This is a genomic window from Nocardia nova NBRC 15556, assembly GCF_001613005.1.
GTDB classification, from domain to species: Bacteria; Actinomycetota; Actinomycetes; order Mycobacteriales; family Mycobacteriaceae; genus Nocardia; species Nocardia nova.
Map to the genome: position 1 here is coordinate 115,344 of NZ_BDBN01000001.1, position 57,671 is coordinate 173,014.

Below are 57,671 nucleotides of genomic sequence, written 5' to 3' on the forward strand. Positions count from 1 at the left end.
GACCGAGCCGTTTGTGCGGGTTGAGGGTGTCGCGGAGATCAGCGTGGGCGCTGGCGTGTGTGGCGTCACGGGCGAGGATGCGTTGCAGGACTTCGGTGCTGGTGCGGGGAAGGACGGCCGGTTCGGTCCAGGGGAAGTGTTCGTCGCCGTCGGTGGTGGGGATGTAGGCGTGGTTGGCGTGGATGCCGCGGGTCATGGCGACGTAGAACTGGTTGCGGGATTCGTTGCCGGTGAGTGCGGTGTGGCAGGTGTCGACGGTGATGCCTTGGGCGGAGTCGATGGTCATGGCGTAGCCGAGGCGCACGTGTTCGGCGACATAATCGGCGGGCAAATGGGCCGTGGCGCCGGGTTGTCGGCCGGTGCGCAGGTGTGTGGTGGTGAGGCTGCCGTCGGGGTGGACGTCGGTGATCGTCCAGCGGTAGCCGTTGCGCACCCAGTCCCGGTCGCCGAGACCCAGGCGGGGGTTGTTGCGTCGGGTGCAGATGATGTCCCCGACCGACGCGCACTCTCGTTCGGCGACAACGACTTCCGGACCGAGCGGGGCGAGCGTGCGGGTGAGTCGGTCGGTGCGGGCGCGGGTATTGAGTTCGGTGACGAGGTCGTGGGTGGGGGCGAGCATGAGGGTGTCTCGTCCGGCGTGGTGGTCGGCGAACCATGCCATGTAGGTCTTGTCCGCGATAGCGGCCGGGGTGCCGGAGTGGATGCGCTGGTGGTCGAGGTAGTAGCTGAGACCGGCTGGGTCGCCCTCGCGGAGGGCGAGGCTGGCGGCGGCTTCGTGGGGGTCGGCGAATCGGACGACGTCGGTCATGGTGACGGTGTGGGTGGCTGTGAGGTCGGTGGCGGTGCCGCCGGGTTCGATGGAGGGTAGTTGCGCGGTGTCGCCGAGGCAGCGGATGGTGGCGTCGCGGTGGGTGAGGAATTCGAACAGGCGTAGCCGTTTGTCGTCGCCGAGTTTGACGTGCTCGTCAATGACGACCAGTGTGCGGGCGTCGATCTGCAGCAGCCATTCCGGCAACTGTGGCGGGTATGGAGAGTCGGTGATCGGCTGAGCGGTGGCTGTGTGTTGGTCGAGGATGTGGAGGAGGCGGTCGACGGTTTCGACTCGGATACCGGTGTTTTCGGCCAGCACTGCGGCTGCGGCGGCGGTGGGGGCGAGGCCGACGACGATGCCGCCGGAGGCGTGCCACGCGTTGACGAGCACGCGCATCGCGGTGGTTTTCCCGGTGCCGGCGGGCGCGTTCGCGACACCGATCCGCAGGGGCGAGCACGCGAATTCGGTGACGACGGCGACCTGGCCCGGGTTCAACGGCTTGCCGAAGTTGGCGGGATCGGTGTTGTAGGAGTCGATCGCCGAGGCGACCACATCGGCGGGAAGCGTGCGTGCGCCGGGCTGTAGCGACAGGTCGAGGAGGCGTTGTTCGATGCCGAGCCGGCGTGCGGAGGTATAGGTCTGACTGCCGGGAACGGTGTAGACACTGGTGCCGTCGCGGCGTTGGAAGATTGTCGGGGGATGCTGGAGAACGGGTTCGGCGGTGATGTCCGGGTCGCCACGCGCGATAGATCTTGCAGGCGATAGGGCCTCGCGGACTACAACTTCGACGACGTTCGGCCACTGCGTCGGGTGAATGTGGCCGCGGGTTTGGCGTTCGGCTTCGGCGCGGATGTGGTGGTGCTGCCACACCGAACGCTGCCCGGAAACGACATCGACAACCTCGTCGGCGGCGCGGGAAATCCACGCCTCATCGACTGTCGGACGAGCATTCGCAGGCCGGTTGAGCACCGAATTGATGGTGTTCTCGACAGCGTCGGGTCCGCCGAACAGGGCGGCTGCGTCGGTGTGCCAGTCGTGGCGTTGCTGGGCGTAGGAGCGGGAAAGGTGTTTGGCGGGGCGGGTTTCGAGGGTGGCGCGCTCTGCGAGGGCGAATAACTCTTTCGGTGTCGGTTCGCGCCCGAGCTGCTGCTGAAACGACACCGCGAGGGAGTCGAGCCGGTGGGTGATGGCGGTGTCGCGGCTCGACCAGTGTCGGATCAACTCGGTTGGGATGCCGGTGATTTCTCGGATGGGTCGTTTGTTGGGTGTGGGTGCGGGGCGTTCGGTGAATTGGATGCCGAGGTTGGTTTCGAGGTGGTGTTCGAGGCGGGTGTTGTAGATCTCGCTGACGACGACGAGGTTGCGGTAGATGTGGGTGGCATCGAGGGTCCGCCATTTCCCGTCAAGGGTGCGTACTCGGTTGGCGATGAGCATGTGGGTGTGCAGGTCGGGGTCGCCGGAGCGTGATTCGCGATGAGTGAACCGTGCGGCGATCAGTCCTTCGACGTCGACCTGCCGCACACCATGCGTGCCCAAACGGGTATAGGTGGCGTTGTTTTCGAGCCAGGCGATGGCGTCGTCGACGGCCGCGTTGTGGGCGGCCTGGATGGCGTCGCCGATGGGTTTTGGGGCGATGGCCCACAGTGCGGAGACGCTTTTGACAGGCGAGAAGGTGATGTCGAACCCAGCGACCGCTGCCGATTGCGGGCGGGAGATGCGGGCGACGAACCCGGAGAGTTCGCGATCATCCAGCGGTGGGCGGTCGTAGTTTTCGACGAACATCGTTGTCGCGACCTCTGTCCGGATCCGAGCGCGGGTGTCTTCGTCGATGGCGGCGTTGGCGTCGAGACTTCGGGAGAGGTTGTGTTGCCGGTATGCCTGGGCGCACCGGGTGCGGAATTGGTTGTCGCCGTGGCGTGCCGAGAAGGCTTTGCCGAGCCGGCTGGCTTGTTTGGCCGCATGGACAGCGTCTTTGGGTTTGGCGCCCTTTTCGATCGCTTCGGTGACGATCTCGTATTCGATGGCGGTGGCGTTGGGGTGTCGGCCGAGGCCGAACAGCGACCGCATCTGGTTCTCGGTGACCTGTTCGGCGGCTGAAATACCGAGGGCGGCAAGGCCGGTGCCGTGCCAGGTTCCGGGCGCTTCGCCGCGGGTGGAGTAGTAGTCGGCCAGGCTGGATGCGCCGAGGTCGGTGGCATCGGCGGCGGCTACCTGGCGTTGGTAGTACAGGTAGCTGGTGCCGGCGAGGATCTTGTGCAGCGTCGCTGTCACGTATCCATCAGACACCCAACGACATTCGGATCGCGAGGGCGGCAAGGGACTGAGTTTGTATCAATTCTCGCCGTTTCGCCACGTCGTAAGGAAATTCTCAGCCGGAGTGCAGGAGGTCTGCGTATGTATGTGTGAATGTGGGTGTGAAGAGTGGGTGATGTGTGAATGTGGGTGTGAAGAGTGGGTGATGTGTGAATGTGGGTGTGGGGGAGTTGTGGTGGTGTGGAGTTGTGGTGGGGGTGAGTATGGGGTGGTGATGTGTGGGGAGTAACTGGTTGTTGGCGTGGGTGAACGTGGGAGTGGTCATCGCCCGGCGTTCTGCCCGACCATGCTGCGCCGCGCCGCGTGGCCGATACATGCCTTGGTACAGCGCGGCTCGTGGTCGGGATCGATATTCACGTCCCGGTTGGGGCCGGTGATCTCTACCCGCGCCTCGCCGACGGCACCAGTCGCCGATTGCCCGACGCGCTGCGGAACTGGGCGTGGACCATGCTGGCTGCCCACCATCACAGCCTCGCTACCGCCGTGTCTCGGCCTTCCCGTGCCGGGTCGAATTCGGTGTCATCGGCGGTCGCGTGTGCGTCGATATCGTGACCGATGTCGACTGACACGGGGGCATCGAACCCTGGTATTCGCGCGTTGCGACGCTATCGCGCGGTAGGTCGTTGCGGTGTTATCCGTGGGAGAGTTCGCCGGCGACGATTGGTCGGCGAGGTTGAGTCCATCGCGGACAAGGTGGGCGAGGTGGCCGTCGCGGACGCGGTAGACGATGCGGCGGCCTTCGCGGCGGGTGTCGACCATGCCGGTGAAGCGTAGTTTGCCAGGTGCTGGCCGACGGCGGTGCGGGAGCCGCCGCAAGCTTCGGTGAGGCGGTGACGTCGGCTTCGTCGTCGGCGAGTAGCCACAGCAGGTGGAGCCGGGTGGGGCCCGAGCATTCGGAACACCGATGTGGCAGCGTCGAGCCGGACGGGGTCGGGCGCGACGGGGTGGGTCAGGCTGGGCGGTGGTGAGTCGGCTGCGGCTGTCTCGCCGGTCGTGGGTTCACCGAGCTTGTTAGCGCTTTCCAGCGGCACATCGATGCTCGAACAGCGGCCCTGTCCGCAAATCGGCTACCGTGCGGTGAGCCTTGACTGGGTGCGTTCGAGGGCTGCTCGTCCCGCGTCGACCAAGTCGAACAGGCCAGCCTTCGCCCCCGCGCGTACGGCGCGCTGGATCTGGTGGGGCAGCCGATGACGTTCCGCGGAGTCGATTGCGTCGGTGAACGCGTCGACGGCGCCCTCGACGTCCCGGCTCTCCACGAGGACTTCGCCCGTGGTCACCCGCTCGATGATGTACCACTGTGGCGCAGCGGGTCTCCCGGCCTGACGGTGGACCAGTCCGCAAGCTGGCATGATCCGTCCGGTGCCCATGAGTCCGCGAAGTTCGATCTCTCGCAGCGTGAACGGCTGGAACAGCAAGCCGCTACCGGCGTTTTTGTCGAGCAAGTTGCGGTAGTCGCTCAGCGCGTTGTCGAATCGCTCGGCGTCGCCGAGTTCGCCTGCTGCTCGGCACATGAAGGCGAGAGCACTGCCCTGGTCGGCTGGTTCGTTCGACAACTGTAGGGAGTGGTCGAGTCGGGCGACCGCGGCGCCGGGGTGGCCGGCCTTTCGCAACTCATTCCCATGCATTCGAAGGGCAAGTGCGTAGAAGTTCGGATCATCAAGGTGGGCAGCTATTTTGACTGCGAGTCCGGTCCATCGGGCCGCGGAAGACAGACGCTCTTCGGGCAACACGGTGCCGAGCGAGACTCCGAGTGCGACGCGCGCTCGCGCGAGTAGTGCCAGGCTGTCGCGTTCCATGTGTCCTTCGGCTGCCCGCGCTTCCAGACGCGCGACCAGGGGCCATAATTCGTTGACCGCTTCGACCGCCCGACCTGCCTGTCTTGCGATCTCGGCGAGACGCACGGTGCTGTCACCAAACTGGAGCATCGTCCGGTACTCGGCATCGTCGACGTCGGTCACGCCGAGTACATGCGCAGGCAGTGAGAGGCGAGCGGCTATATGCCTACGGGTGCCGACATCGCTGATCGCTCGGCGACCCGTCTCGAGCATGGACACGTACGACTTGTCGTAGCCCAGCAATTCCGCCAGAGCCGCCTGGCTCGTGCCGTTGATGCGCCGGTACGCCCGGAGGATCGTGGGCAAGTCCCTGGTCGCTATCGCGGTAGAGGCTTCCGGGGTAGCCCACAGCCAGACCGCGGACGTCACGGTGGAAGCCTGGACGACCGAGTGGCCACGATCGGCGTTCGTCGCGCACGTGGGGCATACGGGACCGTCGGTGTATCGACTGACCGTCACACCGCACGACGCGCACCTACTGTCGGCCACTGGTCCACCCCCTAGACGCTTTCTGCTGTCCTCAGTTGCGTGCCCTCAGTTGCGCGAACCACGTCATGATCGACCGCTTGTAGCCGTCAGGCATGTTGAGCGCGGCTATCTCCTTCTCGGCGAACAAGCCAACCTCTTTGTGTTCGTGGGAGAGCACAGGCTCAGCGTCGGTGTCCGGGTAGCAGCCATAGGTCACGATGAACACGTGCCGTTCGGCCTCGTCGATGTAGTAGATCCACGAGTCGAGAATCGGTCCGGTCGTGACCGGCCACTGTGTCTCTTCGGTGATCTCGCGGGCCACGCACTCTTCCGGCGTTTCGTCGGGTTCGATTCTGCCGCCTGGCAACTCCCACTCTTCGCGCTCGTTCTTCAGCAGCAGCACCCGCCCGTCACGCACGACGACGCCCTTGATCGAGATCGAGTACATGTGCGGCACGTATCCGGAGGTCATGCCCGCGACGCTAGCACCGCGTCGAGCCGCTGGTCGGACGGTTGGCGGTGACAGTTTGTCAGTGGACACAGCAAACGCGCGGAGCGCACGGTTTCAGCATGATCGTTGACGTACAGCAGGATTGGGCGGCACGGGTGGCGACGGACCTCGCCACTGACGGGATAGCCCGATTCGACAGGATCCGCTCACGCGCGCAACTGGTTACGTTGGGAGCGTCCCTCGGGCAGATTGTCCCGCACCGGGACAGCGACCGTGACGGCGTCACCGCGCTGCAACACCGGGCGGGACTCGCGCAGCGGCTCGGATTCGAGGGATTCGGCACCGGAGCCCTACCGCCTCACACCGACCGGTCCGGAGTGCTGGAACCGCCGGCGCTGTTGCTCGTTCTCTGTGGCCGCAAGAGCACGACCGGCGGCGAGTGCATCGTCATCGACGGGCGCGCGGTGTACGACGATCTCGCGCGAACTGAACCCGACGCTGTGCAAGCGCTGACGCAACCTCGAACAGCGTTGTTCGGCGGCGCCTCCGGCTATCTGGGCTCGGTTTTCGAGCACGCTCAGGGCGGACGCATCCGGATCCGATACCGGCGTGATGACCTGGTGAAGTATTCACCCGAGGTCCGGCGATGGCTGCCGACATTCGACGCCGCGATCGACCGCCACACCGCCAGGTTCCCCCTCGAACCGGGACAGGGCTACGTATTGCACAACCATCGGTGGCTGCACGGACGGGCAGCGTTCACGGGCGAACGAGTCATGTACCGGCTCAGTCTGAACCCTCACCCGGAGTTCGCCATACCGTCCGGGTTCGCGGCGCCTGGTGTGCTGGGGGTGGCCTCGTGAACGTCGACTACGCGACCGTTCGACTCGCGATCCGATTCGAGAACGGGTCGGACGAACCGAACGACTACCCCCACTATGACCACTGCGCATTCGACCCTGGCCCGCTTACTATCGGGCAGGCACAACGTCTTACGCAGATCCACCTGCACAACGAATCGGTGAAGTGCCGGCAGAAGGTGGCGGCGTTGCAGGTGCTCGAATCCGCGGGCCGGTTGCATCGCTCCACCCGCCGGAGGTGACGTGGTGCCCTACTTGGTCAAAGTGCATTGCTGCGGCGCCCACTGGATCGCGCACGTGCCAGCCATCGACCGTTGGACTCTCGTCCGCGATAAGCGTCAGATCAGATCCACCGTCCGCCTCATGGTCGCCGACGTCGCGGGCGGGACAGCGGATGCCGTCGGTTTGGACTTGGCCGCCGGGCGGGCGGTGGCAGATGCCGCGGAGTTCAGCGCGGGTGCTGGCAACGCGGAGCGCTGGTCGCCGAGCGCCGCATGCGGACGATGCCAAGTCAAGTTAGGTCAGTGAGTCGACCAGTCAGAGACGAGACCTGAAACATCCGCTCGTGCAATGGGTTATGTGTGCGTCGACCTGGTACGCACGATCCACGGGCTGAACTCGAGGATGAGGCAGATCGCAGCTCATCTCGGATACCACTACGCAGGGCTGACCAGGAGTAATGGTCTTACCGTCCCCGAAGCTCTGCTGGATTACGCCACATCGCACCGAATTGAACTGCTGATCGTGCCCGACCTGGGGCACTTGCGCGGACGCATACCGCCTGACCTCGCCGAGATCACCGATATCTACGACATCGCGACCGGACGAACACATGACCGGCATGGGGCTACGTGCCGCCGGATACGGATATCACGAATCCGCTGGCGATATAGTGCGGTTGACAGTCTGTTCCAGCAGGTCAGGTGATGAATTCAATGTGCCGTCAGTGTGTCAAGACGGGCAAGCAGCGGCCGGATTCTGTAGGACTGCTCGGACAGAATCCGGCCGCCGAACCGGACTGATTGGACCGGCGCACGCGGGCGAGACACAATCTCGGTCACTCGTAATGAAACGTCGAGGGCCGAATCCTCACACCCAGCAAACGATATGCATTCGGTGCGGAGGTGCGATTCATCCGGCCAAGCCGTTCGGGTGTTCTTCCTAAAAGAGTGGAATCTGGTCCGGTGTGGACATCGCATCGTGGTCCTGTGGGCTCGGTTGGGCGTGGTGGGATCGTGTGCACGGGGTGATGGTGTCCGCGTTGACGGTTGGTGAGAGTAGGTAGCCGCAGGTGGTGCAGTGGATGGTTGGTCTTGGGCGGGGACGGCGAAGCGAAGGCGCGTCTCGGTAGTCGGGGTGATGGCCGGCGGCAATGAAGGTGTTCTGAAGTTCGATCCATTTCAGTTGAGCGATTGTGCCGGAGCGCGGCGGCTGTGGAGTTTTTGTTGGGGGAGTGGCGGTTTGCGGGCTGGGTGGAGGGGCGCCAGCCGAGGTTCGGGGCGTTACAAGTTCGCGAGGGCGCCGTTTGATTTGCTCGATACGGTCATGGCGCAGACGTTCGTCGGTCAGTTGCTGCCGCAGGCTTTGCGGGATCGGGATGCCCGATTGGGTAAGCGTGAGCTCGGTCAGCGGGTGCGTGGCGGCGGTCAGTCTGTCGCCGATGCAGGGCGGTAGGTGTCGGATGGCGTAATCGGTGTCGTCTTGAGGTGTGTCGCCGCTCGCTGGCGGGCTGTGGGGTTCTGCCAGCATCAGATTGACGAGCTCGCGGGCGGGGTCGATGGTCCACAGTTGCTGGTCGATGTTCGGTTCGCGGAGGACGATCCAGTGGGTCGGTGTGTCTGGGTGCCAGATCCAGACGTCGACGATGCCGTTTCTTCGGTATGCGTCGTGCCGGCCTTGCCATTGCTCGTCGGTGAGGGAGTAGCTCTGGACTTCCAGCGCGACCTGGCTGCCGTCGGCGAAGAACACGCGGACGTCGCTGCGGCGTTCGTTGCGGGGTAGTGCGACCTCGTTTCGGACCTCGACAACACCGGGTTGTGTCCTCGCCCATTCTGCGAGGAGGGTTTTGCTGGTCAAGTGCCACACCGACTCTGGGCTGTGTTGCCCGCCGCCGGGTGCGAGCCCGGCCGGGTGCGCGAAGTGTGGTCGTCGTTGTCCGTTGGGTCGACCCCGCACGATGAGGGGGACGAGTTGGTTGTGCTCGGCGTAGCAGAGTGCGCACACCAGTGTCCGATCGCCGCTGTAGCCCTTGCGGCGGAGTGCGTGCATCTGGGGGCTGGCGGCGCTCTGGGGTGCGGGCGCGTAGCAGCCTCGGGTGAGGTCCAGCGCGACGGTGAGCAGGTCGGAAGAACTCATGGCAGGACACCTCTTGTCGGAGACAGGCGATGGCCCCGCCCTGAGAGGGGAGGGCCTGGTCGTGCCGCGGGTTCGCAAGAGAGGTGAATGAAATGAGTTATGCGCGAGAGAAAGTCACGTTCTGCGTGTGCAGGTGAGGGGCGCTAGGTTGTCTGCTCGTTGTGTTCGTCGTGAGGTGTGCGGCTTCTTCCGATAATACGTGGCGGTCATGTGGTTGTCGATGCCGAAACGTTGTCGGATTGCCGAAAACTGTTGTGCCGCAGGGCGTCATAGTTGGTAGATGGGGGATCTCGAGGAGCATCAATCGACGGTTTCGATGCCGGAGGCCCGTCGAATCGACACCACGCCACCGACCATCGTTCGGGCCGAAGATATTCCAGCGATGCGACATACATGGCCGAGCGGTGTGTTGCGATGTGCACACTGCGACGCTGTGGTGCATCCGGTGTATTCACCGCCGAAGGAAAAGTCTCGTCCACAGCGGCCCTACTTTCGGCGTAAACCCCTGCGAGGGAGCAGGAATCAGCACGACGAGCAGTGCGTCTACAACATCGATGAGCGGATTCGTGTGATCCGTGCGGACAGCGGTGGAGCGTTGGTTCGAGAACGCTCGGCGGGGCCTCCGAGGTATCGGTTGGTGGTGCCGGAAGCGTTCGGTCCAGCCAACGGGAATGAAAGCGCCGGCGGCGGGCTGTCTGTCGCGGAGCGGCTGACCCAGGTGCTCAACACAGCGGCGAAGATCGCTGCGCTGTTGGAGGACTATGCCAGCCGTGGTGCCGAGGTGAATACCGAGTGGAGCGCTGAGTGTCGTGGTGAGCGTGTCGAATGGCTCAATTTCCTATACATACCGCAGCGAATATGGGTGCTACGCAACCGTTTATCCGAACCGGAGACGACGCTCACCCACCCCACCGCGGTGATCTTCCTGGCGCAGGAGCCCCGTCGCCGCCGGACGCCGTTGCCGGACGGAACGATGTGGGACTACCGTGCGGCGAGGTACGCCGTGCCGCCGGATCCCGGGCAGCCGAAGTCGGAGAAGCTGTTCGTCGGTGGCAATGAAGACGTGGTCGGCGAGGCATTTTCGGCCGGGTTGAACAAGTACTACCTCGGTTACGGTATGTGGTCCCGATTCAGCTACACGGAGCAATTTCCACCACGGCTGACCTTGCGATTGCACCACACAACGCAACTGGTTCAGGTCCGCGAGGAGTTCGGCCGCGGCGCATTCGCGCGGTGGCGGGATTGGCGCCGCCTTCATGAATAGCTGAGCGGCGCAGTCGCCCCGCCGCTCGGTGCACGACAGTCGATGCGCAGCTTGACTGCCTGCCGGTATCGTGGCGTAGGCGAGGAGCTGGCTGGTCTCTGAACAGACCTGTCAGGAGTTGTCGTGGCAAAGGAACGCTCGTCCTCATTCCCCGCGAGTCTGTGTGCCGTCGTTGCGCGGCGCCCTTATCCGAGCGGTCGAAACCGAACCTCGATCTCCATGATCGACGGACCACCCGCTGGATTGGCTAATTCTCAGCGAACATATCTCGCTTGATCTTGACCGCGATCCGATGTCTTCTGAGGCGGAGTATCCGGCCAGGCCGATCCGGCGATGGGTGACCACCAACGCAGCCGCTGCGCATATTCAGGTGCATCCGGAAGTCCTTCGGCGCTGGAACCGGCAACGAGACAGATATCCGTGGCTGCCCAAGCCTAAGCGTGTGGGGAAGGACTTTCGTTGGGATCTCGATGCTTTGGATGCGGCGCTGGATGCGCTGGACGAAGAGTGAGACCGGCTGATCGGAACTGGCGATGACGCGAGGGAGGCCGGCGCGGGCGATCGGGGTTCCCGGTTCGCCGATGCTGACGGAGTTGTCGCCGGGGCATTGGTGTGCTCGGCTTCTGGTGCGCGATGCGTCCGGGCGGCGGCGTGACCTCAAGCGGGTGTCGCCGGTGCGGCTCGATGCGCGTGGCCGGAAGATTCCCGACCGCAACGGCTCTCGGGCACTGGATGAGGTTTTGGCTGCGGCGGCCATGATCCGGGTCGACCTCGGCGGCGAGTTGTCGGAGTCGACGACGGTTCGCAAGCTGTGGCTGCTGTATCGCGCGTATCTGGAGGAGCAGGGGCGTGCGCCGGGGACGCTCGAGCGGTACGACGTGGTGGCGGAGTTGTTCAACACCGCGTTCGGTGAGCGACGGCTGCTCGAGGTCACGACGTCGTCGGTCGAGGCGTTCCTGAAAAGCCTTGGCGCTGCCAAAGGGCCTTCATCGATGCGGACCGGACGCAATGTGCTGTCGGGGATGTTCCGCTACGCAGTCCGCAAGGACGCGCTCAGCGTCAATCCTGTCCGAGAGTCGCAGTTGACCAAGAACATCGAAGCCAAAGGCCGCACCGGCGGCGCTCGCGACATCACCATCGAGGAGCTGCGGTTCATGCTCGCGGCGGTGCGGACCTCGCGGCTGCCGTGCCCGCGCAAGCTGTCTCGCGCGGAACGCAATCGCGGGACGCCGGTGAAGTCATACACGGCGCCGACGGTCTGGGACTACTGCGAGAGCACCGATTTGGCCGATTGGGTGACCCTGCTCGCGGCTACCGGGCTGCGCCGCAGCCAGACGCTGGGTCTGCTCTGGTCGGATATCGATCTCGATGACTGCACGCTGCGCGTGAGCGGCAAGGTTGTCCGCGTGAAGGGCCAAGGCCTGGTGCGGGTGGAGAAGGACGACGATCCGAAGAACCGTCGCGGAGTGATCGCGCTGCCGGAGTTCGCGGTGGAGATGTTGCGCCGCCGCAAGGTCGCGCTGGCCGCCCGCAGACTCGCGTCACCGCCGGATCCGAACGCGACGGTCTTGGATCTGGTCTTCCCGTCCACGGTGTGGACGCTGCGCGATCCGCAGAACGTCGGCCACGAGTGGCAGCGAGTCCGAGACGCCTTGGGCATCCCGGAGGACGTCACCGCCCACAGTTTCCGCGGCGCGGTCGCCACGATCCTCGACGACGCCGGTCTGTCGGCCCGCGTCACTGCCGACGTTCTGATGCACGTCGACCCGGCCATGACCCAACGCCACTACATGGCCCGAGGCCGAGCCCACCGAGCAGCTGCGGATGCGCTGGACAGAGCCGTCAGCGGACAGTTCTGACGCACCACGCGCAGCGAATTAGTTGGGACTTTGTTGGAAGAACCGACCAACGAGGTAGGTATTGGGGCGGAGGAAACCCGCCCTGACCTGCAATCAAAGTGGAGCTAAGGGGAATCGAACCCCTGACCTTCTCGATGCGAACGAGACGCGCTACCAACTGCGCCATAGCCCCGTGGCTCGTTTCCGGGCCAACGGAGGAGAACTTTAGCAGGTGGCGGCCGGAGATTCCGAATCGGCTGGTCGATGTGGGGAAATGCGGGGTCAGGTGGGTTCGGGGGTAGGTGGGGTGAGGTGGAGGCCGGCGGTGGTGGCGGCTTCGCTGAGGACCTTGCGGAGCATGGCGGGGGTGAGGCGGCCGGTGAAGGTGTTCTGCTGGCTGACGTGGTAGCTGCCGAACAGTTCGAGGCGGTGGCGGCCGGGCCGGGCGGGGTCGATCGAATAGTGGACGCCGTGGCCGAATCGGGGGCGGGGGCGGGGGACCTGCCAGCCGGCCGCGGTGAGGGCGGGCATGAGCGCCTGCCAGCCCCAGGCGCCGAGGACGACGACGGAACGGACTGTCGGGGCGAGTAATTCGAGTTCGTTGATCAGCCAGTGCCGGCAGCGATCGCGTTCGTCGATGGTGGGTTTGTTGTCCGGGGGCGCGCAGTGCACGGGGGCGGTGACGCGGGTGCCGAGCAGCCGGAGGCCGTCGTCGCGGCGGGTGGCGGTGGGCTGGGTGGCGGCGCCGATGGCGTAGAGGGAGGCGAAGAGCACGTCGCCGCTGCGGTCGCCGGTGAACATGCGGCCGGTGCGGTTTCCGCCGTGGGCGGCGGGGGCGAGGCCGACCAGCAGCATGGCGGCGTCGGCGGGGCCGAAACCGGTGACCGGGCGGCCCCAGTAGGTTTCGTCGCGGAAGGCGGCCCGCTTCTCGCGGGCGACCTGCTCGCGCCAGGCGACCAGTCGCGGGCAGGCGCGGCATTCGGTCAGTGCCGTATCCATGGCCTCGAGGTCGGGATAGTCGGCGGATGCCGCCGCGCCGGCGTTCGGTGGTTCGCTGCGGCTGGTGCGACGCACCATCGGTCCTCCGTTCGGTCGATGCCCCTGCGAGTCTGCCCGTTCGGTGGCGGTCGTGTCACACCTACCCCTTCCGATAGCTGACCGTTTGCGATCTACGCCACGCCGTCCGGTATCTGCCGATTCGTGGCATGTGGGCGATTCGTTCGATCCGGCGCGAGGTGTTCGCGGTGGCGACGAGAATCCCCGATTCCCGGGACGGAGGCCGCTGTCGGTCGAAAAGCCGACAGGTCGCTGGTACCGGACCGGTCGGATGATCAGCTGTCCCGGCAGCAGACGTGCAGGTCCGTAGCTTTCGATGTTGATAGCATGGCGTTTCCAGCCGGACGGTCCGCCGCAGCACCGGTTGCGCGGCCCAACGCGATCACATCGAGAGAGTTCTTGCATGCAGTTCGAAATCGTCGAGCGGGACGAGACGTGGGTCGCCGGGCTACCGGTGCGCAGTCCGAAACGTGCCCTCGGAGAACTGCGCGATCGTGATCTCGAGGCCGCCTGGGCCGCCGTCCTGCATCAGGAACTGGGCGGCCCGCTGGCCTGCTCCTATACCGATTACGCCCACGATCTGGGCACGTTCAACACCCAGATCGTCGGCTACGAATGCCTCTCGTTCGACCGGGTGACGCGCGGGCATATCGTGTCCCGTCTGCCCGCCGGCGCCTATGCGCGTTTCTCCGCTGTCGGCAATTTCCCGCAGATCATGACCGACCTGTGGACCCAGATCGCCTACGCCGAGGAACACAATCAGATCAAACGCACCTTCACCGGGGATTTCGAATGCTATCCGCACGCGTACAAGATCGATCTGTACCTGGCGGTAGACCCCCGATGACGTATTCGATCGTGGTCCGCGACGCGGCCATCTACGGCGGTCTGGTGGTGCCGCGGGTCCGGCCGAGTTTCAAGGTCAGCAACAGCGAACTGATCGAATTCCTGCGGGACCGGCTGCGCGATCGTGAGATCGGCGGTCCGCTCTACACCGTGTACGTGCCCGACCCGGCCGGAAATTACAACGTGCTGGTCAGCTACGAATATCAGGCGCCGAAACAGGTGCCGGTCGGCGATGTGATGATTCGCGTCCCGAAGGGCGTATATGCCCGATTCGAACCCAACGGTGATTATCACGATCCGGTCGAGGACGTCTGGGCTCAGGTCGACGACGCCACCGCGTCGGCCGAGATCACCCGCGCTTATCGCGAGGAGATCGAGGTGTGGCGTGGTCCCGACCGGCTGGAGTTGTTCATCTCAATTCTGGTGTGATTTTCGGTTGCCAACGGGTAACCAAATGGGAACCGGGCGGTCTTTTTGTTCTGTGCGGTGTATGACACCGACTGGATGACCTCGATCGATACCGTGCGCCGCGCTCAGGTTTCGGAAGATTTGCCGGACATCTGGTCAATTCCGGAGGGATGACGGATACTTCCCTAGGTGGCCATACCCGACACCGGCGGTACCGCATGCCGAGCGGAGGTGGCCGAAAGATCGCGCCGCGCCGCGCAGCAACAGAGTAGGAACCGTATGACTGGGCTGGATGTCGCACCGGAGGCGCTGCGACGATATGGCTGCTGACCACCCTGTGCGACCCCGCCGGACGGGCCCCGTCGCGGTCCTCGGCGAATTCTCCGCCGCACCTCTCCGCGAACTCACCGCGATTTCATCGCAATACGTCGATACACTAGCGTCGGTTCAGGGCGAATTCATCGACGCTCGGGGCGTGGACGTCCTTCCCTTGACATGCCGTGGATAGCGCGATCGGAGACAAGGTGCCTCGGCGAACACTCGACTCGTTGGTGACCCAGGTCGCCGCGGAGTTGATGGGTGTCGACGCCACGACGATGGTGGCGGCGACCGAACGAGTGCTGGCCAAACTGGTCGACTACTTCGACGTCGATTTCAGTTTCGTCCGCCATACCGACCGGGAACGCCGGGCGACGGTCCTGGTCGCCGAATGGCCGCAACGCCAGGACGTGCCCGACCCCGACCCGCTGCGGGTGGTGTATTTCGAGCAGGCCGATTCGGTGTTCCGAGCCGTCGAACACGCCACCGAACCGATGATCGCCCGCCCCACCCCGGAATTCTCCGACTATCAGGAGACGATTCGCCGTTCCGGACTGAGCGATGTGACGACCGCGACCGTTCCGCTGATGTCGCGCGGTGAGCCGACCGGATTGCTCGGATTCATGAAACGGGGCGATCGGCAGTGGAGCACCCGGGAGATCAACGTCCTGAAGGCGATCGCGGCGCTGCTGGCGCAATTGCAGGCCCGGGTGGTGGCCGAGGAACGGCTGCGCTACATCGCCCTGCACGACGACCTGACCGGACTGGCCAACCGGCGCGCCCTGCTCGAACATATGGAGGAGCGGCTGCGGCCGGGCAGTTCGGGACCGGTCGCCGCATTCTTCCTCGACCTCGATCGGCTCAAGGCGCTCAACGATTTTCTGGGGCATACCGCCGGTGACAATTTCATCCGCACGCTGTCGGCGCGGCTGAAGGAACACCTCGATCCGAACGACATGATCGCGCGGCTGGGTGGCGACGAATTCGTCATCGTGCCGGCCAAACCCGTGGATCCGGTCGCGGCCGAACTCGAGGCGACCCGGATTCAGCAGTTGATCACCCGCCGGGTGTCGGTCGGCGGCGAAACGGTCAGTCGCGGCGCGAGTGTGGGTGTGGCGCTGGGCATGCCGGGCGAGACCACCGTCGCGGATCTGTTGCGCCGCGCCGACCACGCGTTGCTGTCGGCGAAATCCGGCGGGGGCAACGGGGTCGCGGTGTTCACCGACGCCATGCGCGCGCAGTTCGAACTGCAGGACGACGTCGAGTTGAATCTGCGCGGCGCCGTCTCCGACGGTTCGCTGCTGCTGCACTATCAGCCCGAGGTGGACCTGCGGACCGGGCGCATCGTGGCGCTCGAGGCGCTGGTGCGCTGGCAGCATCCCACCCGCGGGCTGCTGCCGCCGGGTGCGTTCGTCGGGGTGGCCGAGGCGACGAATCTGGCCGGTGAACTCGGTCGCTGGGTATTGCGCACGGCCCTGGCGCAATTCGCGAAATGGCGGCGCGCCGGGCTGGCCTCGAACGTGGTGATCCGGATCAACGTCTCACCGGTGCAGTTGGTGAGCCTGGACTTCGTGGAATGCGTCGAGGATGTGCTGCGCCGGCACGGAATCGACGGCAGTTCGGTATGTCTGGAGATCACCGAGCACGTCGTGGTCTCGGATCTGACCCGCACCCAGGTGACCTTGCGCGGACTCAAGCGCATGGGCGTGCAGATCGCGATCGACGATTTCGGCACCGGCTACAGTTCGCTGTCGCATCTCAAGGCGCTGCCGGTGGACGCGGTGAAGATCGACCGCGGTTTCGTGCAGCGGCTCGGCGCCAGTACCGACGATCTGGCGATCGTGAAATCCATTGTGGGACTTGCCGGTTCGTTCGGTCTCGGGGTGGTCGGCGAAGGCGTGGAGACGGCGGTCGCCGCGCGCACCCTGGTCGGCCTGGGCTGCTACCGGGCGCAGGGCTTCCTCATTGCGCGGCCGATGCCCGCCGACGAGGCCGAACCGCATCTGGCGGAGGGGCGGATCCCGCTCGACCTCGAACTCCCGCGGGTTTCCCGTGGGGCGCATCGGATCTGATTCCTCGGTATGGCAGGCGCCGAATCCGTGGGTTCGCCATGGCTGCTGGTGGAAACGCTCGCGCCCGCGAATGGTCCGACCATCGTCGCCGACGGGTCGCGCGTCCGGGAATGGACGAGTTTGTCGCGCGCCGGGCGCTCGCTCGGGGCGGGTGCCTCCGCGCTGGCCGCCGCTGCCGTCGATACCGCGGCAGCGGCCGTTCCGTCCGCGACGTCCGGGGCGGTCACGGCCGACGGCTGGATCGTGTTGTCCGAGGGCGGCTGGACCGCGATCGCGGTGCCGGTCTTCTGTTCGTTCGGGGCGGTGCACGGGGTGCAGCTGTGGGTCGGCGCCGAGGGACGGCGACCGCCGCCGCGGCGCGCGGTCGCGGCATGGGACTGGGATTCCGATACCGAACTCGCCCACCACGGCCCCGGCCTGGAGGAACTCGCCTTCGCCCGCGCCCCCGACCAGGTGCGGGTCGTGCGCACGCCGCCGGAGGTGTTCGGGCGGATGGTGCGCTTCGACGAGCGGATGGCCTACACCGCGGTGGTGGCGGGCACCGACCCGGCCGGGCGCTGGCAGGGGGAGCTGGCGATTCGCGGTGACGACGAGATGGTGCGCAACTTTCAGCTGGTGATCCGGGTGCATCGCGAGGATCCGCATCTGGCCGCCTCGACCCGCACCGCGCACGTCACCCGGGCGCTGCTGCACGAGATCACCGACGTCAGCCCGCCGCGCCCGGATACCGATCTGGCGATCACCCGGGCGGTGTCGCGGTCGGCCGACGCCGGTGTCGGCTTCGTCGAACTGGCGATGGGGCTGGTGTACGAGTGGATCAGTCCGCCGCCACCGCCGCTGGAACGGTGGAGCACCGAACGGCCGGTCGTGCATCCGGATGATCAGCGGGACTACCGGGCGGCGTTCGCGGCCGTATTTGCCGGTGAAATCGACTCCCCGGCAAGAAAACTCGTGTTTCGGCTGCGGTTCGAGGACACCGAATGGATCTCGGTGCGCGCCGAGCTGTCGCGCTTGGGGTCCGAGCGCGCCCACGGCATGATCCGGGTCCGGCCCGCCGCCGGGTGACGCGTCGTGACAGGGCGGTGCGGGCGGTTGGTGCATCCTTCGGCGAGTATTCATCCGGTGTTCGTCCCGCCGGTTCGCGGGGCGGGAACGATCGGCGCGTGCGCATCGCTCAGCTGGCGAACTTCTACGGGCCGCGTTCGGGCGGGCTTCGCACCGCACTGCATCATCTCGGCGCCGGATATGTGGCGGCCGGGCACGAGGTGGTGCTGATCGTTCCGGGCGCGCGGCGGGACGAGGAGGTCCTGCCCAACGGTGTGGTGCGGATGACCGTGCCGGCATTGGGGATTCCGTGGACGGGCGGATATCGCGCGGCCGATCCCCGTCGAGTCGCGGATCTGCTGGCCGGGCTGGCGCCGGATGCGCTCGAGGTGTCGGACCGGCTGACGCTGCGGGGGTTCGGGCGGTGGGCCCGCCGCCGGGATGTCGCGTCGGTGATGATCTCGCACGAGCGCCTCGACCGGTTGCTCGGCCAGGTGCTGCCCACCTCGGTCGCACGGCGGGCCGCCGACGTCGCCAATCGTCGCACCGCGGCCGACTACGACATGGTGGTCTGCACCACCGCGTTCGCCCGCGCGGAATTCGACCGGATCGACGCTCCGAATGTAGCCCTCGTCCCGTTGGGTGTGGATCTGGAGTTGTTCGCGCCGCATCGCCACGATCGGGCCCTGCGCGCGCGGCTCGGGGGCTCGCATCTGGTGGTGCACTGCGGGCGGCTGTCGGTGGAGAAGCGGGTCGATCGCAGTATCGAGGCCGTGGATCAGCTGCGCCGGGGCGGGGTGAACGTGCGGCTGGTGGTAGCCGGAGACGGGCCGCGCCGCGACGCGCTGGTCCGGCAGGCGCGCGGTGTGGCCGCGCTGCCCGACGGGCGTCCGGGCGTACATTTCGCCGGATTCATCGACGACCGAACGCATTTGGCGACCCTGCTGGCCAGTGCGGATATCTCGCTCGCACCCGGGCCGCACGAAACCTTCGGGCTGGCCGCGCTCGAGGCGCTGGCCGCCGGCACCCCGGTGGTGGCCAGTCGTTCCTCGGCGCTGGCCGACATCGTGACCGCCGAATGCGGGGCCGTGGCCGCCGATCACCCGTCGGCCTTCGCCGAGGCCGTCACCGATGTGCTGGCCCGTCCGGCGGCGCAGCGACGGCGCGCCGCGCGCTCACGGGCCGAACAGTTTCCGTGGCCGGTCGCGGTCGCCGGGATGTTGTCGGTATTGCGCGGATTGTCGTAGCCGTCGCGTGCCCGTGCGGCCCGGTACGGATGCGGTGTGTCGGGGAACACGTATGCTCCAGGGCAACGGAGATAGTCAGTCCGGATGCCGGCCCAGCACCGACATCACACCGCAGAGCATTCGAGGAACGGCGTGCGTGATCGCTTGAAGTCCGTGAGCGGCAAGAAGACTCTGGTCACCGGCGCGGCCAGCGGAATCGGTCGGGCGACCGCGATCGCCGCCGCCGCGCAGGGGGCCGAGCTCGTCCTCACCGATATCGATGCCGCCGGACTCGCGGACACCGTCGAGGAGATCGGGCGCACCGGTGGCAAGGTGCTGGAATCGCGGGCTCTCGACATCAGCGAGTACGAGGCGGTCGCCGCCTTCGCCCGGGACGTGCACGCTCGGCACGGCAGCCTGGACGTGGTGATGAACGTGGCCGGCATCTCGGCCTGGGGCACCGTCGAGAATCTCGAGCACCGGCACTGGCGTTCGCTGGTCGACGTGAACCTGATGGGCCCGATCCACGTCATCGAGAGTTTCGTGCCGGAGATGGTGCGCGCCGGTCGCGGCGGGGCGCTGGTCAACGTGTCCTCGGCCGCGGGGCTGCTGGCATTTCCCTGGCATGCGGCCTACAGCGCCAGTAAGTACGGGTTGCGCGGCGTATCGGAGGTGCTGCGTTTCGATCTGGCCCGGCACGGGATCACGGTGCATCTGGTGGTGCCCGGCGCGGTGAACACCCACCTGGTGCAGACCGTCGAGATCGCCGGTGTGGACCGCGACGATCCGCGAATCCAGCGGTACGTGAAGCGTTTCCAGTCGCACGCGGCCTCACCCGACCAGGCCGCGCGAGCCATCTTCCGCGGCATCGAGAAGAATCGCTTCCTCGTCTACACCTCGTTCGACGTGCGCTTCGGCTACTGGTGGGCGCGAAAGTTCGCCTGGCCCTACGAGTTCACGATGCGTCGCGCCAACGACCAGTTCAACCGCTTCCTGCGCTGAGCGGGACTCATCCGCACATCTTTTCGGCGCACCCCGTCACGTCGGCGTCCTCGGCCACGTCCGCACGGCTCGCCGAGGCCGGGTTCTCGCATCCCTCGCCTTTCGTGCAGTCGATGCTCACATCCAGCGTGCGCGCGCCCGGGCCCTCGTCGCCGAGCCGGTCGTGATAGTTGACGATGCGGCAGCTGCCCAGGGACAGGCAGCCGCAGCCGATGCAGTCGGTGAGGCTGTTGCGCAGCCGGGTGAGCTGTTCGATGCGCTGATCGAGGTCGGTGCGCCACGTTACCGACAATCGTTCCCAATCCTTGCGATTGGGGGTGCGCCCCTCCGGTAGGGTGTCGAGAGCCTTGCGAATTTCGCTGAGCGGAATTCCGACGCGCTGCGAGATCCGGATGAATGCCACCCTGCGCAGCGTTTCCCGTGAGTACCTGCGCTGGTTTCCGCTGGTGCGGCGGCTGGCGATCAGGCCCTCGCGTTCGTAGAAATGCAGTGCCGACACCGCGACGCCGCTGCGTTCCGACAGTTGGCCTGGGGTGAGCTCCTTGGCTTGCCACGTCGTATGCTGCATACCTCAACGATACTTCAGGTTTTTGGCGGCCGGGCGAGAACCGGGAACTTCGCCGCCGCGCAGCGGCCGATATCGGCGGGCGCCGGATCCGGCCCGGTCGGCGAACAATTCCGTGCCAACCCGGCGGCGGCCCATTACGGTCGGGATATGGGACCAGAGGCTGTGCCCCCGGCGCGACCGTTTTCCGTGACGACCGAGGTCGGGACGCTGCGCGCGGTACTGCTGCATCGCCCGGGCGATGAGCTGCGCCGACTCACGCCGCGCAACAACGATCAACTGTTGTTCGATGCCATCCCCTGGGTGGAGCGGGCTCAGCAGGAGCATGAGATCTTCGCCGACGTGCTGCGCGGCCGCGGCGTCGAGGTGCTGTTGCTCGCCGATCTGCTCACCGAGACGCTCGCGGTCAGCGGCGCCGGACGCAGTATGGGCATCACCGCCGCCGTCGACGCCCGCCGCATCGGTTACGCCCTGGCCGAGGATCTGAAGACCTATCTGCGCGCGGTGCCCGCACCGGATCTGGCGCGAACTCTCATGGCCGGCATGACCTTCGACGAATTGCCGTTCGAACCGGATGCCGCCTCACTGGTGCGGCGCATGCACCAGGGCACCGATTTCGTCATCGATCCGCTGCCGAATCTGCTGTTCACCCGCGATTCGTCGTTCTGGGTGGGGCCCAAGGTGGCCATCACCTCACTGGCGCTGCCGGCCCGTGCCCGCGAAACCTCGCTCACCGATCTGGTGTACGCGTTCCATCCGCGCTTCCTCGGCGTGCGCCGCGCCTACGAATCGCACACCGCGCCGATGGAAGGCGGTGACGTCCTGCTGCTTTCGCCCGGTGTGGTCGCGATCGGGGTAGGGGAGCGCACCTCCCCGGCGGGGGCGGAAGCCTTGGCGCGCAGTCTCTTCGACGACGCCCTCGCGCATACCGTGCTGGTGGTGCCGATCGCGCAGAACCGGGCCACCATGCACCTGGACACGGTGTGCACCATGGTCGACCGCGATGCGGTGGTCATGTACCCCGGTGTGCAGAATTCGTTGCGCGCGTTCACCATTCGGGCCGACGGCGATTCGGTGCGGATGAGCGGGCCGGACCCGTTCCTGCCCGCCGCGGCCGAGGCGATGGGCATCGACAAACTCCGGGTCATCGACACCGGGCTGGACGGGGTGACCGCCGAACGGGAACAGTGGGACGACGGCAACAACACCCTCGCACTGGCGCCCGGGGTCGTGGTGGCCTATGAACGCAACGAGAATACGAATACACGGCTGGCCGACGCGGGCATCGAGGTGCTGACCATTCCGGGATCCGAACTGGGTTCCGGTCGGGGCGGGCCCCGCTGCCTGTCCTGCCCGCTGTCGCGTGACGAGGTGTGAAAGCCGATGCTGGATATCCCGGTCGACCATCAATCGACGGTGCCGCCGTACGAACAACTGCGGCTGGGCATCATGGCCCGGGTGCAATCCGGTGAACTCACCGCCGGTACCAAGATTCCGACCGTGCGCGCGCTCGCCGTCCAGCTCGGCTTGGCGCCGAACACCGTCGCACGCGCCTACCGCGAACTCGAACAGGACGGTGTGCTCGAGACCCGGGGCCGGCTCGGGTCGTTCATCGCCTCCTCCGGGGATCCGACTCGCGACGCGGCCGGGCGCGCGGCCACCGAATACGTTGCCGCGGTGCGCCGATTGGGTCTCGACGACGAGGCGGCGCTGCGCTACGTGCGGGCCGCGCTGGGCGAGACCCCGTAGCCGGATCGAGCCTCAGCGCCAGCTGGGCAGCCAGAGGTGGTCGTGCCAGTTGCTCGGCGTGATCGGCAGGGCGGTGAGGATGGGCCACAGCCAGATGAAGTTGGCGATCACCAGACCCAGATACAGGCATACCAGGAGTAGTCCGAGGCTCCGGCGCTCGCCGGCCAACGCGAACCATCGTCCCGACCGGGCCCGCACGAGCGGTGCCGGGCCCAAGATGTCACCGAGCGTCAGGGCCAGACCCATCACCAGGAACGGCGCCATCGGAACCGCGTAGAAGTAGTACATCTGCCGGTCCAGGTCCGCGAACCACGGCAGCAGCCCGGCGCCGTAGCCGACCAGCATCGCCGCGTACCGCCAGTCGCGCCGGGTCGCGGTGCGCCACAACGCCCAGGCGAGCATCGGCAGCGACAACCACCACATCGCCGGTGTGCCGATCAGCATCACCGCCTTCACGCAGACCGACTGCCCGCATCCGGTCACGCCGTTGTCGGCGTAGTAGTACAGCATCGGGCGCAGGCCCATCGGCCACGACCACGGCTTGGATTCCCAGGGATGATGGTTACCGGCCGAATTGGTCAGGCTTTCATGAAATTTCAGCGATTCGGCCTGGTTGTGCCATAGCGAGCGCAACGCGTCCGGCACCCACGACCAGGTGCCGCCGGCGCCTACGGCATTGCCCACCGAATAGCGGTCGTAGCCGTCCTCGCTGGCGAACCAGCCCCAATAGGACGTCAGATAGACCAGCAGCGGAATCAGCACCAGCGCATACAGGGCGGGTCCGATATCACGGACCGCCGTACCGACCCAGGGGCGCGGCACCCCGTAGGCCTTGCGCGCGGCCACATCGAAGCACACCGTCATCAGCCCGAAGAACAGGATGAAATACAGGCCCGACCATTTGGTTCCGCACGACAATCCCAGCAGCAGACCGGCTCCGAACCGCCACCATCGCACCCCCAGTCGCGGGCCGAAGGCGCTGAATGCGATGGCGGCGCTCCCGGTGCCCTCCGTGGTTACGCGCGCTGCCGCCTCCGGGCCCGTCGCTCGCGCCGCGGGCGCTATTCGGCCCTCGGCGTCGGCCCGGGCGAGGCGCGCCCGCATCTCGTCGCGGTCGACGATCAGGCAGCCGAAGGCGCCGACGACGAAGACCGCCTGGAAGATGTCGAGCATGCCGATGCGCGAGGACACGAACGTCACGCCGTCGGCGATCAACAACACGCCCGCGATCGCGCCGATCAGCGTGGACCGGGCCATCCGCCGGGTGATGCGGATGACCAGCAGGACCAGCAGCGACCCGAAGACCGCCGCGGTGAAGCGCCAGCCCCAGCTGGTGTAGCCGAATATCGCTTCGCCCAGCGCGATCATCTGCTTACCGACCGGCGGATGGACCACCAGCCCGTAGGCCGGGTTGTCCTCGACCCCGCCCCCGGTGAGCATCTGCCAGGCCTGCGGTGCGTAATGCTTCTCGTCGAAGACCGGGGTGCCGGCGTCGGTCGGGTAGTTCAGCATGGTGAACCGGGTGACCGCGGCGACCGCCGTCAGGAATATGGTGACCAGCCAGCCCCGGGCCCGGTCGGTCGGTCCGAAATCGGGTGCGGGGCGCAGCGGCGCCGGACTGGACAAGGCCGGGCCCGCGCCGATCGCCGGTCGCGTATCGGTCAGCTGGGTCACGCTCCGATCGTATGCGGTGTGCGGCGGTGGGCTGCGCGGCGGTGAGCCGACCCGCACGGCGCACCTGCGGACTCGGGCGCGATTGCGCACCCGGGTAGCGTTTGCCCGGACCGGGCGCGGGTGCGTGGTGGCCGGTCCGGATGGTGGGGCGGCGGTGGAAAGGACGGCGATGGGCGAGCACGACGGGCGGTTGGTGCTGGCGGCGACGCCGATGGGCGATATCGGTGACGCGTCGCAGCGGTTGCGCGACGCCCTGGCGAGCGCGGACGTCGTGGCCGCCGAGGACACGCGCCGGACCCGGGCCCTGGCCAAGGCGCTCGAGGTGGAGATCACCGGACGTGTGGTGAGTTTCTACGATCACGTCGAGGCGGCGCGAATCCCGTTGTTGCTGGACGAGATCGAGTCCGGTAAGACGGTCCTGCTGGTCACCGATGCGGGGATGCCCTCGGTCAGCGACCCCGGCTACCGGATGGTCGCGGCATGTATCGAACGGGATCTGCCGGTGACGTGCCTGCCCGGCCCCTCGGCCGTCACCACCGCGCTGGCCCTGTCCGGATTGCCGATGGAACGGTTCTGCTTCGACGGCTTCGCCCCGCGAAAGTCGGGGCAGCGCAAGCAGTGGCTCGCGACCCTGGTCACCGAGCCGCGCGCGGTGGTGTTCTTCGAGGCACCGCACCGGCTCGCCGACTGTCTGGCCGATGCGGCGGAGGTCCTCGGCCCCGAACGCCGGGCCGCGGTGTGCCGGGAGCTGACCAAGACCTACGAGGAGGTCGTGCGCGGCGGACTCGGTGAGCTGGCGGCATGGGCCGTCGAGGGTGCGCGCGGAGAGATCACGGTGGTGGTCGAAGGGGCGCAACCGGTCTCGGCCGATCCCGTCGATCTGGTGGACGAGGTGGAGGAACTGGTCGCCGACGGAATTCGCCTCAAGGACGCGTGCGCACAGGTCGCCGCGCGTGCGGGCGGGGTGTCGCGCCGCGAACTCTACGATGCGGTCCTGGCCGCCCGCGCGGAATAGTCCCGGGGCGCCCGCCTGCCGCGGTTCGGTGGCACCGTCGCCGCCGTGCCCGGCGCGAGCGCAGGAGCCTCGCTCGCTACGCGTGCACCGGTGCCGGCGCCAAACCCAGTGCGGCGTTGGCGAATTCGATGAAGGTGGGCGCTAATTCGGGTACGCGCTGTGCGCCGTCGCGGACCAGGACACGGCGGGTGCGCTCGCCGATGGCGTCGGGCACCAGCGCGATCAGCTCGTCCGACAGTTCCGGTATCCCGGGGTCCGCGGCGCGGGCCTTGTCGTGATATTTCCGGTACATGGTCGTGAACCGGTCCAGCGCCATGTCCCGGAAGTCGGTGCTCGCTTCGCCGACCAACAGAGATTCCACCAGGATCAGCCGCGCGAAATCCGGTTCGGACGCGATCACCGCGCAGAACGTGGTGATCACGGTGGCGATGCGGCAGCGCGGATCGGCATCCCGGGGCAGTTGTGCCAGTTCGTCGACGATCCGGGCGCGGATCATCTCCATACCCGTGTGGACAGCCTCGACGAAGCAATGCTCTTTGTTGCCGAAGTGTTCGTAGAAGGTGCTTCGCGATACGTGGGCACGGGCGACGATATCGGTGAGTGTCGTCGCGGAAAAGCCACGGGCGCCGACACATTCGACCATCGCGCCGATGAGTCGGCCCCGAGGGGTGCCGAGCGCCTGTGCGCGAACGCTGCGGTGGCGCTCGGCGAATTCCGCATCCATAACCGGCTCCGGTCGCCTACTTGGGTTCGATGTACTTCGGGAACACCGGCTCCGGCGCGGGTAGGGCCAGTCCGGCCTCGATCGGTGTGGCGATGTCGGCGAAGGTGCGCGCGGTCTGGCCGAGTTGGTCCAGAATCCGCCCGGCCGAACCCGGAATCACCGGCTGCACCAGGATCGACACGATCCGCAGCACCTCGAGGGTTACGTACAGCACGGTCGCCTCGCGGGCCACGTCCTCGGGCGTGCCCGATTTGGCCAGCGCCCACGGCTGCTGTGCGGAGAAGTACTTGTTCGTCTCGCCGAGGGTCAGCCAGATCGCCTCGAGCGCCAGATGTAGTTGCTGGCCGTCGAATTCGGTGCGGCAGCGCTCCAGCAAGCCGTTCGCGCGATCGAGCAGCTCCCGGTCGGCCTCGGTGAATTCGCCGGGAGTCGGGACGGTCGAATCGAAGTCGCGCGCCACCATCTTCAGGCTGCGCTGCACCAGATTGCCGTATTCGTTGGCCAGGTCGGTGTTGATCCGCCCGACGATGGCGTCGTGGCTGTAGGAACCGTCCTGGCCGTAGGAGATTTCGCGCAGCAGGAAGAACCGCACGGCGTCGAGGCCGTACTGGTCGACCAGCGCCAGCGGGTCCACCACATTGCCGACCGATTTCGACATCTTCTCGCCCTTGTTGAACAAGAAGCCGTGCACGAAAACGCGTTTCGGCAATTCGATACCCGCCGACATCAGGAAGGCCGGCCAGTAGACGGTGTGGAACCGGGTGATGTCCTTGCCGATGATGTGCACATTCGCCGGCCAGAACCGTTGGAAGGCGGCCGAATCGGTATTCGGGAATCCGACACCGGTCAGATAGTTGGTGAGCGCGTCCACCCACACGTACATCACGTGCGCCGGATCACCGGGCACCGGCACACCCCAGTCGAAGGTGGTGCGCGAAATCGACAGATCCTTCAGGCCGGCCTTCACGTAGCTGACGATTTCGTTGCGCCGGGTGGCGGGCAGAATGAAATCCGGTGTGTTCTCGTACAGTTCGAGCAGCCGGTCCTGATATTTCGACAACCGGAAGAAGTAGTTCGACTCCTCGGTCCATTCCACCGGGGTCCGGGTTTCGGTCGCCAGTCGCGTCCCGTCCTCGGTGACGGTGGTCTCCTCCTCGGTATAGAAGGCCTCGTCGCGCACCGAGTACCAGCCCGAATAGGTGTCGAGGTAGATATCGCCGTTGGCCTGCATACGCTCCCAGATCGCGATGCTGGCGGCGAGATGATCCTCGTCGGTGGTGCGGATGAATCGGTCGTAGGAAATGTCGAGCGCCTTGTCCATGCGTTCGAACACATCCGAATTGCGCGCGGCGTATTCCTCCACGGAGACGCCAGCGGCGCGCGCGGCCTGCTGCACCTTCTGGCCGTGCTCGTCGGTGCCGGTCATGAAGAACACGTCGTAGCCGTCGAGCCGCTTGAACCGGGCCAGCGTATCGGTGGAGATGTACTCGTAGGCATGGCCGATATGCGGCGCGCCGTTGGGGTAGGCGATCGCCGTGGTGATGTAGAAGGCCGGTGACGTGCGTTCGGGTGCGCTCATGGTGTGTCCACTCTAATCCGCCGCCGATAATCCCTCGCGTCGATATCCCGTCGTCCACTCCTCGCTCCCGCCGGGTTCACCTGCCGTCGGTGCGGTGTGTCTAATCTGGTCCGATGCCCGGTAAACGACCCGCACCCGAGCCGCCCGAACCGCTGTCGCCGTTGATCGACGCGCACACCCATCTCGATGCCTGCGGCGCCGAGGACGCGGAATCGGTTGCCGCCATGGTGGATCGGGCCGCCGCGGTCGGTGTCGGCCGGGTGGTGACCATCGCCGACGACCTGGATGCCGCCCGCTTCGCCGTCGACGCCGCGCACTGGGATCCGCGTGTGTACGCCGCGGTCGCACTGCATCCGACCCGGGCGAACGCCCTGGACGATGCCGCCCGCGCCGAACTGGAGAAGCTGGCCGCCGACCCCCGCGTGGTCGCCGTCGGCGAGACCGGGCTCGACTACTACTGGCCCGGCAAACTCGACGGCTGTGCCGATATCGAGGATCAGGTGGAGGGCTTCCGCTGGCATATCGACCTCGCGAAACGGCTGGGGAAGCCGTTGATGATCCACAACCGCGAGGCAGATCACGACGTGCTGGCGGTCCTGCTGGACGAGGGTGCGCCGGACACGGTGATCTTCCACTGCTTCTCCTCCGACGCCAATATGGCGCTGGCCTGTGTGGCCGAGGGGTATCTGCTCAGCTTCTCCGGGACGGTGAGCTTCAGGAACGCGCACGAATTGCGCGAGGCCGCGAAGCTGGTGCCGGACGAGCAGATCCTGGTGGAGACCGATGCGCCGTTCCTGACGCCGCACCCGTTCCGGGGCGCGCCGAACGAGCCGTACTGCCTGCCCTACACCGTGCGCGCCCTGGCCGAACTGCGCGAACAGGATCCCGCGGCACTGGCCGAGATCACGACCGCCAATGCCGAGCGGGTCTACCGGTTGCAGCGGGGCTGAGGCCGCACGCGTGCGGTGCGTCACATAACTCGCGACCGGAATGCGAGGTGTGCTCCAGTTCACTTACGATTGCGCGGTCGTGATATTTCCGGATCGTCGATATCGAATCGTGATGTGGAAATCCCCTGTTCCACGGCATGTAGTTGCCAGGGACTGACCCCCTCGTTATCGTATTGTGACCATGCCGGAGTTTCGGATATCCGCTCTCCAGCGGATCAACACGTCGCGCTCGCCGCTGCTCTACGCGGCGATCGCCGCGATGCTGATCACCCTGATCATCGGGGCGAGTCTGGCGATCGTCAGCCGCAAGACCGTCATCCTGGTCGTCGACGGTCAGCGCACGACCGTCACCACCATGGCCGCGAGTGTGAAGGGTGTGCTCAAGGCCGGCGGCTACAAGCTGGCCGGTAAGGACTCGGTGTCGCCGTCCGGGGATGCCGACGTCGTCAACGGTGCGACCATCACGCTCAATCGCGCCCGGCAGCTCTCGCTGACCTTCGACGGCAAGACCAAACAGGTGTGGACCACCGCGTACACCGTCGCCGACGCACTGTCTCAACTGCAGCTGCCCGGCGACGTTTTCGTCTCGCCCTCGCGTCCCACCCCGCTGCCGTTGCAGGGCGCCGTGCTGGCCGTCACCAGCCCGCGCACGGTGCAGCTGTCCGACAACGGTGAACCGATGAGCTACGTGCGGCTGGCGGCACCGACGGTCGGGGAGCTGCTGCAGGTACAGGGCGTGCCGCTGACCGGCGAGGACACCGTGGAGCCGGTGGCCGTCACCCCGCTGCACGACGGTATGAAGATCACCGTCACCCGCAAGCACACCGAGAAGGTCACCGAACGCGAACCTCTCGACCCGACCGAGAACGTCATCGAGGACACCGACCTCAACATGAGCCGGACCGTCGTCGAGAATCCCGGCAAGGCCGGGGTGCAGGACGTCACCTACGCCGTCTCGATCGTCAACGGCAAGGAAACCTCGCGTGAGGCCGTCGGGCATACCGTCGTCGTCCCCGCCCAGCCCAAGACCGTCCGCAAGGGCGCCAAGCCCGGTACCGAAGTTCCGCCCGTGCGCGACGGCGCGGTCTGGGACGCGCTGGCCAAGTGTGAATCCGGTGGCAACTGGGCGATCAATACCGGCAACGGGTATTTCGGCGGTATCCAGTTCGACCAGAGCACCTGGTCCCGGCAGGGCGGACTGAAGTACGCCGAGCGGCCGGATCTCGCCACCCGGGAAGAGCAGATCGCCATCGCCGAGGTGACGCGGGCCCGGCAGGGCTGGGGTGCCTGGCCCGCGTGCACGAGTCGCTTGGGGATCAGCTAGTCACATCAGGGCGCCGCCGTCGACGCGGATCTCCGAGCCGGTGATGTAGCGGCCGTCCTCGGAGGCGACCATGGCGACCACGCCGGCGACGTCGGCGGGTTCGCCCAGGGCGCCGCCGTTGAGCCAGCCGGTCAGGCGGGAGAAGAGGTTCCAGTCGGCGTCTTCGGGGGTTTGCAGATTGTTGGTGATTCCGCTGGTGATTCCGCCCGGGACGATGTTCACCGCGCGTAGGCCCTTCTGTGAATACTCCAGCGCGACCGCATGGGTCATCGCGTTCACCCCGCCCTTGGAGGCGGCATAGGCGGCCATATACGGATTCGCGCCGAGTGCCGCGGTGGAGGAGAAGTTCACGATCACCGGATGTTCGGACTGCAGCAGCGTCGGGATGGCCGCCTGCATCATCAGGAAGGTGCCGGTGAGGTTGATGCCGATCACCTGATTCCAGCTCTCGAACGCCATCTCGTGGGTGTGCGCGGTACGCATGATTCCGGCCGCGTTGACCAGCACGTCCAATCCGCCGAGATGGTCGACGGCCGCGGCGACGGCCGGGCGCACCGATTCCGGATCGGCCACGTCGACGGTGACCGTATGGAGCCGCTCGCGATCCGCGCCCACCTCCGCCACGGTCTCCTTCAGTCCGGGCTCGGAGATGTCGGCGCCCACCACATGCGCTCCCTCGGCGAGCATGCGCACCACGATGCCCCGCCCGATGCCCGAGCCCGCCCCGGTCACCACCACCCGTCGTCCCTCGTGCCTGCGCATCATTGCGGCCGTCCTCTCGTGCTGCTTCGGGTGCGGTGAGACCTGATGTGCCACCGCCTGTTCCGCGAGTACACCGAAACTAGAACGTGTATCAATTGACGTCAACGCTCCGCGACGCCCCGGCCTGGGGATTTCCGGACCGTGCGGTGTGTGCACCGTAAAATCAGCAGATCCCAGATGATGTGAGGTGCCATGCGGTTGTCGAAATGTTCGGCTCGAATGCGGTGGCCGCTCGTGGTCGCGGCCCTGTTCACCGCGTTGGCGCTCGGCTCGGTCGTCGCGGTGCCCGACGCCATTGCCGAGCCGGCCGGAACGACGGTGTCGGTCACCGCGCAGCCGGACGGCTGGCACGGTATGACCGGGGCGGCGCTACTCGACTATCGGACGACGACCTCGCGCGGTGAGCCCGTCCCCGCCAGCGGTGCGGTGTTCCTTCCGCCGGGCGAACCGCCCGCGGGTGGCTGGCCGGTGGTGGCCTACGACCACGGCACGAGCGGGCTCGGCATGGGATGCAGCGGCATCTCGAATCCGGGTACCGCGCCCTACCCGTCCGGCCGCGCCAAGGAAGACCGCATCCTGCAGTACTTCCAGTCCAAGGGATTCGCGGTGGTCGCGCCGGACTATCTCGGGCTGGGTGCGTTCGACACCGGTCCGCATCCGTATCTGGAACGGCAGTCCGAGGCGACCGCGACCATCGACCTGCTGCGGGCAGCGCGTGCGACCTATCCGCAGCTGTCGCGCACCTGGATCGCTGTCGGTGCGTCGCAGGGTGGTCAGGCCGCTCTGGGTACGGGTCATCTCCAGCAGAGCTATGCGCCCGACCTGGACTTCCGCGGGACCATCGCGGTCGACCCCGAATCGGATCTGGAGCACGTTCTGCCCATCGCCGGGCCGTGGGTGCCGAATATTCCGGAGATCGGCGACGGCAGCACCGCCTTCATCGCGGGAGTGCTCGTCGGAATGCGGGAAACCCGGCCCGATATCGACGTCGACAGCTATCTGAGCCCGCGTGGGCGCCAACTGCTCGACAGCATCGGCAGCCTGTGCCTGGACGGGATGATCGCGCAGGTCAACGGCGCATCGCTGGGCGATCTGCTGTCGCGGCCGCTGGGCGACCCGCGGTTCACGGCCGCGCTCACCGACTATCTGGCCGTGCCCACGAGCGGCTACGACGCTCCGATCCTGTTGCTGCTCAACGCCACCGACCGCACCGTGCCCTCGCCGCTGCACGCCGCGCTGGCCGCCCAGCTTGCCGCGAACGGCGTGAACTCGCAATCGGTGGTCGGCACCGGGCAGCACTGCGACCTGAATCCGCAGATGTGGGCGGCGATCGACGCGTTCGTCGCGCGGGTGCAGTCCACGCCGTACCGGCCCTAGCCGCACTGATACCTTGTCGGGCGTGTCCGAACCTGTGAGCGAAGCCCGTGGCCTGGCCGAACTGCTCGGTCCCGCCGAAGTGCGGGTGCTGGCGGAACGGTTCGGCGTGCGCCCGACCAAACAGCTCGGACAGAACTTCGTGCACGACGCCAACACCGTGCGGCGAATCGTCGCCACGGCCGGCGTCGGACGTGACGACGTGGTGCTCGAGGTCGGCCCCGGACTCGGCTCGCTGACCCTGGCACTGCTCGACGTCGTGGATCGGGTCGTCGCAGTGGAACTGGATCCGGTTCTCGCACAGCATCTTCCGGAAACCGTGTCCGACCGCGCCACCGGGCTCGCCGACCGGCTGACCGTGGTGCCCGGCGATGCGCTGCGCGTGTCGGCCACCGATATCCCCGGTGAGCCGACGGCGCTGGTCGCGAACCTGCCCTACAACGTAGCGGTACCCGTGCTCCTGCACCTGCTCGCCGAATTGCCCAGCATCCGAACGGCTTTGGTGATGGTTCAGGCCGAGGTGGCCGACCGGCTCTCCGCCGAACCCGGCTCCCGCATCTACGGCGTCCCGAGCGTGAAAGCCGGATTCTTCGGCGCCGTCCGCCGCGCGGGAGCCGTCGGCCGCCAGGTGTTCTGGCCGGTTCCGCAGGTGGAGTCGGGACTGGTCCGCATCGAGCGCTACACCGACCCACCGTGGTCGCTCGACACCGCCCACCGCGAGCGCGTGTTCGCCGTAATCGACGCAGCTTTCGCTCAGCGCCGCAAGACATTACGCGCCGCCCTGGCAGGGTGGGCGGGATCGCCCGCCGAGGCGGAACGGCGATTGGTCGCGGCGGGAATCGCGCCTACCGCGCGGGGGGAAACCCTCGACACAGCAGCCTTCGTACGCCTCGCCGAGCAGGGGTGACCAGATCAGGTCACGCCCTGGGATATCGAAGGCCTTCAGACCGTCGCCGACAACGCTGCCGCTATTGCTGATTCGATCAAGACGGCATCGGACACCGGTCAGCAGCAGGGCGATTGGACGTCGTTCCCGGTCAAATATCACATGATCAAAGTCAACTATCCCGGAGACTGAAGGCGAATCGGTATGCGTCGGAAATTGGTGTTTGCTGTCTGCGTGGCCGCCGTCGTCGTCCTCGGTGCGGTGGACTTCTATTACTCCACGGTCCGATACGAGGCGTGGACATGGATGTTCACGCCTCCGCCTCGTATCGACGGCACCGACTACGGTCGCGTTGCCGCGCCGGCCGACAGCGCCGAGCTCGACAAACTGCAGAACAGGTACGGAAAGCCGCACGACAGCGGACGCCGGTGGCCGCTTCCGTTCCGGATCGAGGAATCGTCGCGGCGTTGTGATTCCGAACCGTGGGTGTTGTACGTGCACGGATTCGACGGCAAGGTCTATCCGTACGTATTGAATTCAGGGTGTGTCTGAACGCACTGGACGACGGCTTCGTCGGTCAGAGCGATCTTTTCGCTGTGGCCGGCGGATTCGATGCGGACCGATACCGGTCCGGTGGCCGGGACGTCTTCCTCGGTGGGGAACCAGATTCGGCCCGACTGTGCCAGGATGAGCAGCCCGTCGTGGCCGCCTATCGGGGCGAATTCGGATAGTTGTGGCGGGAAGGGTGGGAGTTCGAAGGCCTCGGCGAGGTGGCGTACGGCCCGGCGCACGTCGGGCACGCCGATGCCGACCTCGCTGATCGACAACAGGTGCGGGGTTTCGCCCGGGCTGCCCGGGGTCGCTCGATCGGCCTGGCGCGCAATCAGTTCCAGCAGACTTCCGTCCGGCCCCCGGAAATACAGCGATCGAGAATCCCATCCTTCCGGGCCGTCGATGATGTCGGAACCGCCGACCGTGAGCAATTCGGTCCGCTGCCGCAACCAGCGGCGGGCCAGGTCGAAGTCGTGTGGCGAGATGCCGAACGCGAGATGGTGCACGCCGTCGAAGGCGGCGCCCGCGGTCACCCTCAATCTGCTGGAGCCGATCTCGACGACAACACCATCAGGCTGCGCGATCACCGGAAGCTCGAGCACGTCGCGGTAGAACTCCGCCGTGGCGTCGAGATGTGTTGTGGTGAGCTCGACTTCGAGGATCTTCATCGCGGCGCCCTTCGGTGGGAAACGGTCGCCTCCGACGCTAAAACCTGAACCGCGGTTAACGTCAAGATCAGGCAGCGGACCCGGGCAAAGGTGTGATGATCACATGCAACTCGGATCGTGTGGGCGGGAGTCCGCGGTCGGCAAGTCTTCTTGTGACCGGGGTGCCGGCGCGGCGGTGGCGGCGGGGTTGTCGCTCGGCGGGGTCAACGGGATCGGCAGCGGTATCGGGGGAGTGGCGGGGCGGTGGCGGGTGATCAGGACCGAGTAGGCGCAGAGGGACGCCATCACGGTGAATCCGCCGCTGACCAGTATGTTCTTATTTATCGAATTGCCGCTGACGAAGGGCGTGCCGATGGCGAGGAGTATCGAGCCCACCGCGCACAGTGCCAGGCTCGCCCGGAAGACCTGCTGTCTGTGGTCGTCGAGGGCGCGTGCGAGAAACATCGCGGCGATGCTGACGAACCAGATCACCAAACCGATCCCGAACAGGATGCTCATGTGGTCCCTGCCTTGTCCTCGTGCGCGGCCGGTCGCTGGGAAACAGGCCGACGCGACAGCGCATTCTTCTCTTCGGACGGAAAGTATGGCGGACCGGGGCGGGAACGCCGAATGTCCCGTCCGATCGGACGGGACATTCGGCGGATTCGTTCAGCGGAAGCGCCGCAGGCGCAGGCTGTTGCTCACCACGAACACACTCGACAGGGCCATGGCCGCACCCGCGAGCATCGGGTTGAGCAGTCCGGCCGCCGCCAGCGGAATCGCCGCCACGTTGTAGCCGAACGCCCAGAACAGGTTGCCCTTGATGGTGCGCAGGGTGGCCCGGGAGAGCCGGATCGCCGTGCCGACCGTCCGCAGATCGCCGCGGACGAGCGTGATGTCGCCGGCCTCGATCGCCACGTCGGTGCCGGTGCCCATCGCCAGGCCCAGGTCGGCCTGGGCGAGAGCGGCCGCGTCGTTGACGCCGTCGCCGACCATCGCGACGACCTTGCCCTGATCCTGCAGGCGCTTCACCACGTCGAGTTTGTCGGCGGGCAGCACCTCGGCGATCACCTCGTCGATGCCGACCTGATCGGCCACCGTGCGCGCGGTCGCGGCATTGTCACCGGTCAAGAGCACCGGCGTCAGTCCCAGCGACCGCATGTCCGCGATGGCCTCGGCGCTCGAGGCCTTGATCGCATCGGCGATGACCAGCACACCGCGCGCCTGCCCGTCCCAGGCCACCACGATCGCCGTACGCCCGGCGGTCTCGGCTTCGGACTTGGCCTGCGCCAACGACTCCGGCAGCGGGATCGACCAATCCGCGAGCAGTTCGGTGCGGCCGATCACGACCGCGCGCTCCCCGACCAGACCCTGCACGCCCTTACCGCCGTGGCTCACGAACTGCTGCACCGGCTCCTCGGCCAGACCCTGTTCGGCGGCGCCCCGCACCACCGCCCGGGCCACCGGGTGTTCGGATCCGTGTTCCACCGCCGCGGCGACGGCCAGCAGCTCGTCGCGATCCTGGCCCTCGGCCGGGATGACCTCGGCCAGCGACATGGTGCCGGTCGTGACCGTTCCGGTCTTGTCCAGCACGACGGTGTCGATGCGCCGGGTCGATTCCAGCACCTGCGGACCCTTGATCAGGACGCCGAGCTGGGCGCCCCGGCCGGTGCCGACCAGCAGTGCGGTAGGTGTGGCCAGGCCGAGCGCGCACGGGCAGGCGATGATCAGCACCGCGACCGCCGCGCCGAAGGCCACCGCCACCGCGGCGCCGCTGCCGAGCCAGAAGCCCAGTGTGGCAACCGAAATCGCGATCACGATCGGGACGAACACGCCGGCGACCCGGTCGGCCAGCCGCTGCACGGGCGCCTTGCCGTTCTGCGCCTCTTCCACCAGTGCGGCCATCTGCGCCAGCTGGGTGTCGGCGCCGATCCGGGTGGCCCGCACGGTCAGCACCCCGCCGGCGTTGACGGTCGCGCCGATCACCGGATCGCCCGGGCCCACCTCGACCGGCACCGATTCACCGGTCAGCATGCTCATGTCGATAGCCGAATTGCCGTCGGTGACCACACCGTCGGTGGCGACCTTCTCACCCGGACGCACCAGGAACACATCGTCGACGCGCAACTCCGACACCGGAATTCGGTGTTCGACGCCGTCGCGCAGTACCGCCACATCCTTGGCGCCGAGTTCCAGCAGCGCTCGCAGTGCCGAACCGGCCCGCTCCTTGGCACGGGTCTCGAAATACCGCCCGGCCAGGATGAAGACGATCACACCGGCCGCGACCTCGAAGTAGATGTTCGACGCCGACGCGGAGCGCTCGACCGCGAAGCTGAAGCCGTGCTTCATACCCGGCATTCCGGCATCGCCGAAGAACAGCGCGTACACCGACCACGAGTAGGCCGCCAGGGTGCCCAGCGAGATCAGGGTGTCCATGGTGGCGGTGGCGTGCCGGGCGTTGATCCACGCGGCGCGATGGAAGGCGGCGCCGCCCCAGAACACGACCGGCGTGGCCAGCGTCAGCGAAAGCCATTGCCAGTTCCGGAATTGCAGCGCCGGAATCATCGCCAGGGCGATGACCGGAAGCGCCAGCGCGAGGCTCACCAGCAGCCGATGCCGCAGTTGCCGTAGCGGCGAATCGGTGGAAACCTCTTCGGCCGCAGCGGTGTGCGCGGGACGCGTGTCGTGGACGGTGGCGGTGTAGCCGGTGTCGACGACACGTTCGATGAGTTGATCCGGCGTCACCGTTTCGGGGAAGCTGACCTTCGCCTTCTCGGTGGCGTAGTTGACCGTGGCGGTGACGCCCGCGATCCGGTTCAGTTTCTTCTCGATGCGTGCGGCGCAGGAGGCGCAGGTCATGCCACCGATATCCAGCTCGACGGAGCGCTCTGTCGTGGGCGCGCTCATTGGTGACCTCCTCCGTGCTCTCCGTTGTTGTGCTCGTTGTCGTGGTGCCCGCTCTGCTGCCCGGTTACCGCCTCGGCGGTGAATTCCGCCGTGTGAACCGCGCCGCCGTGGGCGAAGTCCAGGTAGAGCCGGAAGGCGCCGGTACTGGGCGCTTGGGCGTGGAAGGCGACCCGCGGCCCGGCGGGTGTCGAGCCGACCTCTCCTTCGGGATGAACATGAAGGTAGGACAGATCGTTCCCGCGCAGTGCGACCAGATGCCCGTAGGCACCCAGATAGGGTTGCAGATCGGTGACCGGCCGCCCGTCGCGGGTGACGGTGAATCCCACCTCGCCGCCGGCGGTCGAGAGATCGCCGTCCATGCGAACCTGGTAGCCGTCGACGGTGGTGGTGCGCGAGACCGGCGGCAGGGGCCGATCGGCGGTCGCGCCGGTCACGGTGACGGTGCGGCTGAGCACCAGTTCATCCGGCGCCGCCGTGGGCCGGGAATCTGCGAAGATGCGATAGGTGCCCGGCTGGGCCCACGTCCAATCGATCGACCAGGTGCCGGTGTCGTCGCGGACCGGGTGCACGTGCCGGTATTCGGTGGTATCGGAGCGGACGGCGATCAGATGCAGGTCCTGCTCGTGCAGATCGGTGTACTGGGTGACCGGTGCGCCGTCGGGGCCGGTGATCCGGAATCGGAGGGTGCCGGGGGTCCGAGGTTCGGTAGGTGCGCTCACCTCGGAGAGGGTGTATCCCTCCTGGGTGGCCTGAAGTCCGGTGCCGTGGCCGGGAGCCGGCTCGGCCGGATCGCCCACCAGGGCGCCGATGCCGAGCGCGGCCCCGAACAACACGACCAGTCCGCCGCCGAATGCCGCGAACTTCAGTCTGTCGTTCATTCAGCTCGCCACCTGATATCCCGCCTCGTCGACGGCGGCGACGACCTCGGCGTCCGTCAGCGGTGCGGCGGATTCGACCTGGACGCGGCCGGAGGCGAGGTCTACGTCGACGCTGGTGACGCCGTCGATCTTGCCGATCTCCTTCTGCACCGACGCCACGCAGTGGCCGCAGGTCATCCCGGTGACGGTGTAGGTGCTGGTAGCCATGATCGCTTCCTTCGCTCGCTCTTATACGGTGAGGGGGTATCCCCTGACATCAATGAACATACCCCCCATGGGTACCCGGCGCAAGGGGGACGACGGGGAATTTCGCCCGCGGTGGCGCGCATCTCCGGCGACACCCGTCCGCGCAGGTAATCGGCCTGGCGTCGGCCGGCAATTCGGCGTCGGCTGCCTGGCGCGGCGGCCGGTGTCCGGCGAGTCCCCAGCTGCGGGAGCCCCGCGTCGCGCGGCAAACCGACCGTTTGCCGCGCGGACGGATAACCTAGCCCCGTGCTGTCTGTAGTACCCAGTTCCGTGGTCGTCCGCGCCCCCTCCAAGGTGAACCTTCATCTGGGGGTCGATGACCTGCGTAGCGACGGATACCACGAACTGACCACGGTCTTCCAGGCGTTGTCGCTGGCCGACGATGTGCGGATCGCTCCGGCCGGATCGCTGGCCGTGACCGTGCACGGGGAGGGCGCCGCCCAGGTGCCCACCGATCGCACGAACCTGGTGTGGCAGGCCGCCGTCCGGCTCGGACATCTGGCCGGCCGCGCTCCGCTGGTGGAGATCGAGATCGAGAAGGGTATTCCGGTGGCCGGGGGGATGGCCGGCGGCAGCGCGGATGCTGCCGCGACGCTGGTGGGGCTCAACGAATTGTGGGGGCTGGAGATGTCGCGCGACCAGTTGGCCGAGGTCGCGGCCGAACTCGGCAGCGATGTGCCCTTCGCGCTGCACGGCGGCACCGCACTGGGCCGCGGACGTGGCGAGAAACTGCTTCCGGTGTTGTCGCGCAACACTTTTCACTGGGTGCTGGCATTGGCGAAGGAGGGGCTGTCGACGCCGAAGGTATTCGGCGAACTGGACCGGTTGCGCGAGAACGGCGATCCGCCGCGCCTCGGCGACCCGCAGGAATTGCTGCAGGCGTTGGCCTCCGGCGACCCCACCCAGCTCGCGCCCCTGCTCGGCAACGATCTGCAGGCCGCCGCCCTGTCGCTGAATCCGGCCCTGCGCCGCACCCTGCGTGCCGGCGTCGAGGCGGGCGCCCTCGCCGGAATCGTCTCCGGTTCGGGGCCCACCTGTGCCTTCCTGTGCGGTAGTGAGGACGATGCGGTGGAGGTCTCGGCCGAACTCTCCGGCGCCGGGGTGTGCCGCAGCGTCCGCACCGCGACCGGTCCGGTGCCCGGTGCGCGTGTGCTGGCCGACGGGCGTCACTGACCGGACGTGACGAGCCGGCGCCGATCGTCGCGTGCGGGTCGGCGCCGGCCGGTAGCTACGTACGACCGTTCAGCTGAGAGTGTCGGCGAGGCGGTCGACCTGTTCCGGGTCTCGCCCGTAGCAGTAGAAGATCACTTCGTCGGCGCCCAGATCGGCGAATTGCTTTGTGACCGTGCGGATCTGCTCCGGTGTGGTGAGCATGCCCTCGACCATGTTCGCGCCGTAGTCGCTGAAGGCGTAGTACGCCGACATGGCGGCGCGGGCGTCGTCGATGACGTGCCGCGGACCCAGGGCCACGTTGACCTGCGCGACGATGCGCGGTGAACCCGGGCGATCGTAGTCGCGCCAGAACCGCCGCACGGTGTCGAACAGGCCCGGCGCCCACGAGGGTGCGGCCGCGGCGAGGAATCCGCCGCCCCAGCGTGCGACGCGTTCCAGCGCGGCGGGCTGGAATCCGCCGAACAGCAGTTCCGGACCGCCGGAGGTGTGCGGCAGCGGGCCGATCGCGGCGCAATTCTCGCTGTAGGGTTCACCGGACCAGAGTCTGCGCATCGTCGCGATCTGCTCGTCCAATCGCTTTCCGCGCGTGCGCAATTGCGTCCCGGACGCTTCATGGTCGTCGGCGCGGCCGCCGACACCGAGCCCCAGGGTGAATCGGTCGCCCGAGAGCCGGTCGAGGGTGGCGACCTGTTTCGCGAGCAGCGCGGTCTCCCGCAGTGGCGCGAGGAGCACTTCGGTCTGCAATCGGATCCGCTGCGTCGCACCGGCCAGATGCGCAAGTGTCACAAGGGGTTCCGGATTGTCGTAGACCAGTCGATCGAGCAGTCCGAGGGTGGAGAACGGGCCCGATTCGGCCCGCTCGGCCCATGCGACGAGTGACTGTGGGGCGGCGATCGGCAGCCCGATGCCGACCTTCACGCCGTGGGCTGTGCGCAGTGCGTCCGGCTGCCCGGAACTGTCGCCTGCACGGTCGCCGGGTGACGAGGTGGCAATGGCGGATGACGAGTCGGTCATGAGAATCCTCCGAATGTGGGGTCGGCAAATCAGCGCCGCCCACTCCGCGCCCTCACGAGGCGGGGCTCCCGCACTACGGCCATACTTCTGGAGAGCCCATTTGGATTGCCCGCAGAGTACCTATGCCTCAACCTTTTTCGCAACCGCGATCCATGTGTGGAGCCACGCGGTACCGCTGCGGTTCGGTCCGCCGCAGAGGAGGGACACGGCCGCAGTGGGACGGTTACGGTAAGCGCGGAGCCGAGAACCGTGTGCATGTGTGGCCGCGCCGCCATCCGCGTGCGTTTGGTGTGATCCGCGAGAGGCGGGCTCGCGCCCGGTTCACCCGCGCCGGAAGTGCGCACCCTCGTGCCGTAACCTTCACGGGTGAAGCCGACGGGCGTGGTCCCGCCGCTGCGGGAGCGCAGCCGGCGCGCGCGACGCGGCCGGATCCGCCGAGCTCGTGGCACACCCGGAGGCCCCGCCATACTCGGAGAGGACTGACCCCTTGGCGAATCTGATCAATCTGGAGCAGGTCCACAAGAGCTTCGGAATCACCCCGCTGCTGGACAATGTGTCCCTCGGCGTGCAGGAGGGTGAGCGGATCGGGGTCGTCGGTCTCAACGGCGGGGGGAAGACCACACTGCTCGAGGTGCTGACCGGGCTCGAGCAGCCCGACAGCGGGCGGGTGAGCCGGATCAACGGCCTGCGCATGGCGGCGGTGACTCAGCGCGGTGTGCTGCCGGAAGGGGCCACCGTCGGCGAGGTGGTGCTGGCCGGGCTCGCCGAGGACGCGCGCACGGACGGCGTCGCCGAACACGAGTGGGCCGCCAATCCGCGCATCCGCAGCGTGCTCGACGGTATCGGCATCGCGGATCTGGGCATGGACACCTCGGTCGCGAATCTGTCCGGTGGCGAGCGCCGCCGTGTGGCGCTGGCCGCCGCGCTGGTGCGCGAACTTGATCTGCTGGTCCTCGACGAGCCGACCAACCACCTCGACGTCGAGGGTGTGCAGTGGCTGGCCGAACATCTGCTGGCGCGCCGCAGCGCACTCGTGGTGGTCACCCACGATCGCTGGTTCCTCGACACCGTCGCCACCCGCACCTGGGAAGTGGTGGGCGGCAAGGTCGAAAGCTATGAGGGCGGCTACAACGACTGGATCTTCGCCCGCGCCGAGCGGGCCCGCCAGGCCGATGCCACCGAGGCGCGCCGCCGCAATCTGGCCCGCAAGGAATTGGCCTGGCTGCGTCGCGGACCGCAGGCCCGTACCTCGAAGCCACGCTACCGAGTCGAGGCCGCCGAGGCCCTGATCGCCGATGTGCCGCCGCCGCGCGACACCGTGCAGCTGGCCTCCTTCGCACGGAAACGCCTGGGCCGCGTGGTGATCGAACTCGAGGACGCCACCCTCACCACCCCCGACGGCCGCGAATTGGTGCGCGATCTGACCTGGCGGTTGGCGCCGGGAGAGCGGGTCGGCCTGGTCGGGGTGAACGGATCGGGCAAGACCACCCTGTTGCGCGCTCTCGCCGGTGACGCGGAACCGGCGGCCGGTAAGCGGATTCAGGGCCAGACCGTCCGGATCGGCTGGCTGCGGCAGGAACTCGACGATCTACCCACCGACATGCGGGTGCTGGAAGCGGTGTCCGATGTCGCCGAGCGAACCTGGCTGGGAGACAAGGAGATCAGCGCCGGGCAGCTCGCCGAACGGCTCGGATTCACACCGGCCAAACAGCGCACTCCGGTCGGTGACCTGTCCGGCGGTGAGCGCCGCCGCCTGCAACTGACCCGCATCCTGATGAGTGAGCCGAACGTCCTGCTGCTCGACGAGCCCACCAACGACCTCGACATCGACACCCTGCAGCAACTCGAGGACCTGCTCGACGGCTGGCCCGGCACCCTGGTCGTGATCAGCCACGACCGGTATCTGATCGAGCGCATCAGCGACTCCACCTGGGCGCTGTTCGGCGACGGCAAGCTCACCAACCTGCCCGGCGGGATCGAGGAGTACCTGCGTCGCCGCGCGGCCCTCGCCGACACCGCGCGCCGCCCCACCGGAACCTCCGCACCGACCGAAACTTCCGCTCCCGCAACCGATTCCGCCGCCTACCGCGCCGCGCGCAAGGAGTTCGGCCGGCTGGAGCGGACCCTGGAGAAACTCGGCGAGCGGGAGGAACGCCTGCACACCGCACTGGCCGAAGCCGCCACCGATCCGGAGAAGCTGGTGAGCCTCGGCGCGGAACTGAAGCAGGTGCAGGCCGAGAAGGAATCAACCGAGATGCGCTGGTTGGAACTCGCCGAAGAGGTGGGGTAGGCAGTTACGACCGTCGGCGGCGGCCGGGGCCTCCGGCCTCACCACAGGTGCAGGAAGTCCCGAACGTCGTCGTATCCGTCGAGAGCCCGGCCGTCGACATCCGAAGGGTCCGCTTCGGCCCGGGCCGCAAGGGATTTCACCAGCGCCACGGCGTCGACACCGAGGTGGCCGAATCGTCGCGCGGTGTGCCCCAGGCACAGTACGGCCAGCCCGAGCAGTGGACTTCCCGAGACTGCGCGCGTCCCGACCTGCATACACCAGTGTTCGACGAAATCTCGGTCCTCGTCGTTCAACGCGCTTCCGACCAGGACGTCCGCGGCCTCCCCTTCGGCGGTGCGATCGCGCAGGGCCCGCTCCAATGTCTCGACCACGACCGCATGCGGTAGCGCGGGCGGGTTGTGGAATGTCCGATGAGTGTGCGCGGTGGTCCTATCGCGTTTCAGAGCGCGTGGCCCAGTGGCGGCACCGGCAGGCACGCACAGGTGAAATCCGTGCCGAACGAGGTGAGCGCGATGCTGCGGTAGGCGACCTTGGTGCCGAATCCGCGCTTGAGCAACCGCCGCACCTCGGGCTGTGATTCGAGCAACTGATAGCGGGCCGGGTTGTCCAGCTGATCGCCCTCGACGGTGATGAGGCCGAGGCGGCGCAGATTGGTCAGATAGGTGATCGCCCGGTCGGGGAAGCGCAGCGCCGCGGTCTCGCCGATCAGCGACATGCCGACCTCGATGCGCTGGGTGCCCGAACTCAACGGCCGCCCGGTGCGGATGTCGAGCGCCGGCTGCGGCCCGTCGAGGTAGAGGAAGCGCAGGATCCGGGCCTCGTCGGGAGCCAGTTCGGCGAGGATGCGCGCGAAGGCCGGATGGTCGCTGTCCTCGCAGTGCACATCGGCCGAGCGGCGCAGCAGTTCGGCGCCGCGATCGCGCAGGCTCGGCGCCGAGCCGGTGGGGGCGCCCGCGGGTGCGGCATCGATACCGAGCGCCCGCCGCACCGAGTCGCGAACCTGCTCGCCGGCCTCGGAGAGCACATGCCGCGGCGGCTGCCCGGACATGCTGCCGCGCACCACCGTGGCCGTCACCCCCACTGCGGTGCCCAGGCCCCAGGCCGCGGCCTCGGTCACCGCGGAGAGCGCCACCCGCACCACACCGGTCGTGGTGCGCACGGGACCCGCCCAGCCCGGGCGGGCATCCTCGGACAGCATCAATTCGGCCGACCGGCGCGCGACGAGGTCGGTGGAGCGTGCGTCCGGGTCGGGGAAGACCGTCTCGATTTCGGTCGCACCGGTACCGGCCGCCGCGTCGGCGCCGGATTCGGCCACCACCTCGGCGTATTCGATCGAAAACTCGGCGCCGTCACCGGTTTCCGGCGCGGATCCGCTCACAGCCATACGTTCGCTACTTCCGTTCCGAAGATCAGAAGATGAGCGTAACCGGCGATGAGCCCCAGCACACCGCCATGGACGAACAAAAGCCACTCGTCCTGTTTGATCGCCGCGCGCAGCATGTCGACGAAGTCCGGCGGTTTCAGCGCCGCCATCTGCTTGGCGATGTACTGGCTGACCTGCCGGCTCTGCTGGGCGTTGAATCCGGGATCGGCGAAGGCGGCCGGTGCCAGCGATTTGGCCTCGTCGGTGAAGCGGTTCTGCAGGGTCGCGTAGTCGCGACTGCCGATCACGAACTTCAGCGCCCCGCGCATCGGCCCGAGCGCGCGGTCGGTGGCCGGGCGCAGGGTGTCCTCGAGAACCTGCATGGTGCGGTCCGAGCGCGGGCCGTTCAGCAGTTCGTCACCGACATTGGCGATCGTGATGATCTGGGTGGCCACCAATTCGGCATAGCCCTCGGTGATTTCGGGCTGCCGCTTGATCAGCAGACCCTGCCGCCACGGGCACCACCACTTCGGATAGGCGGGTTCGAAGATCATGTTGAGCCCGATCCAGTTGACCACCCAGCCGATGATCACACCGCCGACCGGCAGCACCACCAGCGGCGACCAATGCGTCAGATGCAGCACCGCGACGAGCACCAGACCCATCGGCGCGCCGAAATAGAAGCCGAAGTTCTGCATGAACCGCAACTCCTTGGCGCCCAGCACCTGAAATACGGTGTTGAGCAACTGCGGCCGCGATTGGAAATATCGGATCACCATCTGTTTGACATCGAGCAGTTGTTCGATGTTCGACCCGAGTTCGTCGGTCAGTTCCTTGAGGATATCCGGAAGTTGTTCCCGGACCCGCTCGTGTACCAACTCCCGGACCTGCGCGGGCAGGTTGTACCAGAGCTGCGGATGTTCCCGGCGGGCAATCTCCTCGACGATGTCGCGGATCTGCGACTGCGCCATATCGGTCAGATGCGCGGCCAGTTCATCGGGCTCCAGTTCGCGATAGAAGTCGGCGACGCTGCCGAGTTTCGAGAGCCCTTTGTCGACCGCGATCGAGGCCATCTTGTCCGCGCGCGAGGGCACGATTCCCTGCCAGCCCATGCGGCCGTCGTACTGCAGCAGCGGCAGCACCTGAATGCGCTTGGGAAGATAGGGGAACAACCATTTCAGACCCGGTACCCGAAACCCGTGAAAGCGTAGCGGCTTGAACAGCATCAGGATGCCGGTCCAGTTGGTGATATAGCCGATGACACCCGTGAAGAGGGGGATCGTGATCAGTTCCAGCAAAATCGTCGGGTGAAAACCCAGCAAACTATCCAGCACGACACCCTCCTGCCGACCCCTTACCGGTGACCGCCGTCACACCGGCACTACAACGTACCCCGTCGGCCAGGCGAACCTTACTGTGAATTCCGGAAACGGGTCCAATTGCGACCGGAGCGACGCGGCCGGAGGCGGCAGCGAGCGTAACCACGGAGGCCGCCGCGGAAGTCGCCATCCAATTCGGGTTTGGAAGCCGCTACACGGTAGCGTATCGGCGGAGACTTCGATCACATCGTGCGATCGGAATGTCGCACCGGACAGCGGCAGCCGCAAGAATGACCGGAACCACATTCATGCCGCTATCGCTGTGCGGGTGTCGGCGCTCATGGCCGAGAGCCGCCGAACATGGCCGGTGGCCTTCGGGGTGCGGTAAGAATATGTGAGCGGATTCGTTCACCTGGCGATATTCGGAGAATGACGTGACAGACGACAGGACCGGACAGGATGTGGTCCGACCCGGTTCCCGCGCTGTGGAACGCAGCTCGGACGTGGAGAAGCGGCAGATCAGCAACGAAGCCCGCATGATCCGCGGCGTCTTCCGGGCTGCCGGCCTGGCAGCCGGGACCGCGGTCCGCGGCGGCCAGTGGGCCGTCGGCACCGGTCTGGAGGTCACCAAGCAGATCGCCCAGGCCGCGCTGGACGGCGAATCCTCCACCGAGATCGCCGAACGCACCGGAGCCGCACTGCAGTCCGTCGCCCGCAGCGTCCTCGGCGTCACCGAGGGTTCGGTGCGCGAGATCGTCAGTTACGTCCCCACCAACGGCCAGGCGCCCGGCCCGTCGACCGGCGGGCTGGTCCGCTCCTCGACCCTGGTCGATCTGCGCCGCCGCGGCGACAATCTGCTCGCGCGCTCGGCCGATGTGTACTTCACCGAGGAAGTCCATCCGGCCTACGACCGCATTCTCGATCAGCTGTCCTCGGACGAGGCGCGGATTCTGCGGTTCATGGCCATCAACGGCCCGCAGCCCTCGGTCGACGTGCGCACCAACCGGCCGCTGGGGATCGGTTCCGAGCTGGTCGCGGGAGATCTGACCTCGGTGCCGGAGCAGGCCGGCGTGCGGTATCCGGACCGGTCGCGGCTGTATCTGATCAACCTGAACCGGCTCGGTCTGCTGACCACTTCCGACGATCCGGTGGTGTTGAGCCGTTATATGGTGCTCGAGGTCCAGCCGATCGTGGAATCGGCGCTCAAGCAGGCCGGCCGGGTGCCCAAGATCGTGCGAAAGAGCTTGCGCCTCACCGAATTCGGCGAGGACTTCTGCAAGACCTGCTTCACCATCAACGGGTCCTGACCCGCGGCTGCCGGTCAACGCTGTGTAGCGATACGATACAGATTTTCCGATCTGCGCAGATTCGCCGGATCCGGTGGGATTGTTGAGGTATGGATTCCGATGCCGTCTCCGCGATCAGCCGGCTGAAGTTCCGGTACCTGAGAGCACTCGACACCAAATCGTGGGAAGACTTCGCCGACACGATGATCCCGGAGGCGACGGCGACCTACAGCGAGTACCTGCAGTTCGAGTCGCGTGATGCGTTCCTGGCGTTCATGCGCAATACCCTCGGGCCCCACGTCATCACCGAACATCGGTGCGACCATCCCGAGATCGATATCGACGGCGATTCGGCGACCGGCACCTGGTACCTGGCCGACACCGTGCTCATTCCCGGTCACAACATGCTGCTGCGCGGGGCGGCGTTCTACAACGACCGGTATGTGCGCTGCGACGACGGCCAGTGGCGTATCGCCCACACCGGATACGAGCGGACCTACGAGGTGGTGCTGTCGCTGTCGGACCTGCCGAGTCTGCGCCTGACCGCCAGCCGGTGGGGCGTGATCACCGGTGAACCGGGTTCGGTGCCCGATATCCCGGCCGTGGTGTCGAATATCGAGGACACTCCGGGCGGGTCGGTCGAGGAAGAACCGGACGAGGCGATCGGCTGAGTTTTCGGCGACGGCTTCGCCGACGCGGGTTTTCGGCCCCCTGGGCCTCGATTTTTCCCTCCTCCGCTCAGTCGCTGCGCTCCCTCGCTCCGTCAGTCCAAAATCGAGGCGGGCCGAAAACCACCAAGGTCTACGATGCGCCAATGGTGAACCGGCCGTACCGGTTTATCGGCGATCTGGCGGGGCCCTGCGTGATCCGGCCACGCAGTCAGTCCGCGGTCGCGACGAGGGGTTCCAGGGTCAGGCCCGACATTTCCTTCTCGATGTACTGCAGCCGCCACTTGTCGCTGAACAGGGCCAGGATCACGCCGTCGGTGCGGGTGAAGACCTCGACACCGCGCTGGCGGTCCAGCTCCGGCGAGGAGGCGGCGTCGGTGCGCCGGGCCAGCTGATAGGGCAGGAAGTCCAGCTGCGTTTCGACGTTGAATTCGGCCTGCATGCGGGCGGTGACCACCTCGAACTGCATCGGGCCGACCGCCGCCAGCACCGGAGAGGCGTCGCCGCGCAGATCGTTGCGCAGCACCTGCACCACGCCCTCGGAGTCGAGCTGATCGATGGCCTTGCGGAACTGCTTGTACTTGCCCGCGCTACGCGCGCGCAGGGTGGCGAAATGTTCCGGCGCGAAGGACGGAATCGGCGGGAACTCCACCTTTTTGTCCACGAACAGCGTGTGCCCGGGGGCGAGGGCGGTCGCGTTGACCAGACCGACCACATCGCCGGGGTAGGCGGTGTCGACGGTGGCGCGTTCGCGGCCGAAGACGGTGAGCGCGTATTTGGTCGCGAACGGGCGTCCGGTCTGGGCGTGCGTGACGACCATGCCGCGCTCGAATTCTCCGGAGACGATGCGCATGAACGCCAGCCGGTCGCGATGCGCGGCGTCCATACCGGCCTGCACCTTGAAGACGACCGCGCTGAACGGGTCGGCCGGCTCTCGCGGTGCGCCGTCGACGTCGGCGCGCGGGCCGGGCGGCGGGGCCAGCGCCACCAGGGTGTCGAGCAGTTGGCGCACGCCGAAGTTCAGCACCGCCGAGGCGTAGATGACCGGTGAGGTCTGCCCGGCGAGGAACAGTTCCTGATCGTGGTCCTGGCCGGTGGCCGAGAGCAGTTCGCTCTCCTCGGCCGCGGTCTCCCACGGTTCGCCCTCGCGAGCGGCGGCCTGCTCGGGCGAATACGACTCCTCCGGCGCGATGGTCGCGCCACCCGCGGTGCGGGTGAAGTGGATGTATTCGGTGGCGGCGCCCTCGGGACCGCGGCGCAGCAGGCCGCGGAAATCACCCGCGATGCCGACCGGCAGGAACAGCGGCGTGGGGGTCAGGCCGATTCGCTCGCTGATCTCGTCGAGCAGTTCCAGCGGCGCCCGTCCCGGGCGGTCCCACTTGTTGATCACGGTGATCACCGGGATGCCGCGGTGGCGGCAGACCTGGAACAGTTTGAGGGTCTGCGGCTCCAGGCCCTTGGCGGCATCGATGAGCATGACCGCGGCGTCGACGGCCGTCAGCACCCGGTAGGTGTCCTCGGAGAAATCGGAGTGGCCGGGCGTGTCGACCAGATTGATCACGCACTCGCCGTACTCGAACTGCAGCGCCGTCGAGCTGACGGAAATACCGCGTGCCTTCTCCATTTCCATCCAGTCGGAAACGGTGGATCTCCGGCCGGATTTTCCGTGGATGGCGCCGGCCTCGGAAATCATCTTCGCGTGCAGGGCCAGGGCCTCGGTGAGCGTCGATTTACCCGCGTCGGGATGGGAGATCACCGCGAAGGTGCGCCGCCGTTCCGCCTCCTGCGCCACCCGCCCGGATGTGGTCGTGCTGGCTGAGGGGGAATTCACCGATCGGCTCCTCTTCGCGGGACAGGGCAAAGCATCAGAATACGGGAACAGGCCCGTCCGGCCCGCGCCGGGCGGCCAGTGCCGTGGGGAAAGCCGCCGGTCAGGGCCGGTGTGCTGGGCATCCGGTAGGTGCCAGGTCAGTCGGCCGGGTGTCGGGCGACCGTTCGCAGCACCAGCCGGCGCGGCGGTCGAGATTCTGGAATCCGGCGGGGTGTGGGGCATTCATCCGGAAGGGACCCGCTCGCCGGACGGCCGGGTCTATCGCGGCCGCACCGGGGTGATCCGGGTGGCGATGCGTTCCGGCCGCCGCTACGTGGATTGCCATGCCGCGCACTTCCGCGCCGAATCCGCCTGAACCGGCCGGGGCCGACGATGGACTGGTGTCCGTTCGGCGTGCAATACCGCATCGGGGTGCGGCGCGGAAGCGGTTTCCGCTACATGCTATTGTTCTCAGGTTGTCTCGGCGAGGGTGTCGCACCCAGTGCACACCGTGATCGACGCGGCTCGGCTTCCGGCCGTTGTCGTGCGGTCATCGCCCGACGAGCAGACCCTTTCGCCAGGGCCGTCCGAATCAGGACAGTACCTGGCCAGCACACCGTCCGCCCCGGAAAGCCGTAGGAGAGTATTTCAGTCATGTCCGACGTCAGCGTCCTCGCAGCTCAGACCCGCACCGAATTCGGCAAGGGCGCCGCGCGCCGCACCCGTCGCGACGGCAACGTTCCCGCCGTCCTGTACGGCCACGGTGAGGCGCCGAAGCACCTGGCGGTCAACGCCCAGGCCTTCGCCGCGATCCTGCGCGAGCACGGCACCAACGCCGTGCTGGAGCTGGAGATCGACGGCAAGAAGGAGGTGGCGATGACCAAGTCGGTGGTCGTGCACCCCATCCGCCGCTACATCGAGCACGCCGACCTGCTGATCGTCAAGCGCGGCGAGAAGGTCGTCGTCGACGTGCCGGTCGTCCTCACCGGCGATGCCGCCGCGGGAACCCTGGTCACCCAGGAGGCTACCGTGCTGTCGGTCGAGGCCGAGGCCATGAAGCTGCCCGAGTCCATCGAAATCTCGATCGAGGGCGTCGAGGCCGGCACCCAGATCACCGCCGGCGAGATCGAACTGCCGAAGGGCACCACCCTGGCCGGTGACCCGGAGGCCCTGATCGTCAACATCATCGTCGCTCCGGCCGCCGAGGCCGTCGAGGGCGAGGGTGCGGGCGAGGCCGAGGGTGAGGCCGAGAGCGCCGAATAATTCGGTCGCTCAACGGATTTCGATGACGGAATCTGATGACGGAATCTACTGCCCCCGCGCTCGTGGTGGGCTTGGGTAATCCCGGGCCCGAATACGAGCGCACCAGGCACAATGCCGGTTTCCTGGTCGCCGATGTGCTCGCCGAGCGCATCGGCGGCCGGTTCACCGTGCACAAGAAGTCGGGCGCCGATCTGCTCGAAGCCCGGCTCGACGGGCGCAAGATACTGCTGGCCAAGCCGCGTACCTACATGAATCTGTCCGGCCGCCCCGTCGCGGCGCTGGCCCGGTTCTTCTCGGTTCCGCCCACCGAGGTCATCGTCGTGCACGACGAACTGGATCTGCCCTTCGGCAGCATCCGGCTCAAACGCGGCGGCGGCGAAGGCGGTCACAACGGCCTGCGTTCGATCTCGAATGCCCTGTCCACCAAGGACTATCTGCGGGTCCGGTTCGGTGTGGGCCGCCCGCCCGGCCGACAGGATCCGGCCGATTTCGTACTCAAACCGTTCTCCGCGCCCGAGCGCAAAGAGGTTCCGGTGCTGGTCGAACAGACCGCCGACGCGGTGGAGTTGCTGTTGCGGGTGGGGCTGGAAACCGCCCAGAACCAACTGCATTGAGTGATCTCTGCGAAGATCGGTGGCCGTGCAGGACTACACGACGATTTTCGATCGGTATCGGGGCACGCTACTGGGCGGGGCGGTCGGTGATGCGCTGGGCTGGCCGATCGAATTCCTGAAGCTGGAACAGATCCGGGATCGGTTCGGTCCCGACGGGCTCACCGGATTCGCCCCGGCGGCAGACGAATCCGCGCCCCGGCAGATCACCGACGACACCCAGATGACGCTGTTCACCGCCGAGGGGCTGTTGCGGTGCGTGCCGGGTGCGGATCCGGCGCCCGCTCTGCGTGGTGCCTATCTGCGCTGGCTGCGGACCCAACGCGAACACGCGCCCGACGCACGCCCCGACGGCTGGCTGGCGAGTCTGCCGTATCTGTACGCGGTGCGCGCACCGGGCAACGCGTGCATGGGCGGGCTGAATCGGCAGGCGCGGAGCTATCGCGAACCCCATCCCTTCGGCGTCCCGGGTCCGGTGAACGAGGACTCCAAGGGTTGCGGGACGGTCATGCGGTCCGCCCCGTTCGGATTGGCCGCCCTCGGACCCGAGGCCGCCTTCCAGGCGTCGGCCCGGTGTGCCCAGCTCACCCACGGCCATCCCACCGGATATCTGGCCGCCGGCGCCTTCGCCGCGCTGATCGACCGGCTCGTCGACGGCGCCGATCTGCGAACCGCGGTGCAGGACACCACGAGTCAGGTGGAGGCGGTCGCCGGTGGTGCGGAAACCGCCGCCGCCCTGCGCAAGGCCGTGGCCACCGCGGACGCGGGGCCCGCCACCTCCGAAGGGGTCGAACAGGTCGGTGCGGGCTGGGTGGCCGAGGAATGCCTGGCCATCGGCGTCTACTGCGCGCTGGACGCCGAGCGGACCGGGGACCTGCGCCGCGCATTCCTGTTGTCGGTCAACCACTCCGGCGATTCCGATTCCACCGGTTCCGTGGCCGGCAACATCCTCGGCGCCCGTCACGGCCTCGACGCGCTACCGCTGGATTGGTGCGGTGCGGTCGAGGGCCGCGACGATCTGGCCCGCGTCGCCGACGATCTGGTCGCCGCCTTCGTGTACCGCGACCGGACCCCGCTCGGCGACCGCTATCCGCTGGACGCCTCGGAAGATCCGGTACCGCAGCAACTCTCGTGACGATCAGTTCAGGTGCGCCGCGGTGGCCGAGCGGCGCAGCTTCCCCGAGGACGTCTTCGGCAGCGCTCCCGGGCCCAGGACGGTGACGCTGCGCGGGCGGGCGCCGACCGCGCTGAAGACCTCGTGGACGACCTCGTGCTCGATCCGGCGCACCACCTCGGGATCCTGGAAGTCGTTGCTCTCCACCACGACCGCGAAACTCTCGCGCTTCTGCCCGGCGTCCAGGCGGACCGCGACCGCGTTGCCCGGCCGCACGCCGGCGACGCGCAGCGCGGCGCGTTCGATATCGGTCGGGAAGATGTTGCGACCGCCCATGATGATCACGTCCTTGATCCGGCCGCAGACCACCACCGAACCGTCCTCGGTCACATAGCCGATATCGCCGGTGTCGAGCCAGCCCTCGGCGTCGCGCGCGGGCCGGAAACCCTCGACGGTCACATAGCCCGCGGTGACCGCGGGTCCGCGCACCTCGAGCACACCCACGGTTCGGGTCGGCAACGGCCGGTGCTCGTCGTCGACCACCCGGATCTCCAGATTGTCCACCGGTCGGCCGAGCAGAGGCAGGCGGCGCAGATTGCCGTGGTGGGCCGGCGCATCCGTCACCGGAACCGCCTTGCCGAGCGCTTCGAGCAGATCCGCGTCGACGAGGTCGACGACCTGCCCGACGCCCGGATCCGGAATCGACACCGCCAGTGTCGTTTCGGCCATGCCGTACACCGGCGTGAGCGCGGACGCGCTGAGCCCGAAGCGTTTTCCGGCCGCGGCCAGGGCCTCCATGGTGTCGGGATCGACCGGTTCGGCGCCGTTCCACATGTATCGCACACTGCTCAGATCCACGCTCCCGTCCTCGGCGCGCGCCAAGCGGCGGGTCAGCAGCGAATAGGCGAAATTGGGTGCGGCGGTGACCGTTCCGCGGTACTTCGAGATCAGTTCGGCCCACAGGATCGGCCGCCGCAGGAAGTCCATCGGCGTCACACAGACCACCTCGGCGCCCAATTGCATCGGGACGCTGAGGAATCCGACCATGCCCATATCGTGGAACAGCGGCAGCCAGCTGACCATCACGTCCTGATCGAGCTGGAACTTGACCCGGTCGAACATGGCGTAGGCGTTGACATAGAAGTTCTCGTGCGTGATCCGCACCGCCTTCGGCGATCCGGTGGAACCGGATGTCAACTGCTGCAGGGCGATATCGGAGTCCTCGGTCGGCACCGGATCGGTATCGGATCCGGTGGCCAGGTCGTCGGTCAGGACCACGGTGATACCGCGTTCGGCCAGCAGCGGCGCCGCCACCTCGAACGGCGCGCCCAGCACCACCGCGCGGGCGTCGATCATCCGCAACACCGTCTCGGTGTCGCGGGCCCACAACTGCAGATCCGTGCGCGGCGTCGGCTGATGCAGCATGGTGATCGACGCCCCGCGCATCCAGATCGCCTGGCAGGCCGGCGCGATATCGGCGGGCATACCCGCCAGCACGCCGACGGCGTCGCCGTGCTCGATCCCGGCCGCCGCGAGCCCGCCCGCCATCCGTCGCGCGAGGCGGTGGATCTCGTCCCACCCCCGGCGTAGCGGCGCCTCCGGCTCCCCGGTGATCAGCCCCCGGCGGGAACGTTGTGCGGTCGCGAACATTTCCTCGGTGAACCGGCTCACCCTCGAACTCCCGTCTCCACCCGACCGGCGGTCGGCACATCTGCACTATCTCGGTGCGCGGGCGCGGCGTTAGCCGGCGCCGGAGCGTGATCGTTTCAGCGTCGCACTACGAATAACACGATGAAAATCGGAACTCGGTTCGGCCGCCTCAGCCCGCGAGGCGGTCGACGGCCTCGAGGAAGCGATCGAGCTCCTCGACGGTGACGAAGCAATGCGGCGAGGCACGCACGACGGACTCGAGCCGCCGCGCGGACATGTCGAGCAGCGTCGAGCTACGGTAGCTGACGGTCACCGTGATGTCTGCGGCACGCAGGCTCTCGCGCACCTCGTTCGGATCGACTCCGTCGACGGTGAACGAGACGATGCCGGAATGTTCGGTTCCCAGGTCCCGCACCGTGACTCCCCGGATCGACGGCAGATTCTCGCGCAGATGCCGCGCCTTGGCGGCCACGTCGGCGAAGACGTTCTCCGGCCCCAGATCCAGCAGATACCGCACCGCCGCGCCGAGGCCCAGTCGCGCCGCCACGTCGCACTCCCAGAATTCGAAGCGGCTCGCGTCGGGAGCCACGCGGTAATCCTGGGGTCCGGTCCACGCGGCGCTGTGCAGATCGAGGCGGCTGGGTTCGAGTTCGCGGCAGACGTCGGGGTGGACGTAGAGGAAGCCGGTGCCGCGCGGGCCGCGCAACCACTTGCGGCCGGTGGCCGACATCGCGTCGACGCCCAGCTCCGCGACATCGATATCGATCTGACCGGCGGATTGGCAGGCATCCAGCAGTACCAGCGCGCCGACGCGATGGGCGATGCGGGTGGCCTCGGCAACCGGGTTGACCAGGCCGCCGTTGGTGGGAGCGTGCAGCAGCGAGACGATCTTCACACGGTCGTCCAGCATGGCGTCGAGGGCCACCAGGTCGATCTGCCCGGTCTCGTCGCTGGGAATCGTCTCGACGGTCGCCCCCGCCGCCCGCGCCCGCTGCAGGGCCGCGATCACATTGCTGGCGTAGTCCGAACCCGAGACCAGAATGCGATCGTCCGTCCGCAGCGGTACGGCGTAGAAGAAATCCGACCAGGAACGCGAGGCACTGTCGCTCAGGGCGATCGCCGCGGCGTCGGTGTTGATCAACGACGCGATCGCGGTCTTGACCGCCGCCAGATCGTCGAGCCGTTCCGAGGCGGCGCGATATCCGCCGATCTCGGCCTCCCGCCGCAGATGCGCGACGACGGTATCGACGACGACGCGCGGGGGTAGTGAGGACCCCGCGCTGTCGAGGAAGACCGGCGGCGGTCCGGCGGTGTCGTAGGCGGGGATATCGGCGCGCAGGCGGTCGCTATCGAGCACCCTGTCGACGGTAGGCCATCACCAACCACCGCCGCCGGACGCCGTCCCGAGAACGGCCCGGATCAGGCGCGCGGACTCGGCGGCCATCTGTTCCGGCGGACACGGCCGGCCGTTGTCGAGCCACCACACGATCGACTGGACGAACATCGCCCCGACGATGCCGGGCACGAAATCGGTCGCGGACTGTCCCGGGAGATGTGCACTGGACATGGCCGCGAGGGTGGTGCGCATGCGGTCGGTGAACCACGGACTTCCCTTGCGGCCCAGCAATGCCGCGTACAGGCGGTGATAGCGGTCGATATGGGCGAAGAAGCCGGCCCAGCGCTGTTCGGGCGAGCGCTCGGCGTCCGGATCGCCGGCCGTCATCTCCGTCATCGCCTCGTCGAAGATCTGCTCGACGAGTTCGTATTTGTCGCGATAGTTGCGGTAGAACGCGGCCCTGCTGACCATCGCCCGCGTGGTGAGTTCTCCGACCGTGATCCGGTCGAAGCCTCGCTCTTCGATCGCCTCGATCAACGCCTGCCGCAGAAGGGTGCGAGTGCGGACGACGCGCACGTTCTGCTGAGACATTTTCGGCTCCTTGTCAGTTTCGGGACAGATCCGCCGAGATGAATCTTGTCGTGGCACAGGAAGTTTCGGAGGCTGGACAGTGCGTTCGGAACGAGACAGGTTGTCTCGCGGAAACCCTACCTGCGAAACGAGAGAAGATGCCATGCGTGCTGTACGGGTGACGGAGTTCGGCGATCCCGAGGTGCTGGTTCCGGCGGAAGTCGCGGAACCGGAACCCGCTGCCGGGCAGGTCCTGGTGGAGGTCGAGCGGGCCGGTGTGGCCTTCGGCGACGTGATCGTGCGATCCGGCCGGTATCCGCTACCGCTGCCGTGGATCCCAGGGCTGGAGGTCGGCGGGCGGGTCGTCGGCCTCGGTGCCGGCGTCGATCCGGCGCTGCTCGGCCGGGCGGTGGTGGCGACGACGGTCGGCCAGGCCGGTGGATACGCCGAACTGGCCCTGGCCCCGGCGGCATATACCTTCCCGGTACCGGACGGTCTGCATCCAGAGGTCGCGCTCACCGTGTTCCAATCCGGCGCGGTGGCGCGCGGTCTGCTCGCGGCGATGGCGGTGCGGCCCGCGGAGACGGTGCTGGTCACCGCGGCCGCGGGCCGGATCGGTTCGATGCTGGTGCAGACCGCGAAGGCCGCGGGCGCGCGGGTGATCGGCGTGTCGAGTGCGGCGAAGACGGCCGCCGTCGCGGAATTCGGTGCCGATCACGCCCTGGATTACGGGTCCGGGGACTGGGCCGAGCGGGTTCGCGCGCTCACCGGCGGCCGGGGCGTGGACGTCGTGCTCGACGCCGTCGGCGGCGCGGTCGCCGGGCAGGCCCTCGCGGCGGCCGCCGACGGTGCTGGCCGGATCGGCCTGTACGGCTTCGCCTCCGGCGACTGGGCGGCCCTCGACGCCCTCGGCGTGGCTCGGCGGGGACTGACGGTGACCGGTGCGCTCGGCGTCGTCATCCGCAAGTCCGATGCCGAACAGCGGGCGGACGCCGAGCAGGCCCTCGCCGCGGCGGTGCGCGGTGAACTGGTGCCCCGGATCCACGCCCGGCTGCCGCTCGCGGCGGCCGCGGCCGCCCATCGGGAAGTGGAACAGCGGCGTTCGGTGGGGGCGGTGGTGCTGGTGGTACGGCCGTGACCGGCATGTTCACCATTTCGACGGATTTTGTGTCGGTGCGCGCGGCTACCCTGGTTCGAGCGACGGAAGAACCGGGCGCGGTCTCTCGTTGCACTGCTACACGCAATACCGGCACTCGGTCGATGCGGCACTGTCGCCGGCATGGGCTCAGGGTGAGCGGAACGCGGTGGGTGATCCCCCGCAGGCTCGAGCGGAGGTTGGCATGGCGGTAACGGTGGACAAGGCGCCGGCCGGGTTGGGTGCCGGTTTGTCTTCGCGCGCCGCGGCGGAGGCATATGTGGGAGGTGTCTGTTTCAAACAGGGCCCACCGGCGTTGATCGGTGCCGAACTGGAGTGGCTCACCGCTCGCGGGGAGCTGTCGGCGCCGGATTCGCGTCCGCGCTTGTCGATGCTCGCGGATGCGCTGGGTCCTTATGCTCCGCAGTCTATTTCGCCCGATTCGCCCGCCAAAGTACTTCCCGGTGGCAGCCGGATCACCATCGAACCCGGTGGTCAGATCGAACTGTCCAGCGCCCCCTTCGCCGATGCCGCGCAACTCTGCGCCCGGCTGCTCGAGGATTCTCGCTTTCTCTCCGGTCTACTCGAAACCCGATCCATCCGAACGTATTCCGCCGCCGCCGATGCCGGCCGGCGGGCCCGCCGGGTGCTTCGCCTACCGCGTTATCGCGCGATGGAACGGGCCTTCGCGGGGGTGGGCCCGTACGGCAAGCTGATGATGTGCAATACCGCCGCCACGCAGGTCAGCGTGGACGCGGGTGCCGATCCCGCGGAGATCGCGGCCCGCTGGAACGCGCTGTACGCGGTCGGCCCGGCCCTGGTGGCGGCGTTCGCCTGTTCGCCGAGTCTGCACGGGGCTCCCACCGGCGCCTGGGCGTCGCAGCGGATGCGCACCTGGCTGCGGCTCGATCACACCCGCACCCGGCCGCCGGTGCGGAGCTGGGCCGATCCGCTCACCGAGTACGGCCGCTGGGCGCTGGATACCCCGTTGCTCTGCGTGCGGCGTGGCCCGGCCGAGGCGGATTGGACGGCGCCGCCGGGCGCGACCTTCGCCGATTGGCTGTGCGGTG

51 protein-coding genes and 1 tRNA gene (2 of these 52 cut by a window edge) are annotated in these 57,671 nt (G+C 67.4%); 28 read left to right on the forward strand and 24 right to left on the reverse strand.

The window, feature by feature from the left end; all coding sequences use genetic code 11:
* The 3 genes from mobF to NN2_RS00525 all read right to left on the reverse strand — a co-directional run.
* Positions 1-3,082: the 5' portion of a MobF family relaxase gene (gene mobF / locus NN2_RS00515; RefSeq protein WP_063009272.1), read on the reverse strand. The gene continues 1,022 nt to the left of window position 1, outside the view; the window shows 3,082 of its 4,104 coding nt (coding positions 1-3,082); its start codon is at positions 3,080-3,082; its stop codon lies beyond the left edge, outside the window.
* Positions 3,083-4,191: 1,109 nt separating this feature from the next.
* Positions 4,192-5,328, reverse strand: coding sequence for a helix-turn-helix domain-containing protein (locus NN2_RS38030; RefSeq protein ID WP_218021976.1), 1,137 nt, complete (start codon positions 5,326-5,328; stop codon positions 4,192-4,194).
* A 151-nt stretch (positions 5,329-5,479) separates the two neighbouring features.
* Entirely contained in the window at positions 5,480-5,899 is a 420-nt protein-coding gene (locus NN2_RS00525) for an NUDIX hydrolase (protein WP_063009274.1), read from the reverse strand.
* Between the two features lie 98 nt (positions 5,900-5,997).
* On the opposite strand from NN2_RS00525, the gene NN2_RS00530 reads away from it, so the two are divergent.
* Positions 5,998-6,741 carry a TauD/TfdA family dioxygenase gene (locus tag NN2_RS00530; RefSeq protein ID WP_063910621.1) on the forward strand — a complete coding sequence of 248 codons (744 nt, stop codon included), beginning with the start codon at positions 5,998-6,000 and terminating at the stop codon, positions 6,739-6,741.
* A 1,158-nt stretch (positions 6,742-7,899) separates the two neighbouring features.
* Here the strand turns inward: NN2_RS00530 and NN2_RS35910 are convergent.
* Positions 7,900-9,093, reverse strand: a complete 1,194-nt coding sequence (locus NN2_RS35910) for a competence protein CoiA family protein (protein ID WP_082856614.1) — start codon at positions 9,091-9,093, stop codon at positions 7,900-7,902.
* 280 nt (positions 9,094-9,373) lie between these two features.
* On the opposite strand from NN2_RS35910, the gene NN2_RS36830 reads away from it, so the two are divergent.
* From NN2_RS36830 to NN2_RS00555, 3 genes are all read left to right on the forward strand, one after another.
* Complete coding sequence (locus tag NN2_RS36830) at positions 9,374-10,357, forward strand: hypothetical protein (RefSeq protein WP_156511176.1); 984 nt, start codon at positions 9,374-9,376, stop codon at positions 10,355-10,357.
* A 337-nt stretch (positions 10,358-10,694) separates the two neighbouring features.
* A complete protein-coding gene (locus tag NN2_RS36835; protein ID WP_156511177.1) occupies positions 10,695-10,868 on the forward strand; it encodes a hypothetical protein in 174 nt (57 codons plus the stop codon).
* Between the two features lie 22 nt (positions 10,869-10,890).
* A complete protein-coding gene (locus NN2_RS00555; RefSeq protein ID WP_082856615.1) occupies positions 10,891-12,216 on the forward strand; it encodes a site-specific integrase in 1,326 nt (441 codons plus the stop codon).
* 99 nt (positions 12,217-12,315) lie between these two features.
* Here the strand turns inward: NN2_RS00555 and NN2_RS00560 are convergent.
* Together NN2_RS00560 and NN2_RS00565 are read right to left on the reverse strand one after the other, a co-directional pair.
* Positions 12,316-12,388 (reverse strand) — tRNA-Ala (locus NN2_RS00560).
* 89 nt (positions 12,389-12,477) lie between these two features.
* On the reverse strand, positions 12,478-13,194 hold the full coding sequence (locus NN2_RS00565; RefSeq protein ID WP_063009455.1) for a uracil-DNA glycosylase: 717 nt from the start codon (positions 13,192-13,194) through the stop codon (positions 12,478-12,480).
* A gap of 460 nt (positions 13,195-13,654) precedes the next feature.
* Here NN2_RS00565 and NN2_RS00570 point away from each other — a divergent pair, with 460 nt between their 5' ends.
* The 6 genes from NN2_RS00570 (at position 13,655) to NN2_RS00595 (ending at position 20,167) form a co-directional block, all read left to right on the forward strand.
* Complete coding sequence (locus tag NN2_RS00570) at positions 13,655-14,098, forward strand: GyrI-like domain-containing protein (RefSeq protein WP_030515188.1); 444 nt, start codon at positions 13,655-13,657, stop codon at positions 14,096-14,098.
* Complete coding sequence (locus tag NN2_RS00575; RefSeq protein WP_030515189.1) at positions 14,095-14,526, forward strand: effector binding domain-containing protein; 432 nt, start codon at positions 14,095-14,097, stop codon at positions 14,524-14,526. Before NN2_RS00570 ends, NN2_RS00575 begins: the two co-directional genes overlap by 4 nt.
* A 554-nt stretch (positions 14,527-15,080) precedes the next feature.
* Positions 15,081-16,895, forward strand: a complete 1,815-nt coding sequence (locus tag NN2_RS00580) for a putative bifunctional diguanylate cyclase/phosphodiesterase (RefSeq protein WP_051755924.1) — start codon at positions 15,081-15,083, stop codon at positions 16,893-16,895.
* Positions 16,896-16,904: 9 nt separating this feature from the next.
* Positions 16,905-17,960 carry a GAF domain-containing protein gene (locus NN2_RS00585; RefSeq protein ID WP_063009288.1) on the forward strand — a complete coding sequence of 352 codons (1,056 nt, stop codon included), beginning with the start codon at positions 16,905-16,907 and terminating at the stop codon, positions 17,958-17,960.
* A gap of 98 nt (positions 17,961-18,058) precedes the next feature.
* The gene (locus tag NN2_RS00590) at positions 18,059-19,186 is read left to right on the forward strand and encodes a glycosyltransferase (RefSeq protein WP_030515192.1); all 1,128 of its coding nucleotides are present in this window, start codon (positions 18,059-18,061) and stop codon (positions 19,184-19,186) included.
* An 84-nt stretch (positions 19,187-19,270) separates the two neighbouring features.
* A complete protein-coding gene (locus NN2_RS00595; RefSeq protein ID WP_063009290.1) occupies positions 19,271-20,167 on the forward strand; it encodes an SDR family oxidoreductase in 897 nt (298 codons plus the stop codon).
* 7 nt (positions 20,168-20,174) lie between these two features.
* On the opposite strand, the gene soxR is transcribed toward NN2_RS00595, so the two are convergent.
* The gene (gene soxR / locus NN2_RS00600; RefSeq protein WP_063009292.1) at positions 20,175-20,735 is read right to left on the reverse strand and encodes a redox-sensitive transcriptional activator SoxR; all 561 of its coding nucleotides are present in this window, start codon (positions 20,733-20,735) and stop codon (positions 20,175-20,177) included.
* Positions 20,736-20,882: 147 nt separating this feature from the next.
* Here soxR and arcA point away from each other — a divergent pair, with 147 nt between their 5' ends.
* The gene (arcA, locus tag NN2_RS00605; RefSeq protein WP_063009294.1) at positions 20,883-22,109 is read left to right on the forward strand and encodes an arginine deiminase; all 1,227 of its coding nucleotides are present in this window, start codon (positions 20,883-20,885) and stop codon (positions 22,107-22,109) included.
* Positions 22,110-22,115: 6 nt separating this feature from the next.
* Positions 22,116-22,481: a GntR family transcriptional regulator gene (locus NN2_RS00610; RefSeq protein WP_063009296.1), complete on the forward strand. Its 366-nt coding sequence runs from the start codon at positions 22,116-22,118 to the stop codon at positions 22,479-22,481.
* Between the two features lie 12 nt (positions 22,482-22,493).
* Here the strand turns inward: NN2_RS00610 and NN2_RS00615 are convergent, their stop codons facing one another.
* Complete coding sequence (locus NN2_RS00615; protein ID WP_063009298.1) at positions 22,494-24,155, reverse strand: dolichyl-phosphate-mannose--protein mannosyltransferase; 1,662 nt, start codon at positions 24,153-24,155, stop codon at positions 22,494-22,496.
* Between the two features lie 169 nt (positions 24,156-24,324).
* Between NN2_RS00615 and rsmI the strand changes: the two genes are divergently transcribed.
* On the forward strand, positions 24,325-25,170 hold the full coding sequence (gene rsmI, locus NN2_RS00620; protein WP_063009300.1) for a 16S rRNA (cytidine(1402)-2'-O)-methyltransferase: 846 nt from the start codon (positions 24,325-24,327) through the stop codon (positions 25,168-25,170).
* A gap of 76 nt (positions 25,171-25,246) precedes the next feature.
* Here rsmI and NN2_RS00625 read toward each other — a convergent pair whose 3' ends face one another.
* Positions 25,247-25,894, reverse strand: coding sequence for a TetR/AcrR family transcriptional regulator (locus NN2_RS00625; RefSeq protein WP_063009302.1), 648 nt, complete (start codon positions 25,892-25,894; stop codon positions 25,247-25,249).
* A 16-nt stretch (positions 25,895-25,910) separates the two neighbouring features.
* A complete protein-coding gene (gene metG, locus NN2_RS00630; RefSeq protein ID WP_030515200.1) occupies positions 25,911-27,473 on the reverse strand; it encodes a methionine--tRNA ligase in 1,563 nt (520 codons plus the stop codon).
* 113 nt (positions 27,474-27,586) lie between these two features.
* Here metG and NN2_RS00635 point away from each other — a divergent pair, with 113 nt between their 5' ends.
* Together NN2_RS00635 and NN2_RS00640 are read left to right on the forward strand one after the other, a co-directional pair.
* Entirely contained in the window at positions 27,587-28,423 is an 837-nt protein-coding gene (locus NN2_RS00635; protein WP_063009304.1) for a TatD family hydrolase, read from the forward strand.
* 196 nt (positions 28,424-28,619) lie between these two features.
* The gene (locus NN2_RS00640) at positions 28,620-29,747 is read left to right on the forward strand and encodes a resuscitation-promoting factor (RefSeq protein ID WP_063009457.1); all 1,128 of its coding nucleotides are present in this window, start codon (positions 28,620-28,622) and stop codon (positions 29,745-29,747) included.
* Here the strand turns inward: NN2_RS00640 and NN2_RS00645 are convergent, their stop codons facing one another.
* Entirely contained in the window at positions 29,748-30,509 is a 762-nt protein-coding gene (locus NN2_RS00645; RefSeq protein ID WP_030515203.1) for an SDR family NAD(P)-dependent oxidoreductase, read from the reverse strand.
* Positions 30,510-30,728: 219 nt separating this feature from the next.
* Between NN2_RS00645 and NN2_RS00650 the strand changes: the two genes are divergently transcribed.
* The 3 genes from NN2_RS00650 (at position 30,729) to NN2_RS00660 (ending at position 33,321) form a co-directional block, all read left to right on the forward strand.
* Positions 30,729-31,886 carry an alpha/beta fold hydrolase gene (locus NN2_RS00650; protein WP_156511178.1) on the forward strand — a complete coding sequence of 386 codons (1,158 nt, stop codon included), beginning with the start codon at positions 30,729-30,731 and terminating at the stop codon, positions 31,884-31,886.
* A gap of 22 nt (positions 31,887-31,908) precedes the next feature.
* On the forward strand, positions 31,909-32,790 hold the full coding sequence (gene rsmA / locus NN2_RS00655) for a 16S rRNA (adenine(1518)-N(6)/adenine(1519)-N(6))-dimethyltransferase RsmA (RefSeq protein WP_063009309.1): 882 nt from the start codon (positions 31,909-31,911) through the stop codon (positions 32,788-32,790).
* Positions 32,791-32,973: 183 nt separating this feature from the next.
* Positions 32,974-33,321, forward strand: a complete 348-nt coding sequence (locus NN2_RS00660; RefSeq protein WP_146102304.1) for a hypothetical protein — start codon at positions 32,974-32,976, stop codon at positions 33,319-33,321.
* Here the strand turns inward: NN2_RS00660 and NN2_RS00665 are convergent.
* The 5 genes from NN2_RS00665 to NN2_RS00685 form a co-directional block, all read right to left on the reverse strand.
* Positions 33,288-33,989: a VOC family protein gene (locus NN2_RS00665; RefSeq protein ID WP_063009313.1), complete on the reverse strand. Its 702-nt coding sequence runs from the start codon at positions 33,987-33,989 to the stop codon at positions 33,288-33,290. The two genes, NN2_RS00660 and NN2_RS00665, sit on opposite strands and share 34 nt — an antisense overlap.
* Positions 33,990-34,088: 99 nt before the next feature.
* Positions 34,089-34,487: a hypothetical protein gene (locus NN2_RS00670; protein WP_063009315.1), complete on the reverse strand. Its 399-nt coding sequence runs from the start codon at positions 34,485-34,487 to the stop codon at positions 34,089-34,091.
* A 150-nt stretch (positions 34,488-34,637) separates the two neighbouring features.
* The gene (locus NN2_RS00675; protein ID WP_063009317.1) at positions 34,638-36,875 is read right to left on the reverse strand and encodes a heavy metal translocating P-type ATPase; all 2,238 of its coding nucleotides are present in this window, start codon (positions 36,873-36,875) and stop codon (positions 34,638-34,640) included.
* Positions 36,872-37,753 carry a DUF8832 domain-containing protein gene (locus NN2_RS00680; protein ID WP_063009319.1) on the reverse strand — a complete coding sequence of 294 codons (882 nt, stop codon included), beginning with the start codon at positions 37,751-37,753 and terminating at the stop codon, positions 36,872-36,874. Before NN2_RS00680 ends, NN2_RS00675 begins: the two co-directional genes overlap by 4 nt.
* Positions 37,754-37,960, reverse strand: a complete 207-nt coding sequence (locus NN2_RS00685) for a heavy-metal-associated domain-containing protein (protein ID WP_030515214.1) — start codon at positions 37,958-37,960, stop codon at positions 37,754-37,756.
* A 285-nt stretch (positions 37,961-38,245) separates the two neighbouring features.
* On the opposite strand from NN2_RS00685, the gene NN2_RS00690 reads away from it, so the two are divergent.
* Positions 38,246-39,172: a 4-(cytidine 5'-diphospho)-2-C-methyl-D-erythritol kinase gene (locus NN2_RS00690; protein WP_030515215.1), complete on the forward strand. Its 927-nt coding sequence runs from the start codon at positions 38,246-38,248 to the stop codon at positions 39,170-39,172.
* Positions 39,173-39,241: 69 nt separating this feature from the next.
* Here the strand turns inward: NN2_RS00690 and NN2_RS00695 are convergent, their stop codons facing one another.
* Positions 39,242-40,186, reverse strand: coding sequence for an LLM class flavin-dependent oxidoreductase (locus NN2_RS00695; RefSeq protein ID WP_245658471.1), 945 nt, complete (start codon positions 40,184-40,186; stop codon positions 39,242-39,244).
* Between the two features lie 487 nt (positions 40,187-40,673).
* Between NN2_RS00695 and NN2_RS00700 the strand changes: the two genes are divergently transcribed.
* A complete protein-coding gene (locus NN2_RS00700) occupies positions 40,674-42,476 on the forward strand; it encodes an ABC-F family ATP-binding cassette domain-containing protein (protein WP_063009321.1) in 1,803 nt (600 codons plus the stop codon).
* A 38-nt stretch (positions 42,477-42,514) separates the two neighbouring features.
* Here the strand turns inward: NN2_RS00700 and NN2_RS00705 are convergent, their stop codons facing one another.
* The 3 genes from NN2_RS00705 to NN2_RS00715 all read right to left on the reverse strand — a co-directional run bounded on the left by NN2_RS00705 (position 42,515) and on the right by NN2_RS00715 (position 45,173).
* Positions 42,515-42,847: a hypothetical protein gene (locus NN2_RS00705; RefSeq protein ID WP_063009323.1), complete on the reverse strand. Its 333-nt coding sequence runs from the start codon at positions 42,845-42,847 to the stop codon at positions 42,515-42,517.
* 68 nt (positions 42,848-42,915) lie between these two features.
* Complete coding sequence (locus tag NN2_RS00710) at positions 42,916-43,854, reverse strand: Abi-alpha family protein (protein ID WP_227463029.1); 939 nt, start codon at positions 43,852-43,854, stop codon at positions 42,916-42,918.
* Entirely contained in the window at positions 43,851-45,173 is a 1,323-nt protein-coding gene (locus NN2_RS00715; protein WP_082856617.1) for a DUF445 domain-containing protein, read from the reverse strand. Before NN2_RS00715 ends, NN2_RS00710 begins: the two co-directional genes overlap by 4 nt.
* Positions 45,174-45,592: 419 nt before the next feature.
* Between NN2_RS00715 and NN2_RS38315 the strand changes: the two genes are divergently transcribed.
* Both NN2_RS38315 and NN2_RS00725 read left to right on the forward strand, forming a co-directional pair.
* Entirely contained in the window at positions 45,593-46,465 is an 873-nt protein-coding gene (locus NN2_RS38315; RefSeq protein WP_030515219.1) for a DUF4393 domain-containing protein, read from the forward strand.
* An 89-nt stretch (positions 46,466-46,554) separates the two neighbouring features.
* Positions 46,555-47,115, forward strand: coding sequence for a nuclear transport factor 2 family protein (locus NN2_RS00725; RefSeq protein ID WP_036524295.1), 561 nt, complete (start codon positions 46,555-46,557; stop codon positions 47,113-47,115).
* 208 nt (positions 47,116-47,323) lie between these two features.
* On the opposite strand, the gene NN2_RS00730 is transcribed toward NN2_RS00725, so the two are convergent.
* The gene (locus tag NN2_RS00730; RefSeq protein WP_063009325.1) at positions 47,324-48,943 is read right to left on the reverse strand and encodes a peptide chain release factor 3; all 1,620 of its coding nucleotides are present in this window, start codon (positions 48,941-48,943) and stop codon (positions 47,324-47,326) included.
* A gap of 109 nt (positions 48,944-49,052) precedes the next feature.
* Here NN2_RS00730 and NN2_RS39155 point away from each other — a divergent pair, with 109 nt between their 5' ends.
* The 4 genes from NN2_RS39155 (at position 49,053) to NN2_RS00745 (ending at position 51,931) form a co-directional block, all read left to right on the forward strand.
* The gene (locus NN2_RS39155) at positions 49,053-49,298 is read left to right on the forward strand and encodes a 1-acyl-sn-glycerol-3-phosphate acyltransferase (RefSeq protein ID WP_369828782.1); all 246 of its coding nucleotides are present in this window, start codon (positions 49,053-49,055) and stop codon (positions 49,296-49,298) included.
* 278 nt (positions 49,299-49,576) lie between these two features.
* A complete protein-coding gene (locus NN2_RS00735) occupies positions 49,577-50,185 on the forward strand; it encodes a 50S ribosomal protein L25/general stress protein Ctc (protein ID WP_063009327.1) in 609 nt (202 codons plus the stop codon).
* 35 nt (positions 50,186-50,220) lie between these two features.
* On the forward strand, positions 50,221-50,799 hold the full coding sequence (gene pth / locus NN2_RS00740; protein ID WP_063009329.1) for an aminoacyl-tRNA hydrolase: 579 nt from the start codon (positions 50,221-50,223) through the stop codon (positions 50,797-50,799).
* A 25-nt stretch (positions 50,800-50,824) separates the two neighbouring features.
* Complete coding sequence (locus NN2_RS00745; RefSeq protein ID WP_063009331.1) at positions 50,825-51,931, forward strand: ADP-ribosylglycohydrolase family protein; 1,107 nt, start codon at positions 50,825-50,827, stop codon at positions 51,929-51,931.
* A 3-nt stretch (positions 51,932-51,934) separates the two neighbouring features.
* Here NN2_RS00745 and NN2_RS00750 read toward each other — a convergent pair whose 3' ends face one another.
* From NN2_RS00750 to NN2_RS00760, 3 genes are all read right to left on the reverse strand, one after another.
* The gene (locus NN2_RS00750; RefSeq protein WP_063009333.1) at positions 51,935-53,581 is read right to left on the reverse strand and encodes a fatty acyl-AMP ligase; all 1,647 of its coding nucleotides are present in this window, start codon (positions 53,579-53,581) and stop codon (positions 51,935-51,937) included.
* A gap of 148 nt (positions 53,582-53,729) precedes the next feature.
* The gene (locus NN2_RS00755) at positions 53,730-54,917 is read right to left on the reverse strand and encodes an aminotransferase class V-fold PLP-dependent enzyme (RefSeq protein ID WP_063009335.1); all 1,188 of its coding nucleotides are present in this window, start codon (positions 54,915-54,917) and stop codon (positions 53,730-53,732) included.
* Between the two features lie 18 nt (positions 54,918-54,935).
* Complete coding sequence (locus tag NN2_RS00760) at positions 54,936-55,487, reverse strand: TetR/AcrR family transcriptional regulator (protein WP_030515229.1); 552 nt, start codon at positions 55,485-55,487, stop codon at positions 54,936-54,938.
* Positions 55,488-55,629: 142 nt separating this feature from the next.
* Here NN2_RS00760 and NN2_RS00765 point away from each other — a divergent pair, with 142 nt between their 5' ends.
* Positions 55,630-56,604, forward strand: coding sequence for a zinc-binding dehydrogenase (locus tag NN2_RS00765; RefSeq protein ID WP_063009337.1), 975 nt, complete (start codon positions 55,630-55,632; stop codon positions 56,602-56,604).
* Between the two features lie 202 nt (positions 56,605-56,806).
* Positions 56,807-57,671, forward strand: partial view of an ergothioneine biosynthesis glutamate--cysteine ligase EgtA gene (gene egtA, locus NN2_RS00770; protein ID WP_063009339.1) — the 5' portion only. 422 nt of this gene lie beyond the right edge of the window; only the first 865 of its 1,287 coding nucleotides appear in the window; it begins with the start codon at positions 56,807-56,809; its stop codon lies off the right edge, out of view.

Bases quoted from the DNA above. Each gene is read 5' to 3' on its own strand.
- metG (WP_030515200.1), bottom strand. From the start codon at position 27,473: ATGAGCGCACCCGAACGCACGTCACCGGCCTTCTACATCACCACGGCG.
- NN2_RS00525 (WP_063009274.1), bottom strand. From the start codon at position 5,899: ATGACCTCCGGATACGTGCCGCACATGTACTCGATCTCGATCAAGGGC.
- NN2_RS00675 (WP_063009317.1), bottom strand. From the start codon at position 36,875: ATGAGCGCGCCCACGACAGAGCGCTCCGTCGAGCTGGATATCGGTGGC.
- NN2_RS00765 (WP_063009337.1), top strand. From the start codon at position 55,630: ATGCGTGCTGTACGGGTGACGGAGTTCGGCGATCCCGAGGTGCTGGTT.
- NN2_RS00570 (WP_030515188.1), top strand. From the start codon at position 13,655: ATGCAGTTCGAAATCGTCGAGCGGGACGAGACGTGGGTCGCCGGGCTA.
- NN2_RS00695 (WP_245658471.1), bottom strand. From the start codon at position 40,186: ATGACCGACTCGTCATCCGCCATTGCCACCTCGTCACCCGGCGACCGT.
- NN2_RS00565 (WP_063009455.1), bottom strand. From the start codon at position 13,194: ATGGATACGGCACTGACCGAATGCCGCGCCTGCCCGCGACTGGTCGCC.
- arcA (WP_063009294.1), top strand. From the start codon at position 20,883: ATGGGACCAGAGGCTGTGCCCCCGGCGCGACCGTTTTCCGTGACGACC.
- NN2_RS00665 (WP_063009313.1), bottom strand. From the start codon at position 33,989: ATGAAGATCCTCGAAGTCGAGCTCACCACAACACATCTCGACGCCACG.
- NN2_RS00625 (WP_063009302.1), bottom strand. From the start codon at position 25,894: ATGGATGCGGAATTCGCCGAGCGCCACCGCAGCGTTCGCGCACAGGCG.
- NN2_RS00555 (WP_082856615.1), top strand. From the start codon at position 10,891: ATGACGCGAGGGAGGCCGGCGCGGGCGATCGGGGTTCCCGGTTCGCCG.
- NN2_RS00725 (WP_036524295.1), top strand. From the start codon at position 46,555: ATGGATTCCGATGCCGTCTCCGCGATCAGCCGGCTGAAGTTCCGGTAC.
- NN2_RS00595 (WP_063009290.1), top strand. From the start codon at position 19,271: ATGCCGGCCCAGCACCGACATCACACCGCAGAGCATTCGAGGAACGGC.
- NN2_RS35910 (WP_082856614.1), bottom strand. From the start codon at position 9,093: ATGAGTTCTTCCGACCTGCTCACCGTCGCGCTGGACCTCACCCGAGGC.
- NN2_RS00580 (WP_051755924.1), top strand. From the start codon at position 15,081: ATGGGTGTCGACGCCACGACGATGGTGGCGGCGACCGAACGAGTGCTG.
- NN2_RS00760 (WP_030515229.1), bottom strand. From the start codon at position 55,487: ATGTCTCAGCAGAACGTGCGCGTCGTCCGCACTCGCACCCTTCTGCGG.
- NN2_RS00635 (WP_063009304.1), top strand. From the start codon at position 27,587: ATGCCCGGTAAACGACCCGCACCCGAGCCGCCCGAACCGCTGTCGCCG.
- NN2_RS00575 (WP_030515189.1), top strand. From the start codon at position 14,095: ATGACGTATTCGATCGTGGTCCGCGACGCGGCCATCTACGGCGGTCTG.
- NN2_RS00645 (WP_030515203.1), bottom strand. From the start codon at position 30,509: ATGCGCAGGCACGAGGGACGACGGGTGGTGGTGACCGGGGCGGGCTCG.
- NN2_RS00530 (WP_063910621.1), top strand. From the start codon at position 5,998: ATGATCGTTGACGTACAGCAGGATTGGGCGGCACGGGTGGCGACGGAC.
- NN2_RS00735 (WP_063009327.1), top strand. From the start codon at position 49,577: ATGTCCGACGTCAGCGTCCTCGCAGCTCAGACCCGCACCGAATTCGGC.
- soxR (WP_063009292.1), bottom strand. From the start codon at position 20,735: ATGCAGCATACGACGTGGCAAGCCAAGGAGCTCACCCCAGGCCAACTG.
- NN2_RS36830 (WP_156511176.1), top strand. From the start codon at position 9,374: ATGGGGGATCTCGAGGAGCATCAATCGACGGTTTCGATGCCGGAGGCC.
- NN2_RS00650 (WP_156511178.1), top strand. From the start codon at position 30,729: ATGCGGTGGCCGCTCGTGGTCGCGGCCCTGTTCACCGCGTTGGCGCTC.
- NN2_RS00685 (WP_030515214.1), bottom strand. From the start codon at position 37,960: ATGGCTACCAGCACCTACACCGTCACCGGGATGACCTGCGGCCACTGC.
- NN2_RS00670 (WP_063009315.1), bottom strand. From the start codon at position 34,487: ATGAGCATCCTGTTCGGGATCGGTTTGGTGATCTGGTTCGTCAGCATC.
- rsmI (WP_063009300.1), top strand. From the start codon at position 24,325: ATGGGCGAGCACGACGGGCGGTTGGTGCTGGCGGCGACGCCGATGGGC.
- NN2_RS00680 (WP_063009319.1), bottom strand. From the start codon at position 37,753: ATGAACGACAGACTGAAGTTCGCGGCATTCGGCGGCGGACTGGTCGTG.
- NN2_RS00610 (WP_063009296.1), top strand. From the start codon at position 22,116: ATGCTGGATATCCCGGTCGACCATCAATCGACGGTGCCGCCGTACGAA.
- NN2_RS00660 (WP_146102304.1), top strand. From the start codon at position 32,974: ATGCGTCGGAAATTGGTGTTTGCTGTCTGCGTGGCCGCCGTCGTCGTC.
- NN2_RS00585 (WP_063009288.1), top strand. From the start codon at position 16,905: ATGGCAGGCGCCGAATCCGTGGGTTCGCCATGGCTGCTGGTGGAAACG.
- pth (WP_063009329.1), top strand. From the start codon at position 50,221: ATGACGGAATCTACTGCCCCCGCGCTCGTGGTGGGCTTGGGTAATCCC.